Raw genomic sequence first — 57671 nt, forward strand, 5'->3', positions numbered from 1 at the left:
TCGCTTCGCAGCTTTTTGAACGCGAGTCAGGACGACGAGCCGGAACACCTCTTCAGGATGAATTGATGGCACTTTTAATACTTGAGCGGGTCATTAGCTCAGTTGGTAGAGCAGTGGACTTTTAATCCATTGGTCGATGGTTCGAGTCCATCATGACCCACCACTTTACAAGCTTTAGAATTCATATTTGAGCGGGTCATTAGCTCAGTTGGGTGAAAAAAGACCGAAGCAAGGCTTCACAGCTTTTTAAACGCGAGTCAGGACGACGAGCCGGAACACCTCTTCAGGATGAATTAATGGCACTTTTAATGCTTGAGCGGGTCATTAGCTCAGTTGGTAGAGCAGTGGACTTTTAATCCATTGGTCGATGGTTCGAGTCCATCATGACCCACCACTTACAAGCATACGAATTCCATTTTGAGCAAGTCATTAACTCAGTTGGGTGAAAAAAGGCCGAAGCAAGGCTTCACAGCTTTTAAACGCGAGTCAGGACGACGAGCCGGAACACCTCTTCAGGACGAATCAATGGCACTTTTAATGCTTGAGCGGGTCATTAGCTCAGTTGGTAGAGCAGTGGACTTTTAATCCATTGGTCGATGGTTCGAGTCCATCATGACCCACCATCCTCTTATTCTTCATATATTATTCAAAATACTTTCTTAATCTCGCCATTTTGAGCCAAACATTCGCTAGGATTACCCCTGTATTTTTCGTATAATTCTACCTAATTATGCAATGTGGACTAGTGGTCGAGAAATGAGTCTAGCTGAACGTATTATGCCGGAAGATTATATCTTTCCTCCAAAACCTGCCCCTCTTACCGTTGAAGAAAAAGCAGAGTATAAAACGCGTATCAAAGCGCTATTAGTTGAAAAAAATGCGGTACTGGTTGCCCATTATTATACTGATCCTGAGATCCAAGCACTTGCTGAAGAAACAGGCGGCTGTGTTGCTGATTCATTAGAAATGGCACGCTTTGGCGCTAAGCAAGAAGACAAAGACATGATCATCGTCGCCGGCGTGCGCTTTATGGGCGAAACGGCAAAAATATTGACACCGCACAAAACCGTTGTGATGCCAACACTCGAAGCAACTTGCTCGTTGGACGTAGGCTGCCCTATCGACGAATTTTCTGCGTTTTGCGATCAACACCCAGACAGAAAAGTGGTGGTATACGCCAATACCTCAACTGCGGTAAAGGCAAGAGCGGATTGGATCGTCACCTCTTCTTGCGCGCTTGAGATTGTTGAGCACCTTGATGAACAAGGCGAAAAAATCATCTGGGGTCCGGATAAGCACTTGGGTTCTTATATCCAAAAGAAAACGGGCGCCGATATGATCATGTGGAACGGTGCGTGTATCGTTCATGATGAATTTAAAACCAAAGCCCTTAAAGACATGAAGCAGCTACATCCTGACGCTGCGGTACTGGTTCACCCTGAGTCTCCTGCGGAAATCGTAGACTTAGCGGATGCAGTAGGCTCAACGAGTCAATTAATTAAAGCTGCGCAAGAAATGGATAATCAGAAGTTTATCGTTGCCACCGATCGCGGTATCTTCTACAAAATGCAGCAACTTTGCCCTGAGAAAGAGTTCTTCGAAGCACCAACCGCTGGTGAAGGCGCTACATGTCGTAGCTGTGCTCATTGCCCTTGGATGGCAATGAACGGCCTACAGGCAATTGAAGAAGCGCTCATTAGTCCACAAGGTAAAGAAGTCTTCGTTGATATGGAATTGCGTGAAGGCGCACTACGTTCGCTCAATCGCATGCTAGATTTTTCTGCATCCTTGCAGAAATAGTAGGATTAATAGACAAATAGATCCTAAAAGCAAAAAACTGCTTGATAAAGTGCGAGGCTTTTCATAGTATTAGCCCCGCAATTCAGTGCGGAGAGATGGCTGAGTGGCTTAAGGCGCACGACTGGAACTCGTGTATACGTTTATAGCGTATCGAGGGTTCGACTCCCTCTCTCTCCGCCATTCCTTCTTTATTCAAATCAATCACCTACTAAAAGCTGCTCGTACTTTTGGGGACAATTTGGGGCTATGATAACCCTAAACTTTATTTTTATTTCCTAAATACAGCGCATTTTCAAAAACCCTTCTGGTTTACGTCATTTCTATTTAAAAATATCTTTGTTTGTGCAATTTAGCTTTAGATTATCGGTTGGAGTTGCAGGCAGCACAGCCATCCGAATTTGAGGTAGCGAAGTAGTGAAACGGTTTCGCCATCACTGATGGTAACAAACTTATGATGGGTGCCTGAAATTTTTACTTCAAAATTTTATTAACCTTGAGTTCATCTAAATGTTTTAAGTTGTTAACTTAAAAATCAAGGAGATGATTATTAAATGTCCAGAAATAAAAGGCTTAGAATTCTCTGAGCGTTCCAAAAAAGCAATACTAAAGATAAAAGAAATCAAAGAGGTCGGTGAGCTACTAGCATATTCGGTTGCTGCAGGACAAGTTGCTACAATATTTGTTGGCAACAATGCTGCTGTTAGTTCGATAAACGTCGCTTCAACAGATTTCATTCAGTTTTCAAGTGCTATGAATGGAGTTTCGCTAATCGTAAGAGAGAAAATTCATACTAGAGCTGTTCTAACTTGGAGTAAAGTCTCAGATAGTAAAGAGAAGCAGTTTTGGAAGGCTATTGCTAAAGGGTGTAAAGTACAATGAAAAAAGTTACTTTTGGTTTGCTGGCAACATTAGCTGCTACTCAAATATTTGCGTCATCGACCTACGAAGAGCTATTCAAGAGCAGAAAAATTGATAAATCTGAGCTAATTAAACTTGATACAGCTAAGTTGGATAAAGTGCAAAGGCAAGTTTTTGAAGACTTGTTGAAAAGTGTCTCTATGCTAGGTTACAAAAAATCAGAATGTGACTCGAGTAGAGTTATAAAAGCTGAGCAATTGCACGGATTAGGGATTTCTAATGAGCACTACAATACAGTGCTAATCTATTTTTATGGCTTAAATCGAAAAAGGTGTGAGGAGTCAGAGTACAATAAGTTTGCGAAGCTTATTGCTGTAAATTTAGCCTCACAGAAAGATTCTGAAGTCTTGGAGTTTATTACAAATTTAAATAGAGTCGGGTCCGCAGTATATTACGATTATGCTGAGGCTGAGGTTGATTTTAAGCAGTTACCCAAAAGTGTACAAGATAGAACTAGTGAAGTTAGCTTTCTGAAAGAAGATTTCAATTTATTTGAGTCACTGCAGAATGCAGAGTGACATAGGTACGCGTTTTAGTTAAGTGCTAGCGGTGTACCGAGCTTTATTTGCTAAAAATACCGCTCGATTATCTGTAATTGTGTGCTGCAGGTTAAAAGGCAACTATACTCTACTGACCCAAAACTCCCTCACAGTAATGAAAACGATAATGTCCATTACTATTATCACATACATAGTCGCTTTATAATGCAACGCTTCAACGCAGGGTGGTTAAGACGTCTAGAAGAGGTGTCCACGCCCACTTTAAGTTTAAAAATTACTTTTCTAAAAGCCATTCGAACCAGACTGATTTCTGAGTATTGGGGTCGGTTTGTAGGTGGAGTAGGGTATTAAATTGAGCGGGCTTGAACTCAATAGGCGGTGCGAGCACTTGAGTATTTTGCGTTAAGGTTACGCCATTTTTCCGTCCTTTTTCGGTTACCTCACAGACCCCGTTTTTGCATGTCACATCCGGTTCTGGGAGGGAAATACTTTCTTCAGATTGGGTCATGACATAGCGTTCGTTGATGCTACTTGCCTCGGTGAACGTTTTAAATTGCGTTGCTGAGTCACTGGTCGCAATACCGGCTGTTACTTCTGCTATATGTGCCAGAAACTGGTAGCTGCCTTGGTGAGAGAGTGCGCCAAGGCCAGGGTCTGTGATAAAAGATACAAAGCCCGCGTCCAGAGCACTGGAAGATAGTGCACCATTATTCATCAGGCGATCTATAGAGGCTTGATCTCTTTGCGTAAATCCGACAGTGAGCTTTTGGCCTTCGGTATTAAAATGCCCCTCGTTGAAATTACTGAGTAATTTGCCGTCATCATGTCGTCGGTAGTTTCCTATGTCACTAGCAAGTTTTTGAATATACTCGAAATCTATGCCACTTTTCTCTGCATATTCATACATATCAGCCAGCATAAATCTGTCTTTATGAGTCAAGAAGTCATAGTTGCTGCGTTCTAAGTTATGTGAAGACATCCCTTCAGCGCCATTGTGCACTTTAGGTTCATTGCCTGCATACAGATCTGTAACCATTAGGCTATAGTAATGCTCAGCTTGATTGCTCATTGTATGCGCTGATAAGTTCATGTCTTGGAGCGCTGACTCGAAGTGTGACTGTGCTTGCGAAAGATAATCATCAGGGAGCATAGCTTTACCGAGTTCTGAGAATGTCTGGCTATGTGTGTATAGCGCTGCTTCAAATGATGTCATTGCATTATCATCATTGAGGGCGTTCCGCTTCAACTCAGACAGCGCTCGTTGATCAAGTGCATGCCACTTTTCGTAAGCAGCAGCCTTCTCTGCTTTTGAAAAGGTATTACTGGGATCCATGGCGATAGTCTCCAGTTGAGGTTTGGACAGTTGCTCAAACTCCCACTTAGCCGAATTAATCTCTTCTTGATTGCTTTGCGATTGCCACGTTAATACATTGTTATTCTGTAGAAATGATTGCTGATTTAAACGGGCTGAGTCAATCGCCTGTTGTGCTTCTTTTAGCCTCACTGCCAATGAAGAAACAGACACCTGTGTATTGGTATTGTTCTGGTTGGTGGCCGTATTCGAACGAAATGAGGTAGCGGGTGAAGCTTTGGTTTTAGTGTGCCATCGGGTATCTGATATATCCATACTGTCTGTCCCTGTGGTATGTTAACCCTTTCTTATATAAGGGTTAAGTAAGAGTTCGTTGGTAAAATAGTAGAAATAAATACTTTTCTTCCTGTTTGCTTCTATTATAGTTGGGACTAACTGATGTATTACTGGTGCTAAAAACATTCGCTCTTAGGCATTAGATATAGTCAAACCTCTCAAAGCATTAGGAGAAGTTTCTGCGTTTTTATTAAGGTTTTACTATAAGCTCAATAGTAGCATAGTTCAGCTGCTCCGGAAGTTTATTCTGCAAAGCTCGCAGATGTGGCCGATAGCAATGAAAGTCCGACAGCTGAGCTGATGGAATATGGAACCCATCACTATTTCTAACTACAGGGGATAGCTTTATGAGCATTGGCTTGTTGTCTTTACATGATACCAATACTCCCCAAAATTCCAATTGGCAATAATAGAATCCATTGTGGTAATTTAATGAACGTTTGTAACTTAAAAAAATACCAGCCAACTAATATAAAAACGACAGAGAATATAATGAAGCAAATCGAGATCCCAATGACTAAATGATGAAATGAATCTAAGTCGTACCAGCCAATAATACTTAAGGACACTCCGCAAAGGACCAAAATAGTTGACACTAGATGCCAGCAACTTAAGAGAGTAGCTTTACCTATATCAGGTAGATTACTTTTAAGAAGTGGCCTAATAGGATCTAGTTGACCTGCGAAGATATGTATAAGTGACGTCAATAGCGCGATGATACCTGCAGAAAATATCCAACTGTTCATCATGTTTTCCATGTAAATTTGATTAGATAGCAGCATAGAGTTGTCGCTTTAGTTTCTTTGCATCGGCTAATGCTGCTTTGTTCAAAATATTAGACAAAATGTTACATTAGGCTCTCTATGCAATTTGATAGTGACTAGGTATTCAATTATTTACTAATTTTATAGCCTGATTCATGTCAAATATTAGCTTACATAACGAGCCACATTTTATAGTCTTATAAAAAGTAGCTTAGTGCTTCTCAAGCGATTCTTGGGATAACTAAACTTCTATCTTGTTAAAATACTTAATATCAGGTGGAGCACTGAGAAATGAACTTAGTTTTTCCAATACACCGTTATTATTAATGAAATTCAAATATGCTCGATGACTTTCTACCGTTAGCCATTCCTCATCCAAAAGCATTTCATCATTTTTTTCGTCATATAAAACGCTAACCTGCAAGTTTCCTTTAAAGCCTCTTACGTTGGGCAAGTTGTGTTCCAAAAAGGGAAGTAGGGCTTGAAATTGATCAGGCTTTACTTGGCAGTTTAGGGTAACTCTTACACTCATCTGTTTTACTCCTTATGGTTATCTTCACTCAGATTATCTAACCTGCTGAGCACCAACTACCCAAGGAATGTCAAAAATAACGATTTTCCGTCATTTACATCGTTTTATTTGTTTTGGAGTTATACCATATTGAAGCTTGAACGCTTTGATAAAGGCTGACACATTTTCATAGCCCACTGTCAAAGCGACTTGTGTCACAGACAACTCTTTTTCTACCAACAACGTTTTAGCCTGAGATAGTTTTTTTTCTCGCAACCATTTTTGTGGTGTAACTTTGTAAGTCGCTTTGAAATCACGATTAAAGCTAGAAAGACTTCTCCCTGATAAATGCGCTAAATCACTAACAGTGAGGTGAAGTACATCAAGCGTTTCTAATAGTCGGGTAAGATTTCGCTGAGGAGGGATCTGCCTTTTTGAGGATAGTACGGAATGAAAAATAGCGTGGCTGTCTTTCCAAGAAATAAGGTGGAGTAGCTCTTGTAGCTTAATGTTTAAATAAGAAGATGATTTTATATCACCTATAATTGAATCAAAAAAAGCGCTGAAGTCATTACAACCTTCCAACAAGCAAAAGGCTGGCGCGCTATTGGGGCAATCTAAGGGCTTTTTAAGTTTACTCAAATAATCCACAACAACACTGTCATCAAAAAATACCAAGTAAGCTTTTAAGGACTCCGTTTCTTTAACGAAATCAGATTGTAGTTTTAGCCCTTGAGGGAGAAATATTGCGCTTCCCGCTTTCAACTCAATCGTGTCGTTATCACGGTTTGTAATAACCTCACGCCCGCTTTCAATATATATCAAACATGGTGTATTGATGTAAAACTCAACGTTTACCAAGTCCCGCTCAAGATTTTTATAAAAAATAACGGAGTTTTTATGATGACTGACAACAGCCACATCTTTGATCGCAAATAGAGCCTGGGGGAGCACTAAAACACTAGATTGAGTATGTTCAAAAATTGTTTTCATTTTTATAAAAGCCGCTAAGTTTTCAGATAGGCTTAAAGTTTACGTCTGCATAATTGACAGATAAAAGTTAGCTAAAATTGTAGCGAAAAGTGTTAAAGGGCTGCTTTGATGCACTTTATTTAAGTATCGCTTAGCTTTACTTTGCAAACACGGTATCAAAGTTTTCACCTGAATTTAATCTATCTATGCCTTCGTAGAGTTTTTTAGGATCAATTCTTTCAAACGCGACTCTTGATGCTTGATAAGCCCAAATTTCTCGAGGAGAAAAGTCTGATAATTCCATTACTTGATTTACTTTTGAACTATCAATATTTATGTTCTCTAGTAGTAGTGGTTGTCTGTAGTCTACATAAGTACCCGAGCCTTCAAGTAGCCAAGGTTTCATTTTAAAATTTTTAGTAAAAAAGTTAGCTCTATGGAACACCTCTGCATGTGCTGTCTCGTGTGCAATCACATCAATATTAATGCCTTTGGGGCCAATAAACACACACTCCCTAAATAATGAACTTCGCGCCATCCCTGTTGGGTTGAAACCAAATTTCCAGTATGCCGAGTTTTTGGACACAATATACCTTGGATTGGAGCTCATTTTACCAAAAGTTTCATCAACTCTTTTTTTTGCTTTTTGCACCAATTCAATAAAATTTTCTTGCTCTGTTTTTTTCATAGAGTCATCAGCATAAATCTCTGGGTAAGTTTCTTTAAATCCCATAAGCGGTGTAATTTCACATGCAAGTGCCTCCTTGTTAAAAATGAAAATAGATAAAAAAGTGGTAATGCACAAAAGGATCAAAATAAATTTAAGTATTTTCATCTAGTCTCCTTGTCAAACTAACGCGTATTAATTTTTTCTGTATAAAAAGTAGGTCGGTGCTAACATTTTCTCCAAAAGCGAAATAACATTCCTCGCATGTTGCGACTAATGCTAACAAATGAAAGGTGGTCATTACTATCAAGAATTATAAGCGACTTTAGTTGACCATTTATATAACTTGATGTGTGATAAAGCAAAAGGCAATTGGTTTTGGCAAAGGGAGCACCACGTGTTTGGCAGTTAAGCCTTAAAGGAGTTGTAATACCAGAGCATAGCGTAATACGGGCTATGTTTATTAGTGCAGACAAATACAATTCTAGGCTATGGCGACTTATAACTCATTGTTTAAAATGTGATTTTAGTAGAGTTTATGCGGTACTCAGTATTTTTTGAAAAAATTCAGGAAAAGTTGAGTAATGAAATCTTGAAGCAACAATGAAGCGCTCAATAACTCACCTCCAACATAGAGAAAGAGATGGAACTCAACAAAATATCAAATAAGGCATTGAAGTTGGCTCTTAAGGCCAGTGCGGTATTAGATATTGAAATCTCAGATGATGCGTATTTGCGCTGTTTTACTTATACCGAAAATTGGGTTTTTGGTATTGATATCGCGACTTACGATAATGGAGGCGGCGACAATATTGCTGTCGTGATCAAAGACGAGTCGATCCTTATCAAGGGGTTCGATCATGAATCGGAAGTTAGCCCTCATGCTCAAGAAGAGTACGGTGTATGGCCGGGGATGTACAATGGAGCACCAACGGAGCTGGTGGAAGTACTGAATGACGAGGTTTTCGAAATAGAAGAGGTCACATTTTGCATTTGGCGACTTGATAGTGAAGCGATTTGGTCTCGGGAAGCAGTAGAGCTTAATAATGTTAAAGATGACGGTTCGAGCTGGCTTCTGTCAGCTATTACTACCACCCCAAGTGCTTTTATTGAATATGTCGAAAGCTATTATGACGGTGATTTCAACCAGCTAACACCAGAGAAAGTACATGACGTATTTGCCGCGCAAATGTAGAGTGTGTCAACTAAGTTGCTGAAGGTTTTTCTACGCCAGCAAATTCTTAAAAAATGTGATGTTAATGGATAAGGCAAGTTTAGTGAAACGAGTTAAAGTTTATTACCAACACCGTGACGGTGGCACAGAGCTCATCAATTATGAAAAAGAACTACGTTCTTATCGTGAAGCTTTCGATGTTATTGATCATTACCCTTGGGACAAAGAATTGAAATTGTTCGAGGAGTTTGGTGAAGGGGGCGGGTTCTTTTTTATACTTGGAGATGAAGGCGGTAAGTGCGCCTCATACCAATTGACACCAATAGAAAATAATAGCGGATTACTGACTTTGGATGTTGTGTCTAAGCCAGCTACCTTTGGACTATTTGGTGGTAAATCTGTTTCCGTCGATTTTGAGCTTGTCTCAATCCCAGAGGCTAAAAATCATATAAAAGCGCTATTTGAATACTCCATAGATTCCCTGTACGAAAAATATCAAAAGTAACAGTGTTGTGTGAACAGCATCCATAGATATCAATTCCGTTGATTCATTTATCTTGGGCTTGTTCTCGTTGTATACTCTGCATTATAAATCAAACGGCTTGTTGCACGTTTTAACGGGAAATAAAGGGACGTATTAATGAATAGACTTGGCATACTATCTGGTTTGTTATTTTGTTGTAGCTATTCAATCGCTCAGCCCCAGCCACAAGCAATCACAGTTTACAATAACCCTTCTCATGGTGTTCAAACTGAAAGTAGTGTATTTTCCTATCTGCAGAGCCAATTAACTCAGTTTGTGATTACGCAGTCTGATGCCAGTGTTGACCGCGCGCTTAAAAATATTGCGGGCGGTGAAGGGGAGTGCGTTAGAAACTTAGTTGTGAATAAAGCGCGCAGTAAAATATTGTTATTTTCTGAGCCGACCACTTATTTTTTGGGGCTACAAGTTTTTGCTGCACCCTCTGCGCAATTGTCGCCTACACAAACCGAGCAAAACCTAAAAGCATTGTTAACGAGTCATCCCAAGTGGTTGTTGGGCATAGAAAAAGAGCGCTCATATGGTGATATTGCTGATGCCATGATACGGCAAACGCCACCAGATCAGCTCTACGTGAAAGAAGGTAGTGAAAATGAAGCACAAATGTATTCTATGTTGATGAATAAGCGCTTTGAGTTGCTGCTTGAATATCCCTCGGTTATTGCATACCACGCGAAAGGTGCACCAGAAAAACCCGTACCAATTACAGTAAGTGATTTTGCTCCATTTATTACTGGGCATATCGCTTGTCGGGATACACCCGTTACACGCGGGTTTTTAGCGGCGGTTAACTCTGAATTGGCGAACTTGATTGTGGACGAGCGCTTTATTAACTGGCATCTCGAATACATAGACAAGAGTTTACACGATACGTTTAAACAGCAATTTTACCAAGTGCGAAGCCCTCGGCTTTAAACGGAGACTTCCAATAACCTATCCGCCAGTGCATTGAGGTGTGAGCTATCGCACTGCGTCGCTGCATAAGTTCGAATACCATATACAGACATAATAAAGAAACGCGCGCTCTTAGTGGCTTCATCTTCACTTAATGCTTCGCTATCGGGCCAAGCTATTAAAAACTGTTGCCTGATCAGTGATTCAAATTGGTGCAAGTTAGCACTGAGTGCCGTTTGAATTTCCGCATCCTGCTCGCCAATTTCATTAAGCGTTTTGGTGAGCAAACACACTTTCTTTGACTCGTCGCCTAAACACTCACCGACAAGATCTTGTAAGAATCGCTCAAGTGCACAACGAAGGCTGGTGCTGTTTTCGAACAGCTTTTGATAATGCACTCGTCGGTCTGCTTGATATTGATCTATGGCGGCCAGTAGCAAACCTTTTTTATTTTTGAACGCACAGTAGATAGAACCAGGATGGAGTCCGGTTACTTCGGTCAGTTTGGGCATACTGGTTTTGTTATAGCCATAAGTCATAAATGCTTGCATGGCATTTCTCAGTACGGTTTCTCTATCAAACTCTGCTGTTCTCATCGATTTCCTAAGTGTATCAAATGGGTTTAAACGTCGCCATTATACCAATACTTCATCCCTATTTTTGATAACAATTAAAAAAATGTAAAGGTTTAACTTGAATAATGATTCAAGAATCCCTATCTTGAATGTATATTCAAATATGGAGAGACACGCATGCCACAGGTACTTTTTGAAAATGTTAAACTAAATAATACGATATCACTCAATAATCGCATCTTGATGGCACCATTGACGCGCTGTATGGCAGACGATGATTTAGTTCCTACCGATGACATGGTGAAGTACTACGCTAAGCGAGCCAAAGCAGGATTAATCATTAGTGAAGCGACGATTATTCGTCCTGATGGGCAAGGCTACCCGAATACACCTGGTTTGTTTACACAAGCACAAATTGCAGGGTGGAAAAAAGTAACAGATGCTGTACATGCCGAAGGTGGCAAAATGTTTGCGCAGTTGTGGCATGTTGGGCGTGTTGCACACCCGTATTTTTTTGACGGAGAAGTCATAGCACCGTCGGCTATTGGAGTTGAGGGTACGGTTCCAAGAATGCGTGAACTCACCTATCAAACTCCTAAAGCGCTAACTCTGGAAGAAATCACACAACTTGTTGCCGATTATGCCCAAGCGGCGGCAAACGCGATTGAGGCTGGTTTTGATGGAGTGGAGATTCACGGCGCCAATGGTTATTTAATTGACCAATTTTTACATTACGCGGCGAATCAGCGTACCGATGAGTATGGTCAAACACCAGAAAATATGAGTCGATTTGCTCTGGAAGTCACCGATGCTGTCGCTGATCGTATTGGTGCCGACAGAGTGGGTCTGAGAGTATCACCCGGTGCTTATTTTAACATGGATGGTGACCAAAGAGACAGAGCGGTATTTGATTTCTTAATCACTGCCTTAAACAGTCGTAAGTTAGCCTATCTGCACGTGGGTATCTTTGATGACGCGATGGAGTTTGAGTATTTGGGCGGCAGTGCCTCAGCTTATTTGCGTAACATCTATAAAGGAACGTTAGTTGGTGTGGGGAGCTACACTGCAGCGTCAGGCGCAGAAGCGATTCAAAACCAACAATTTGATTTATTGGCGATTGGTAGGCCGTTTATTGCTAACCCTGATTACGTGGAGAGGGTGCAAGCCGGCCAAGTCGTGAAAGAGTATGATGAGTCTATGCTCGCAACGCTAAACTAAAACCAATCCATAAGTATGGGTTTATAGCAATGCCAAACACTTAAGTTTGGCATTTTTTTGTACATTGCATAAGCTTAAAGCAGGCATCAGTGGGACAGCGAAAACTTTTGATGCAAGAGCGGTCATCTTTATCAATTAAGCTTGAGAGCAGTTAAATGTTTAACCCTCAAGTATTTGCTAATTAATAATCAACTGGATTGTAGCTTATTTTTTAACATTGATAGGAATAAAGGAGTGCTTTGGAGTTTATTTGTTCGCTAAGTGTGTAATAATATGACAGCAATGCAGTTGTGAGTGCGTCGAACATGCAAGAAGATTTACTAAATTCCGTTATCAAAATAACAAAAACGAGAGATGTTGACTCTCTCGAATACAGCTTAGTGTCTACCATTCAAGAGTTCATAGGTTGTAAAGAGGTTGCTGTTTATAAGGATCTGCTCGTTCCTGGAGAGATCGCGATAGAGAGAAGCTTGTTGCTAAGAAAATTGTCCGATAAGGAATTTGATTGGGAAGAGCGAAGTCTAGTTAAAGAGCCCGATAAGGAATTAATTTCTTGCTTGCAGTCAGCTTGTATCATTACGGTGCAAGCTAAAGATGGTATTGAGCATCGTTGGGTGCCAATCAGCCTTCAGGAAAAGCCCGTTGGTGCTATCGCAGTTATAAGCACAGGTATGTCTAGTGCAGATCAAGTGCTACTCAATGCATTTTGCCGCATTTTTGAAAATTATCTCACCATTCTCCACGAAAACGAGCGCGATAAACTCACCGGATTACTCAATCGTCAAACGTTTGAAAAGCGCTTGAAACAACTGATTGAAAAACAAGTTATCAAACAACATAAAACGGTATGGCATGGTGATGTGCGCTCGGTGCATAAAGGTGCAACCTCGTGGCTTGCGATCATGGATATCGATCACTTTAAAAAAGTGAACGATAACTACGGACATGTATGCGGAGATGAGGTTTTACTGTTGTTAGCGCAGCGTATGCGTCAGTTTTTTCGCTCCACAGATTTATTGTTTCGCTTTGGTGGTGAAGAGTTTGTACTGGTCTTTGAGCCAACCGATTACGATTCTATAAAAGCTAAGATGGACGAGTTTATGGAGTTGGTACGAAATACCCACTTCCCATTTGTAAAAAAGCTCACCGTCAGTGTCGGAATGTCTCGCATTAGTCCATATGATTTCCCCATTACTGTGCTTGAGAATGCAGACAAGGCACTTTATTACGCAAAAGATAACGGTCGCGATATGCTTTGTTTTTACGAAGCGTTGTTGTCTGAGCATAAAATTGAAGCGCTGGAAGAGAGCTCTGATATAGATTTGTTCTAACCGTTTATCTGAGAAGCGGCGGTTGTCGATTTTCTACTCAAGCACACTCGCATTTACCTCAATGACTACCGCTCGCAAGGAGATTCAGATACACTTAATACAGCGTTAAACTGCATGGCAGGCAACATGTTACACATCATCCAATCGAATCGAATGGAAATCTTGCAGGCACAACTCTGCACACTCATAAAATCAGCACCGCTCGCTAACCCTTTTGCAAAAGAAGTGGTGTTAGTACAATCTCCTGGTATGTCTGAATGGCTCAAACTGGGCATGAGTCAACACTTAGGAATAAGTGCACAGGTCGACTTTCCATTACCTTCTAGCTTCATTTGGAAGCTATACCAAAATTTCATTGATGATGTTCCCAAGGAATCCGCTTTTAATAAAAGCAATATGACTTGGAAACTATTTACGCTATTACCCGACTGCATTGATAAGCCTCAATATATTGCGCTTAAGCATTATTTAGGTGACGACCCGTCAGGAATTAAACTTTTTGCGTTGTGTGAAAAAATTGCCGACGTTTTTGACCAATATTTAATGTACCGGCCCCAGTGGATTGAACTTTGGGAGCAGGGTCAAGATACGCTGGATGATGTGGATGTTGAAGCTATTGCCCCTTGGCAGCCTGATCTCTGGCGTCGTTTAGTCCGTCATGTTGCAGCGCTTGAACAAAGTCCATATCATCGTGCCAACATGCACGATAAGTTATTGCAAGGGTTGGCCAATACACCAGAAGGCAAGATTCCCGAGCGGATCTGTATATTTGGACTGTCGGCCATATCGACCAGTCAGCTTGATATTTTTCATGCGCTTGGCCAAAAAACGAATGTATTTTTATTCTTTTTTAACCCCAGTGCACACTACTGGGGAGATTTAGTCGATGAGAAGACTCAAGCTAAAGTTGCTGCAAAATACGCTAAGAAGCCAGAACTCGAAGCGAAAGACGGCGAATATTACTATATTGGCAATCCACTCCTCTCTTCATGGGGAAAGCTCGGACGTGACTATTTTGAGCAATTATTGCAGCTTGATGCCAGTTGGATTGACGGATTTGATGACGCGTTTGATGACAGCCTGCTTGGTCAGGTACAGCAAGAAATCTACCAGTTGGCATTTAAAGGAGAGTCGTTAACCGCGGATCCAAATTGGTTTGTTTCGCAGCAGGGCAAGCTACCCATTATGGCCGATGATACCAGTATCGTTTTTCAGGATTGCCATACGCCACTGCGTGAGGTCGAGCGGCTCCATGATTATTTACTTAATCTGTTTGAACAAAACCCTAGCCTGACGCCTAAAGACATTATCGTCATGATGCCTGATGTGGGTACCTATTCGCCATTTATTAAAGCGGTGTTTGGCAGCAGTGAAGATACACTGCGGATCCCCTATGCGATTTCCGATCTTGCAATTGAGCAAGAGCGGCCTATTTTAACGTCTTTCGTGACGTTGACAGACTTACCCAATAACCGTTTTTGCGTGTCGGATATTCTCGATTTGCTGGGCGTTGCGCCGATCGCCGAACAGTTTAACCTTGAAAGCCATGAGTTTGACTTAATTCGCTATTGGCTCGATCAGGTCAGTGTTAAATGGGGCTTAAACGACAGCCATAAAAGCGAATATGGCTTGCCAAAAATACCACTAAATACGTGGCAGCATGGACTCAACCGTTTGCTCTTGGGGGTTGCAACGAGTGACGAACAGACGCCGTTTGCTTCCATTTATCCTGCTGATGAAGTCGAAGGTATGTCGGTGGCGGTGCTTAACAAGCTTATCGGCTTTGTTGATGCGCTTATCTGGTTAAAACTACAACTCAGCAGCGAAAAGACGTTAACGAGTTTCGCAGCAATTTTACGTGAAACCATGACCTTATTTTACTCGTCAGAATCTGAACAGAGTTGGGATTTACTTAAGCTTGAGCAGATTATAGAGAATATCGAAAAACACCATGAAAATGGCGATATTCAAGCGCCAGTCTCAGCAAAAATATTAGCGTATTTGGTTAAGCAAGGCGTCAGAGAAAAAGGGGTTGGGCAGCGCTTTTTAGCCGGAGCGGTAAACTTTTGTACGCTGATGCCGATGCGTGCGATTCCATTTAAAGTGGTGTGTATGCTTGGCCTAAATGACGCGGACTATCCTCGTACCGTGCAGCCTATCGGTTTTGATTTAGTCGCCCACTCCATGAGACGTAAAGGCGACCGTTCGCGAAAATTAGACGACAGATACTTGTTCTTAGAAGCGTTACTCAGTGCTCGAGAAAACTTGTATATCAGTTATATTGGCCGCTCTTGTTTTAACAACGAAGCCCAAGTGCCATCCGTTTTAGTCAGCGAATTGACAGAATATCTAGATCGCAGCTTTTATTTTGAAGATATGCCAAAACAGCCGCTTGTTACTCGATTAACTTCACAGTTGCCATTACAACCTTTTAATCCCGAACATTTTAAAGTGGGCTCACTACAGAGCTACAATCGTACTTGGCTTTGGCAGCATAGGGCGGCGCTAGCTGAGGAGATAAAACCATTAGCACCAGTTTTAGACGCAGAAATTGAGTTTAGCGATTTGCTACGAGGTGTTTGTGAGCCGCAAAAGTTATTTTATCAGCAAGCGCTGGGTATTAAACTCAAACCAATAGAAGCATTAACACTTGATGAAGAGCCTTTCGCATTAGATGCATTGGAGCGCTATCAATATTTAGATGAAGTGCTAGATGCTCAGCTACAACAACGGCCCTTAAATCTTGAACAGATATTACAACGAGGCTCGCTGCCACAAGCGAACATCGGCAAACTACAGCTAGAGGGGCTGCTTACCCGCGTTGAACCTATGGTTAAGGTACTAACGCCTTTGCTTAATGAACCAAAGGAAGCTCTAGAGCTAAAACTTGGTATTGCAGAGCATTTACTGGTTGGCTGGCTTGATTGTGTGTATGAAAACAGGCAAGTGTACTATCGTAGCGCCAGTATTAAAGCGAAAGATTTAATTAAAGGGTTTTTACATCACTGCGCGGCTTGCGTAATGGGACATGAAGTCACTACTTATATTGTTGGGCTAGATCAAAGCGTGCACTTTGCCGCTATTTCACAGTCACAAGCTCAGCAATATTTGGAGCAGTGGCTGGCTTTTTATAAACAAGCGTTGAGCGAACCTGTGGCATTTTTCCCAAGTTCAAGTATGGAATACGCCAAGACACAGGATATTAAAAAGGCTACATATAAATTTAAGCCGCAATATGTTGGTCGAGGAGAGGGAGAAGATCCCTATGTTCAACTATGTTATAGCGATTTGTCAGCTCATGAAGCGGATTTTTGTGCGCTTAGCCTTACTTTGTTAACACCTATTCTTAATGCCGCTGAGGAGGTACGTCATGGAGATGCTTAACCCCATTACTATGCCTTTAAGTGGCCAAAACCTAATTGAAGCCAGTGCAGGTACGGGGAAAACCTACACCATAACTGGTTTATATCTGCGCTACTTACTTGGCTTGCGTACTTCTGATCAACAATATGAGCCGTTAAGCGTTGAACAAATCTTAGTGGTAACCTTCACAGAAGCGGCAACACAAGAGATCAAAGACCGCGTGAGAAAACGCATTATTCAAGCTCGAGACGCGCTACTAGGTGAAGTCTGTAAAGATGAACTGATCAATGCCATTTTGGCGCAAGTTGAAGATAAAAAGCGCGCCTTTGATCTCCTTGATGCTGCCGCTAAGTCAATGGATGAGGCCGCGATATTCACCATTCATGGCTTTTGCCAAAGAATGCTGAAGCAACATGCCTTTGAGTCTAAGGTTGCATTTAACCTCGAGTTTATTCTTGATGAAAGCGAGTTGATTGACGCCGCGATGGCAGATCATTGGCGACGTTTTGTCTATCCACTGGATACAGAAAAAACACAGGCTGTGATAGAGCAGTTTGCCACACCTTATGCGCTGGCTAAGCACGTTAGGCCCTTATTAGCAAGAGAAAATGCCGAAATTAAACCCTCAGTTTCCTTAGATGTGGTGTTTGCAGCTCGCGAAAAATACCAAACATTAGCAATGTGGTTAAAGGCCGAAATAGTCAAAGCTGACTACATCAATGTGTTGAAGAAATCGGGACTGGCAGGTAATCGTGCGCCAGGGCGAAAGGATAACCTTCGAGCTCTTGAGAATTATGTACACAGTGAGCAGTGGTGGTTTGAGTTTGGTAGCAGCAATCACTCGTTTGGGCTTTGGGGCAGTGAAAGCCTTGCTGATGTTGCTCAATATAAAAAGAATACAACGCCGTTGGAGCATGAACTTATTCGTCACTTTGATACCTTGGCAGAGCTCCACCAATTGGTCGGGAGTGGGCTTAAAATCGCGTTAGTGCAACAAGCGGTGACTGAGGTAAGAGCTTTGCTTCACGCCCACAAAGAAGAATATGGCTTGATCTCTCCCGACGATTTACTTAAGCAGCTGTATCAAGCGCTGATGGGCGATAGTGGTGAGCGCTTAGCCGAAAAAATTGCACTGCAATATCCGGTTGCTATGATAGATGAGTTTCAGGATACCGATCCTATTCAATATGGGATCTTCAGCCGAGTTTACGCAAAGGAAAATACGGCATTAACCTTGATAGGCGACCCAAAACAAGCCATTTACGGCTTTCGCGGAGCGGATATTTTTACTTATATCGGTGCAAAGCAAGGAGTTACACAAGACAAGCAATATACGCTTGCAACCAATTATCGCTCCGATAGTGACGTGGTTGCCGCAGTGAATACGATATTTACTCGCCATCCCAACAGTTTTATCTACAACAAAGATATCCCTTTTGTTGAGGTGAGCGCGCAAGGTAAAGCCGAGGATGCGCAATTTACTATCGCGTCTAAAAAGTCGTCAGCTCTGCGCTTTAGTGTATTACCAAATGAGGATGAAGCGCTTAACAAAAGCGCCGCGCAAGCGCGGCTAAGCCAGGCGTTCGCCGGCCGAGTTGCAGCACTTATCGAGCAAGGGCAGTCGGGGATTGCGNAATCCAGTTGTGCCAGCGGATATCTGTGTGTTAGTTCGTGACCGCATAGAAGCGAGCTTGATAAAACGAGCCTTAAATCAACTCGATATTGCCAGTGTGTACCTTGCCAGAGATAGTGTATTTAGGCAGCCGCTAGCAATCGCGTTGTATCAACTGCTTGATGTACTACACGGGAGTTACGATGAAGCGGCGCTCAGAGGCGTGCTTGCGGGACCATTATTTTATTTAAACAACCAAGCACTGTACGACTTGCAGTTTAATGAACAGCTGTGGCAAGGTTATTTGCAGCTATTTAGTGAGTTAACACAGTTGTGGCATCGCTCTGGCGCAATGGCGATGTTGGAACACTTATTGATAACTTGTGAGCTGCCAGTGATTTGGCAGCAGCAGGGAATGGAAGTGGAGCGTTGGCTGACTGACTTTCGTCATTTGGCTGAGCTTTTACAGCATAAGCAATTAGAGCTTGATGGTACGGGTCGTGTGTTACGTTGGTTTTTATCGCAGCTAAATAACGCCCAGAGTGGCAGCAGCCAAATTCGCTTAGAGAGTGATGCTAATCTGGTGAAAATCGTGACCATGCATGCATCAAAAGGTTTGGAGTATCCGATTGTCTTTATGCCATTTGCACTAGGGTTTCGTGAGCCTGATACATTGGTTTATCATCAAGGAGATAAGCTAGTTGTCGACCTTGAAGCCAGTGATGACGCCAAAGAAAAAGCAGAGCAAGAACGACTGGCTGAGGATATTCGCTTACTTTATGTTGCACTGACGCGAGCGGTGCATTATTGCGAGCTTGGGCTTTACGACATTCAACAAGGGCGCAGTAAAAAGTCTGCGCTGCATAAAACAGCTTTAGGATTTGCCTTGTTTGGCACGGAAACTTTTGACAGTGCCGAGGCTTGGCAAAGTGCCTTAAGCCAGTTATGTAAAACACATACGGCAATGGAATGTGTAAAATTAGATGAAATCACTGCGCCACGGCAAGCGATAAAGATATCGCTTGAAGACAAGCCTCTAGCTTTGTCCGCGAAAACTTTCACGGGTCAGATTGAACGCCACTGGCGTACCACAAGCTTTAGCCAGCTAAGCTATCACACGCATCATGGTGATAAACCTGCAGGGGCTGTGGACGAAAACCATTTACTGGACTTGCCTGAGCAGCGTCAAGAGCGGGAAAAAGCCTCTTATACTTTTCCTAAGGGCGCCAAGCCGGGTAGCTGTTTGCACGAAATTTTTGAGCTCATTGATTTTACCGCACCGCATACCCCCAAAAACGAAGATAAGTTTACGCTGACCGAAGCCGTCACTAAATCTTTGGATAAGTTTGGTATTGCGACCGAATGGCAAGAGACTGCAGAGCGTTGGGTAACAAGTTGTTTGGCAGCACCGCTTGCACCACATCCTCATTTACAACTTGGTGTGCTGTCACCAGACGACTGCATTGTTGAAATGGAGTTTTATTTACCACTAAAACCACTCTGCGCGGTGAAGCTAAACAAGGCCCTCAGTGATATTACTGGGCAAAAGTCGTTTTTAAACTTTGATGATGTGAAAGGCATGCTGAAAGGGTTTATCGACTTAATCTTCAAGTGGCAAGGACAGTTTTTTGTTCTCGATTACAAGTCCAACTACCTTGGCGATAACCCAGAAGATTATCACTACGATAACCTCAATGCCGCGATGTCGTCTCATCAGTATCATTTACAGTATATGATTTATACCGTGGCACTTCACCGCTTGTTAAAGCAGCGCCTTGCGGACTATAACCCTGAGCAGCATTTAGGTGGAAACTACTATTTGTTCTTACGCGCATTACCGGACAATCAGGGGATTTTCTTCAATCAGTTAAGCGTAAAGCAGGTATTAGAATTAGATGCATTATTTGAGGAGTCTGTATGAGCCAGTTAAGTATGGACTTTGAGGCATTTGACCATCACGGTTTCACGGCGCTATTGCTTGAACACAAACGAGTTGGTAAAGCCGATATCGCGTTAGCCAAGTTGTTGAATCAGCAAGGCTATGACGATCACTACTATGTATTTTTACTATTATTAATCGCTCATGGACGTCAGCATAGTTGTTTAGAGCTAGACGGTATTAATTACCAGGATCCGTTTGAGCTCAGCTACGCGGTTGCGGATGAATCTATAGAGTTGTCGCCATTTTCAAGCTCGGGTATAGCCGTTGCTGCGCTCGCACAGCATCCTGCAATCGGTGAAGATAAACCGCTTCGGCTATACGGTAATAAGCTCTACTTGGCGAGATTAGCAAATTATGAAGCAAGGCTTGCGGGACACTTTGAAATGTTGGCAAAAGCCGATGTTACGCTGGATGAAGCAAAACTGGGTGCACTGTTGGCGTCGTTTTTTCCAGCCAGTGAAGAAGACATTGATTGGCAAAAAGTGGCTTGTACACTTGCTATCATTAAGCGATTTTGTGTCATCACGGGTGGTCCAGGTACGGGAAAAACCACGACGGTCACAAAACTGCTTGCGATTTTACAATCGCTTTATAACAGTGCGCCGTTGACCATCAAGCTAGTTGCGCCAACTGGCAAAGCGGCTGCGAGGCTCAGTGAGTCAATTATCGGTGCGAAAGCGAAGTTAAATCTGTCGCCAGCGCTTGCTGATTTACTGCCAGAGCAGGCGCAAACTATTCATCGCTTGCTAGGCGTTATCCCTAATAGCGTTCACTATCGTCACAATCAAGACAACCCGCTGCATGTTGATGTACTGATTGTTGACGAAGCATCCATGGTGGACTTATCGCTTATGGCGAAGCTGGTGGATGCCCTACCAAAACATGCACGGCTTATTTTGCTCGGCGATAAAGATCAGCTCGCATCGGTAGATACCGGTAACGTACTTAGCGACTTATGTGAAAACTTAACGCTTGGGCAAGCACCACATTACAGTCAGGCACTGAAAGCAAAGTTAGCTGAGTTGAGTAAACAAAACTTGCCTGAATCGAGTGATACCAGCGCTGACTTTATGTTGGAAGATAATCTGGCATTTTTGCAAAAAAGTCACCGTTTTGACAGTCGAAGTGGGATTGGTCAGTTAGCATTTGCCGTAAATAGTAACAATAAGCGGCAATTAGACAGCGTGCTGGGGCAAGGTTATAGCGATATACAGCATCATGAATTAAATAGTGAAACCTACAATGCCCTAATTGCCAGAGCGGCGGAGCAATACCAACGATACCTTCTTGCCATTCATCATGGTGAGAGTGAGGCCATAATTCATAGCGAGTTTGCCAGTTATCAATTGCTTGCGGCCGTGAGAGAAGGCCCTTACGGTGTGAACGAGTTAAATCGCAGAATAGAGCTTAAGCTTAGTCAAATGGGATTGGTACAACCGACAGGGCGCTTTTACGTTGGTATGCCCATTATGATCACCCAAAACGATTACCAGTTGAAACTGTTTAATGGCGATATCGGGATCATTTTACGCGATGAACAGGGTGAGCTACAGGCATCATTTATTGATGAACAGGGCAGCATTAGGCGCTTTTATCCTGCCAGATTGCCGAGCTTTGATAGAGTGTACGTGATGACTATCCACAAATCGCAAGGCTCTGAGTTTGCTTACACGGCAATGATACTACCACCAATTCAACGTGCGCAGCAGGGGATAAACCGCCAGCTTATTTATACAGGGATCACCCGAGCTAAACAGCAGTTTGAATTGGTGGCGCAATATAAAGTATTAGTGCAGGGTATGAATCGAAGTGTAAGTCGCAGTAGTGGTTTACGAAGCCGGCTATCAAAATGATGAATTTTTTGTTAAAAACTTGTTTTATTTTGTGGTTTGGCTAAGGTTAAAGTGAGCTTGAAAGCTAGCTCGCCCAGTGAGTAGACTTGCCGTCAGTTAACGTGTTAACTGACGGCGTTTTTTATTCCGTTGGTATTAGAACTTTAGTTTATCAATAAGTGTGTTAGGGTCGATTTCAAGTTCATCCATTAACGACCAACGAGTTTGCTTTTGCACACTGCCTTTTCCTAAGATCCAGTAATCATAAGTTTTTTCAATGCGGCCATTGGTATGCTGGATGGTCAGCCAAGCATTCACATAGCTCAATAAATCTTGATTACGCTTGGCGACGGCAAATCCAACAGGGTATTTCAAACTCGCCCCCTCCGGCACCACCACACCAAATTCAGGGTAGAACATGCTCCATGCAAAGCCTGCCTCTGCGCTGATCACTAAGGCGTCATATTTCTCTGGGTACTTAAAATAGCTTTGCAGATTATTAATACTGGATACTTTTACCTTAGGGTTTTGCTGTGCCAATTGTTTGAGTAGCGGAGCATATTCAACGTGAGCTAAATTCAGCTTATCAAGCGTAAGTAGGGCTGATTTGTCAGCAAACTTCTTCAAATCATGATCTTTGGCCAAAAGCGCTAGTTGCAGTTCCAACACCTTGTCACTAAAACGCACGTTTTGTAAGTCGGCAATATTAATTTCAAGGCCGGACATTGCAATGTCGAAATAGCCTTTGTTGAGATACTCCGCCAGTTGTGGCTTTTTAAAAGGAATAAACTCGATTTTAACCCCAAGGTCGGATGCGAGCCTGTGTGCGAGGCTGATATCAAAACCCACTAACTGATCTTTTTGATTAAAGTAACTAAATGGTACGTTATCAACCAGATATCCTATACGTAGCAGGTTACGTTTTTTAATCACATCGATATTTGTTAAAGACAACTCACCACTTTGGTATGCTTTAGGGACATAGCTGAGCACATGAGCAGGGACGGTATCTGATATCACCATATTAGTAATGGCCTCATCGGCCGATTTAGTTTGTTTACCAAGGTAATTATTTGCTGTAAAGCTCAACAACATAAATGCTGGAAGTAATGCAGATAGTAGCGTTAAATAATAAACCGAACGCACGCGTTTTAGGTGTAATTGTCTGCGGTTGATGAAAATACATAAAAACACAAATGCGAAGATATATACCACAGTGGTCGGCGAAACCACTTTTGCGGTAAGTACAGACATTGATAAATATAATTGATAAGTATCAGCCGGGACACGCAAGGTATCGAGTAAATAGGGAATAGCGATATGTACGTTAGCAAAGTAACTTAACATCGCCGATAAAGACACATTAGGAATTTGTTCGATGCCGATTTGGTTGCCGGTAAGCCATGCCGCAAAAGAGACAAAAATGAGGGTAGTAAGCTTTCCTAAACTCGGAAAGGTATAAGCGATAGGAACTAATACCTCAGCGATGTGATCAGAGCTTTCGTCGCTTTGCTTAATTTTGCGTAAATGATCTTTGATCCCTTCGGTGATCACTGGTAATACAATAAAAACGTTGCCGGTACTAAATGCGGTGATCCATGCATTGCGCATAACCATGATGAGGTCGCGGTACTTAACAGGGGTGAGTGCAGCAACAAGCATAGGTAGTAGTACTAGCATCAAATACATGCCGACACATAAAACGACAACCCAGTACACTTGTAACTCAGACAGTTCTTCTGCGCTCATGGTACCAGCGGTGCTTGCAGTCATCGCAAAAATGCCGATAGGGAAGATGGCAATGATCTTCTTTGAAATAACCGACAGGCCTTGTCCGACGACCTCTAACACATCGAGTAAACGGTTTTTCTTTTGATTGGAAATAAGCGCCATACCTAGCGCAATACAAAATATGACTAAGGCAGGTACATTACCTTCAGCCATAGAAGCAAAAGGATTAGCGGGAATATAATGTTTAACGAAGTCTACTTCGGGCGCTGCGGCGACCAGTGCAGGGGAGAAAAAGGTCCCGGCATCATGCGCTGGTAATGTCATAATAAAGCACCAGATCACAGCAAGACCTACTATCCAAATAGAGATCATGACTAGCGCCGCTTTTGCAAGAATACTTTTAACCTGTTCGGGATTAAATTTCCCTAAACCCACGATAAGGCTGACGACAATATAAGGGAGAATGGTGATTTGCATCAGGTTTACAAAACCTGTACCGATAGGTTTTAAAAATGATAACCGTTCACCGAAAACTAAACCAGCAAAAATGCCAAGTATGAGCGCCCAAAGCATCCAGTTAATGTTTTTTAGAAAATTAAGCAATTTAGTCATGTGCTCAGTCGAAAAAAGAGCGATATTTTAATTAGCTTAGCTTAAAACTTACTGAATGTTTGAGCGATTTGATTACAAATTATCGAGTGTTTACTCAAAGTTCATAATCATCCCCATTTTTGGCACGGTAACAGGCTTTTCCTGCCGGTTGTTGCACGCCGTGATAAAAGCTCATCCACAGTTTTTGTAGCTGGGTTTTAGTCTTTTTACCAACCACAGACGCCAGTGGTGTTTCGACGATAATATCTTCGATATGGGCGCTATCAAATTGGCCGAGCATTCCGGTGCGATTGAAGGTAATTTCAATATGTAAGCCATCGTCCTGTTTTAACAAAATAGCCTCTGGCGTTTCGCGGTGACCGCAAAGCGCGACGAATTGGCTACAATTTTTTAAACCACAATGGGTGCCGTTGGCAAAAAACGCAAGCAGGTGATTGTAGTAAACCACATAGTCTGTCACCTCCATGTGTGAGCCAAACTCTAAAGGACATTGTTCATCAAGATACTGTTTTGCCAGCGTTGATTGTTGCGCTTTCGTATTGTCAATTGGTTGCTCTGTATGCGGTTGTAATTGCGCTGCCATGATCCACCTCACTTGTTCATGTTGTCATAAATTGGGAAATATATTCTGGTTGTTTCGTGTACATTTTGAGTGTAAGTTAAATATTCAAATAATTTCACAAAAAGAATTTCACAGTGTGAATTTCACAAAAATGGGGTGTGAAATCATGGCAAAAGTTGCAAGCTTAATTAGAAAATCTCACTTTTTGGGTACTAAAATAAGAAATCTAAGAAAGCGTAACCATCTGACTTTAGAAGATTTATCGGCTCGATGCGTTAAGCAAGAGCCAGCCAGCGCGCCTTCCGTTTCCTACCTGTCAATGATTGAAAGAGGCCAGCGCACGCCAAGCGAAGCGATGCTCGAAAACTTCTCTAATGTTTTTCAAAAGCCGATTGAGTGGTTTTTAGACAGTCAACCTGAAGCACCGGAGATAGCGCCAGATAAAGGCAATTTCGGTGGGATAATGGGGATGGCTCTAGAGCCCAACTTTCTATTTGCCAAAGAGATATTACAAATTGCGATCCCAGAAATGCTATCCCAAGCGGGGATCAGTGGTAGGCAGTTTGCGCACCTTTTGATCCGTGCCCATCAAGAACACCATCAAAACCACTTTCCTGATTTAGAGCGAGCAGCCGATGAAGTGGGAGGTAAAAATCTCTATCTCAGCTGTGATGACCTCATGGCAATTTTAATAGCAAAAGGCCGAAAAGTGGAGTGGTTTGAGCAATCCTCACCTGACGGTGAGGGGATGATCACTTCTTATTTCAAAGAGCCAAACATGGTGTTTATAAATCGCGCATTGCACGCACATCCCGCGAGAATGAAATACGATTTAGCTGTTCATATTGGCCATGCTGTGCTTCACAATAGTGAGGGTTTAGAATGTGTACTCACTACTGGAGAAAGTCGTAAAAGTAACGATAACCCCGATCATGATACTCCAAATGCCCAAGATATTTTGAGCGCGTGGCAGGATTTTGAATCGAGCTTCTTCGCAGGGGCCTTGTTATGTCCCCGTACACCATTTCGGCAGTTACTCGAAAGCCGAGGTTACGATGTGCGCGTCCATGAGCAACTTGGTATTTCGGCTTCCGTCGCAATGCGCAGAATGACATCGGTTTCACCTTATCCACATTGGCATTATTTTGATGCTTATCAAGCCGGTAAACTCAAGGCGGTGTATCGGGGAAATGGCATTCCTTTACCTTGGGGCAATATGCGTAGCGTTGCCGATCCGTGTCAGCACTGGGCCGTATTTCGTAAATTTCATGATGATAGCAATAGTGCCAGTGCTCAGCTTTCGATCCTGAACGTCAATGGCAAACCGCGTCTGTATTGCTGTGAGTCAGTAAAAATTGTTGATGTCGCGAATCGTCCAAGGGTGCTGTGTGCGGGTCTTGATCTCAATCCTGCTATTAATGCACAAGGGATTGATGCTGTCGCCTTGATTGGAGAGTTACAAAAAGCTTGTATTAGCCATGGTGGCGCGAGTGTGGTGCCCTATCATATGAAAACCCAATTACTCCGTGTTGCCAAGATTTTAAATATCCAGTGGATTGAACGAGGGCTTGAGGGCTCAGTTCGGGTGATTTGTACTCGAGGAAAAAGCTGTCCGAGAAAGCCTAGTTGTTATGCGCTTTCCTCCGTTAGCAATTGATATTGAGATTCTACCGTGTAATGGGCGTATAGCGCTAAGGCATAATATCTAGATCTAGGTGATGTTATGCCTTAGCCATTATTAGATTTTACTTCTAATTAAATCTCTGACGAGCAATCTGGCAGGGTGGGTTGCCTGATGTACACGCTCGCTTAAAGGTCTTGCTTCGCCAAGTAGAGTTGCAACTAAATGCTCAGTAGCAAGAGGAGCGCTGCACAGTCCTCGCGCCCCAAAACCGGTAACAATATGAATACCTTGATAGGGTTGTGCTGGCTTCCCAAAACCGTAGTGTTTTCCCTTTCTTAAATTGGCAAACGCCGAGCAAAACTCATCGTTATGCTGGACTTGACCAAGCATAGGCAAATGATCGTTAAAACAACAACGTACAGCGGCTTTTGCAGAGGTAATTTCGCCAAGACTCGCAGCTAAATCCGTATCTTTGTAAAAGCGTTCAAGCTGGGCACGGTTAACTGCATCATCTTCGGCTTTTACCTCTCGGCTTTTGCTGTTTTTTTCAAATGTCGCGCCCATACAATGTTGCCCATCCATTGCAGGAGTAAAGTACCCTTTATGGCAAAGTACGGTATTGAGTTTTTGTGATTCTTCTCCAGCATCAACATGAGAGACCTGACCGCGAACGCCGTGTATAGGAATATGTTTGGTTTGCTCGAATCGGTCAGAATGCTCACCGCCACAGACAAAGACATCTGAAAACGGACCAAACGTATTATCTTCACCGTGTAATAACCAGCCGCTCTCGGTTTTTTCGAGCTTTTGTATGTCAGTATTAAAATAAGTCGAAACTGCTTTTAACGCGTGAGCTGCATCAAACACTGCTTGCGTTACCTCTGCAGGGTTTAGCCAGCCAGCCTCAGGAATATAAAGTCCACCGTAGGGCAGCGTGGTATTTGCTATAATTGAAGCTTGTTTGGCGTCAACGGCATGAATTAAATCATGCGGCCAAGTTGCTTTTTCAGCTAAGTTTTGATGCTGCGCTCGTTTGGCCTCACTAACGGACTGCAAGAGTACGCCACACCAATCATGTGCGAAGTGATATCCTGTATTTGCAATATGCTGATAAAGACGCTTTGCATATAAAAAGCTGTGAGCGTATAGCTCGCTCGATGGCGTGTGATCTGCTTGCAGGTTTGGGTATAGCGCGCCTTGACGATTGTGAGAAGCGCCTTTGGCTAACGCGTCGTCTTGGCAAAAAAGTGTTGCGCCAAGATTACGTTTACTAAGGTGATATAACAAACAACTTGAGGCAATACCGCCACCAATAATAGCGATACTCTCTAACTTACGCGGTGCAGTGCTGTAATACGCTGGAGTATTGTAATTTTTATTGGCACGGCTCAGCGTTCCGACCACCATTTCGCGTTTGCGACCAAACCCTTTGACTTTTTTGCATGCAAAGCCGGCGTCTTGTAGTCCCCTGCGGACAAAACCCGCTGCGGTAAATGTTGCTAAAGTGGCGCTATCTCTACTCATATTGGCCATGGCATCAAATAAGTTTTGTTGCCACATATCTGGGTTTTTACTCGGAGCAAAGCCATCTAAAAACCACGCATCGACAAATCCGGCTTGTTCGAAACTTAGTTGTGGTAAATTATCGTGAATATCACCAAACCATAAATCTAAGGTCACTTGACCATTATCAAACTCTAGGCGATGGCATCCTTCAAGGGCCATCGGATATTGTTGGCAGAGTTTTTCGGCGAGCGGGGCTAGCGTAGGCCAAGCTTGTAGCGCTTTAACTAAATCATCAATATGGATTGGATATTTCTCAAATGAGACAAAGTGGAGTTGGTTAACGCATGCGTCTTTGCTACGCTGGTTGAAGTGATACCAAGCGTTGAGAAAGTTTAATCCAGTACCAAAACCAGTTTCTGCGATGACAAATCGGTCTTTGCCATGATTTTGTAACCGCTCGTCGATATGGTTCTGAGTATAAAAGACGTAATGTGACTCAGCTAACCCATCATCGTTGGAAAAATAGACATCGTCAAAACTATCGGCAACAGGGGTACCAGCATCGTTGAAGTGTATTTGAGCGTTTTTTATCATGAAAGACTCTATGTTCGACTATTTGGGAACTATTTTACTGTCTTTCGACTCAATAGTCTGGTTGCATTTTTAGTTATTTAGGTTCAGAGTACATGTGTACGCTGGAAAGCTGACCACTTGGCGCTAAAATTCAGCGTATACTACGCATAATTTGTAATATCGAAGGGAATAAACCCATGAGAAGAGCCGTTATTACGGGGATCGGTGTTGTTTCGAGCATCGGCAACAACAAGCAAGAAGTTTTAGAGTCATTAAAAGCAGGTAAGAGCGGTATTGCTTTTAACCAAGAATTTGCAGACTACAACCTACGTAGCCAAGTGTCTGGTAAAATAGATATCGACGTAAAATCTCTCGTTGACCGTAAGGCATATCGTTTTATGGGGGACGCGGCAGCGTTTTCTTATATTTCGATGGCGCAAGCAATTGAAGATTCAGGGCTATCAGAAGAACAAGTATCAAACGAACGCACAGGTCTTATTGTAGGCTCTGGTGGTGGTTCTTCTAAATACCAAGTTGAAGCCGCTGATATTCTGCGCGAAAAAGGCGTTAAACGTGTTGGGCCTTATATGGTTCCGCGTACAATGGCAAGCACGACTTCTGCGTGTTTAGCGACACCATTTAAAATTAAAGGTGTGAACTATTCAATCAGCTCTGCATGTGCAACATCAGCACACTGTATTGGCAATGCAGTTGAACAAATTCAACTAGGAAAGCAAGATGTTATCTTTGCTGGTGGTGGTGAAGAGCTACACTGGACGCTCGCGATGGAATTCGATGCCATGGGTGCGTTGTCAACCAAGTACAATGAAATGCCAGAGCGCGCATCACGTACGTATGATGCAAATCGTGATGGTTTCGTAATCTCTGGCGGTGGTGGTATTGTGGTAGTTGAAGAGCTAGAACACGCACTTGCTCGCGGCGCGCACATTTATGCTGAAATTGTTGGTTATGGCGCAACATCAGATGGTTACGATATGGTAGCACCATCTGGAGAAGGCGCTGTGCGTTGTATGAAACAAGCGATGCAAGGTCTTGATGCACCGATTGACTACCTAAACACACACGGTACTTCAACACCAGTTGGTGACGTGAAAGAGTTAGGCGCTATTCAAGAGTTGTTTGGCGATAATTCCCCAGCTATTAGTGCAACTAAAGCAATGACAGGCCACGCACTCGGTGCGGCTGGCGTGCATGAAGCGATTTACTCTTTGCTGATGCTAGATAATGACTTTATCGCACCATCGATCAACATTGATGAACTAGATGAGCAAGCACAAGGCCTAGACATTGTAACCGAGCGCCGTGATGGACCGCTTAACACAGTGATGTCCAACAGCTTTGGCTTTGGTGGTACTAACGCAACACTTGTGATGCAAAAGTACAAAGGTTAAGCGTTTTACACTTAACCTTATATCAAATACAAAAAAGCAGGCTAAGCCTGCTTTTTTGTTCTGTTCGTATCTTAAAATAAATTATCGTACATTGTGTTTCATCAAACGCTCTTTATCACGTGACCAATCACGGTCTTTAATATCAGCACGTTTATCGTGTTGCTTTTTACCCTTCGCGAGATAGAACTCGAGTTTTACCCAGCACTTTTTCCAGTACATTGCTGTGGCGATCAGAGAATATCCATCACGCTCGGTTGCACCGATAAGACGTGAGATTTCACGTTTATTTAGTAGCAGTTTACGATAACGAAGTGGATCGCATATCACATGTGTTGAGGCACTATTTAACGGCTGAATTTGACTAGCCAACAAATAAGCTTCGCCGTTTTTGATATGGATGTAAGTATCTGAGATATTGACTTTACCGGCGCGGATACTCTTTACTTCCCAGCCTTGTAATTCGATACCTGCTTCGAACTTTTCATGTAGTGAATACTCATGACGCGCTTTTTTATTTAGCGCTATGGTATTGCTATTTGATTTACTTGAATTTTTCTTTGCCATAATGGCTTAGTCTACCTATAAATCCTGTTTTAAGACAGCGCTTTTTCATTAATGTGCCGTATTTTTACTTAGTCAGTGGCTGCAAACAAGATAAATCTGCAAAACCTTGGTAAAATCTTCTTATTAAGATTTGGAGTGTCTATGCCACAGATAGAAAAAAGTGCTTTGGTGATGTATAGCACCAAAGAAATGTTTGAATTGGTCAATGATGTTGACGCTTATCCCGCATTTCTACCGCATTGCTCAGATGCAAAAGTGCTCAGAAGTGATGATGAAGGGATGACCGCGAGTCTAGAAATTTCGAAAGCTGGCCTAAAAAAGTGGTTTACCACAAAAAATGAATTTGACGGCAATCGAGTAAAAATGTGCCTAGTAGATGGACCATTTAAGTCTTTAAATGGTTATTGGGAATTTACCGCGCTTGATGAACAGGCTTGTAAGGTGAGTTTGAAATTAGAATTTGAATTCGCGAGCAAGTTAATTGAGATGGCGTTTGGCAAGCTATTCAATGAAGTGGCCAAGAATATGGTGTCTGCGTTTACTCAGCGAGCCAAAGTTGTTTACGGAGCGAGATGATGATAAAGGTTGAAGTGGTATTTGCATTGCCAGATAGCGCAATGTCATTGTCGGTTGATGTGCCTGAGGGGACGTCTGCTGAGCAAGCGGTATTACAGTCAGGGATTATAGAAAAATGCCCAGAGATTGATGCGAATGATTTGACGCTCGGGATCTGGAACCGTACGGTAAAATTACAGCAAGTAGTCAGTGATGGTGACAGAATCGAAATCTATCGTCCATTAATCGCAGACCCGAAAGAGGCACGCAGACGCCGTGCGGAAAAAGCAAAAGAAGAAGGTCGTGCAAGCAAAGTTACTGGTGGGCGACCTGTTTCTTTAGGAGGTAAGGAATAACTAAAAAGGGGAAATACCTTCCCCTTTGACTACGAAATAATATGTGCCTTTTGACTCTATGAGTCTAAAGGGGTGTTAAATTCTTCTGGCTCTTCGAAGTCGCCGCTCACGCGAACTAGTTTGTCGTTCTCGAAATAAACACTAAATGACTTTCGGACCTCGGAGTCTCTGTCAATATTAAATACGTATTGATAATGCCAGACATTGTTGTTAAAAGTGTCTTTTGCAAGTGGTGTACCTAGTACATAGAGCACTTGCTCTCTGGTCATTTGGACGCGAAGCTTATCTACATCTGACTGCTCTAAGAAATTACCTTGTGGCACGTTAATGCGATAAATCCAACTTGAACAGCCAGACATAAACACCGTCATAACTACAGCACTGAGCCAAACAGAAAGGGTTTTATTAGACAGCATGAAATTGTGTATCCTTATTATCAGTTGTTTGCATGATACCGATTGCACAGAGAAGGTAAAGTCTCTTAGCGGAATTGGACTGCACTAAGTGTAAAAAGTTCGTACATAAGTTGCAATAGTCATTATGTGCAAAAAAAATCGTTGATAAGATCTTGAGGAGAACCACTAAGTGCTAGGAAAAATGTTACTTAGCGAGCCCAATAAAACGGATCACCAAGCTACTTGGAGCTTATATATCCTAGAAACGCGCTTTGGTCATTGGTACACAGGAATAACAACTAATGTAGAGCGGCGCATAAAGCAGCATCAGGCTGGGAAGGGGGCAAAAAATTTAAAAGGTAAAGGGCCCTTAACGTTAAAATACCAATATCGAGTCGGTACTAAGTCCCAAGCTGCAAAACTTGAGTGGCATGTAAAGCAGCTTACAAAAGCACAAAAAATTCAGCTAGTAGAGTCAAGTGGTGAGCGAGTTAATGACAAAATAAAGTCATTGATGAGATTTACCACTGCCTGATACTTATTTAAATCCATATTATCCAGTGTATCTCTTGTAGTGTGATGATGTTTATCTTCACCCATACCGAAATAAATATAGGGGATCCCTTGGCGATAAAAGGCGTAGTGATCGCTTGCTTTGTGCCAATCAATTCTTGGATTATTTGTATAACGCTCAATTTGTCGTTGTGACGATACTATAGTCAATTTGATTTGAGATTGTACCTTGTTCTGGAGCTCAGTTCTATATTCCTTAAAACCCGGTGAAAACAACGCGAATAAACGGTTGTTGTTATTTATCCCTAACATATCGAGGTTGATATTGAGTTCAACTTCCTGATTAAGGTGTTTGGCATAATATTTTGCACCATGTAAGCCGCGCTCTTCAGCATCGGTTGCGACAAACAATATATCGCGAGCGCGATTTGTTTTACTGAGTTGCCTAGCCATGTGTAACATCGCAGCTACGCCAGATGCATTATCATTGGCGCCAGGATAATGTCTCTGTCCTGTGATTCCTAAATGGTCGTAATGCGCACTGATAACAATGGCCTTGTCACAACGAGGTTGGGTGCAAGGCAAAGTCGCTGTGATGTTGTGACCTGCGTCTTTACTAAAAATACCGGCTCTAAAGGTAAAGTGCTGATAGCTCGGATTTCCACCTAATTGCTCAAAAGCAGCAAAAATATACTGAGCACTGATATTGGGTGACTGAGCACCACTTTTACGGCCTTGGTGACGAGCACTTGTGAGAGCTTGTAAATCTTGCATCAATATATTATCAACATTAGCAATACGTGGATACTGCGCCTGCGCCACTGCATTCGGGGTATATATCGCGGTCAGCATCATGCCAAATATTTTGAAATGGAGATTCTTCATTGTTATTGTTATCTCTCATCGTTGGTTATGGAATTTAGCTGGTTGCTTGCAACACTTTTCAATAAGACAAGTTTACCTTCATAGCGTGCTTTGTCGTGCTCGAAGACAGATGTTTTGTATGCCTTGTTGAGGTAATACTCCGCTTTTTCTCTATCGCCTTGTTCATAAGCAACCTTTGCTAATCCAAAGTAGCTACCATGAATGTTGCGATCAAGTTGATGAGCTTTTTGATAAAAGTGCTTGGCACGAGCCAGGTTTCCGTTTTTAAACGCTTCGTTACCCAACACTAGCATATAATAGGGATTGTTCTTCCTTAAGTTGTGAATATTGGCTTCAATCATTTCTGCCTCACGGTCACGTTCAGTGAGATAATAAAGTTTTGCAAGGTTACCAAGGGCATTTCGATTGTCGTGATTAATGGCAATTGCTTGGTTATATGCGCGTTCAGCAAGGTCGTACTGTTGCGTCAGACGATATAGGATCCCTAGATTACCCCATGCGCCATCGTGATAGGGATCGCTCTCTACCGCTGCTTTGTAGTAACTGTAGGCCATGTCAAGGTCGCCATTAATCATTTCCATGGCGCCTTTGTTGTTATAAAACATAGATAAGATAGTGTTTGTGTCTATTGCTGACGTACTAAAATGTTGCGCTCGGCTATTAGGGTCAAAGTCTACGGTAACGGAAGCGGGTTTGACGTACAGTGTTTTCACCGAATCTTGGGTGTTATCCACTTCAAAAATTTTTATATTTACGTGCCCAGTAAGTAAGCTGTAGCCTTGGCTCTCGTCCCAATATTCGGGTATGTGTACACGCTGAAATTGCGTTCTCAAACCCACTTGCCTCGCGATAGCATGGGTTAAAATTGAGAGCGAAAGACAATTGGCATTCATATTACTAAAAGCTTGGTTGGCAGTGAGATTAGCGCCAGATAAATATGACATTGAGTCATCGCCACTATTGACCAAAAACGCCATCAACATTTTTGCGCGTTTAACGCCAATTTCGTCGTTATGAAAATATTGAGCGAGTTCTGCTTTAATCTGCTTGTTTAGCTGAAATACCTCTGAGTATGACTCTACAGGTTGGATATTAAATTGATGCTTTGAATTGAGAATTGACGTGTCTATCGTTGCTTTGGGAGTGCTATTACAGGCACTAAGTAAAACACTAAGCACAATAATAAAGAACTGAATTACTATCTTCATACAACCTCCAGATTGGGCATTCGGCTGAATTCTAGTTATGGCTTAATTGCTTACCTTTGGCCCTTACTACTATTGAATTTAGACTATTATTGCAAAACTTGCGCGGTGTGATTGTTACATCATGTAACAAAGAGACAATGTGAAAGAGTAAGCCCGCAAGACGAAACGTGCAGGCTTACTCTATGGTTGAACAGAGGTTAAAAACTCGCGACGAGATCATCAAGCGTTTTGGCGGATGCAGCAAGGCGCTGAATTGCTTGTTCCGTGTCAAGTTGCTCGTTCATCACGGCATCGCTTATTTCGCTAATTTGCTCGATGTTGCGGCCGACGTCCGCGACGACATTACTTTGCTCTTCTGTCGCTGTTGCGATAAGCGCGGTCATGTCATTTATTTGATTTGCAGTTTCCGAGATTTCCAACATTAACTCCACTGACGATTGCATCGTTTGAACACTTTGCTCTGCTTGTTCACTGGATTGTTGGATTTGGTTTACGACAGCGTCAGACACTTGAGTTAATTCAGATATCGTTGCTTGGATTTCGTCGGTAGATTGTGATGTACGGCTCGCAAGTGCTCTAACCTCATCTGCAACGACGGCAAACCCACGACCATGCTCACCTGCACGCGCAGACTCAATTGCGGCATTGAGTGCAAGCAAGTTGGTTTGCTCAGATATGCCTCTGATCACATCAACGATGTTGGCAATGGACTGTGTTTTTTCGGCCAACGTAGCGACTTGACCTGCCATATTTTCGATGTCACCAGCAAGTAAGTGAAGTGTTTCTTGGCTTTCTTGCACACCTTGACGGCTGCGTTTGGTTGACGCTTTACTTTCTTCTGTCAGTTTTGCCGTGTTGGTCGCGCTGCTCGCTATCTCTTGTACTGTCGCACCCATTTCATTGATTGCCGCGGCAACAGACATAGTTTGAGACTTTTGTTCATCCAGAGACTGAGAGTTTTGCTGGCTCTGTTTAAACACGGCTTCGCTCGTCACGCGAATTGAACGGCTCTCTTGTGCAACCATGTGGATAGCTTCTTCGATCTTAGCCATAAACTGGTTGAAGCCGCCAGCCAAAGCATGAAGTTCAGGTTGTGCTGAGTCTGGTAAACGATAATTGAGTTTTGCGTCGCCGCTGCCAAGCTGTTCAAATAAATCTGCCATCTTTTTAAGTGGCGCGCTTAAGTTTTTAGCCAGCAGCATACTAAAAAAGCTTGCCACTAGCGCAATCACCAGCGAAAAACCAATGATTTGCCACTGCAAAGAAGTGATCCCACTATTGATTTCACTGGTTGGCACTTGGGCAATAACAAGCAAATCTGTGTTTGGAATTGGGCTCGCTGCAACTAAATTGGTTTCGCCATCCACTTCCAACTCTTTAACGATAAATCCACGTGTGGAGGTAAAGTCGCGACTGTGCTGGCCATAAAAGTCTTCAGTCGAGGACTTTGCGACTTTGCTTGCATCTGGGTGCAATTGCACCGTACCTTGCCTATTAATGACGAAAACAAAGCCACTTTGCTCGATTTTCATATTAGCAAGCATCGCCTGCATATCATCAATACTTTTCGCAAGTCCAGCCAAACCAACACCGCTTAGTTGTTGATGGTTTACAAACATTTTTACATCGCCCGGCGCTTCTTGATAGATACTAATAGAGTACGGCGAGCCACTAGTGGTAAAGCCGAAAAACCAACCATCCTGCTCTCTATTTAGTACTCGCAGAAAGCCATTTTGATTCCAATATTGATTGGTTTCGCGGTTAGCCCAAGAAGCCGTAACTAAGTCATACTGCGCCGCAATACGCTTGAGTTCGTTGACAAGAAGTTTTTCGTCCAAAGTATTTTCCTTGGCACTGTGGGTGATTAATAAATTGCTTGAAAGCTGCTCGGCTGCATTTTTCAACGTGTCTATCTGCTTGCTTAATGATTTATTGATACTTTCTATCTTGCTTGGCAATTCAGATTGCATCATGCGTTCATTAATGAGCGTTTTGGCGCTGTAAAGCGAGGTAAACCCGATTAAACAAGCGACAGCAATCGCAATGAGACTACCCAGAAGGGTAATTCTTTGAGTAATTGTTAAACCTGTGTTTTGCATTCGATTTGTGTGTGTAATCCCGTGGAACCGATTATTCTAGCATAGTAAATAACCAGCTCGGAACAAGTAACAATCCAAGTCACAAAAAATAATTTTGGTTTATAAAATAAAGTTAATCTCAGTATTTAGTGTTAACTGTATTTGAGTTAAATGGGAGGGTATGTTGAGAAACAGAGATAAAAGGCCACAATCTCAGGGTGGAAAGTGGCCTTGGTTACTAACAAGCGAACTAGTTTGCTATATTATTGACGCAAATTTATTTCTACTTACTAAACAATCTTTTTCATATCTGACATGTAACCGCGAAGGATTTCACCTATTTTTTCTACCGGATGGTTACGGATCGCACGGTTTACAGCGATGAGCTTTTGATTGTCAGCATAGTTGTCACTGTCTAACAAACCTTCACCAATCTCACGTTTTGTGATTGATTCCATAAATGGTTTCAAAAGTGGTAGGCATGCGTGATTATACAGGTAACAACCATATTCTGCGGTGTCTGAAATAGTACGATTCATCTCGAACAGCTTTTTGCGCGCAATGGTATTCGCGATTAGCGGCGTTTCGTGTAGAGATTCGTAGTACGCTGATTCATCAATAATGCCTGCCGCTGTCATGGTTTCGAACGCCAGCTCTACACCGGCTTTAACCATAGCCACCATTAGAATACCTTGGTCGAAGAAAGTCTGCTCTGAAATTTCGGCATCCGTATTCGCTTGCTTTTCAAACGCGGTTTGTGCGGTTTCTGCACGCCATGTAAGCAATTTATTGTCGTTTTCAGCCCAATCAGACATCATACCTTCTGAAAATTCACCACTGATGATGTCGTCCATATGCTTGTTGTAAAGCGGGCGCATGATGTCTTTTAGTTGCTCGCTTAGTTCAAATGCACGCAACTTGGCGGGGTTAGACAGTCTGTCCATCATATTGGTGATACCACCGTGTTTTAGCGCTTCGGTGATGATCTCCCAGCCATATTGTACGAGCTTTGATGCATATCCAGGTTCGATACCTTCTTCTACCATTTTGTCAAAGCATAGTAGTGAGCCAGTTTGCAACATACCACATAGGATGGTTTGCTCACCCATTAGATCTGACTTTACCTCAGCAATAAATGATGACTGCAATACGCCAGCGCGATGACCACCAGTTCCCGCCGCATATGCCTTAGCTTGTGCGAGACCTTTACCCTCTGGGTCGTTTTCAGGGTGAACTGCAATTAGCGTAGGTACACCAAAGCCGCGTTTGTACTCTTCACGTACTTCTGTGCCTGGACATTTTGGTGCAACCATGATTACGGTGATATCTTCACGCACTTGCATCCCTTCTTCTACAATGTTGAAGCCGTGAGAATAAGCGAGTGTTGCACCTTTTTTCATTAACGGCATTACCGCGTTTACAACTGAAGTATGTTGTTTGTCAGGTGTTAAGTTTAGGACCAAATCCGCTTCAGGAATGAGTTCTTCATAGGTGCCAACAATAAAGCCGTTTTCAGATGCATTAAGAAACGATTGACGTTTTTCTTCAATTGCTGAAGGGCGTAGTGCGTAACTGACGTTCAAGCCAGAATCTCTTAAGTTTAGACCTTGGTTCAAGCCTTGGGCACCACAACCAACGATGACCAGTTTTTTACCAATCAGAACGTCGACACCTTGTTCGAATTCTTTTGGATCCATGAATTCACATTGAGAAAGCTGAGCTAATTGCTCACGTAAAGATAAAGTATTAAAGTAATTCGACATGATATTTCCTGATTCTGTAGAAATAGATTGAAGTCAGAGTAGGGCGAACTTTTGATTGCGTAAAATGATATATTTGAACTATAGTGTTTCAAAAGGTGAAATACTATGAATCACAAACAACTAAAATATTTTTTAGCACTTGCAGACACGCTGCATTTTTCCCGGGCGAGTGAACGCTGCTTTGTAAGCCCTCCGACATTAAGTCGTCAAATTAAACAGTTAGAAGAAGAAGTCGGCGCGCCTTTATTCCTACGAGACAATCGTACCGTTGAGCTGACTCAACAAGGCAAAGCGTTTGTTCATTACGCGCAAGCGACGTTGGCAAGCTGGCGGCAGTTTAAGAGCGAATGCGTTGATGATGATAAGCCTTTGACTGGTGAGCTGAGTTTATTTTGTTCCGTGACCGCGACTTACAGTTTTATTTATGATCTTTTTTCCAAGTTTCGCCATCTGTACCCGCAAGTAGAGTTAAATCTTATTACCGGCGACCCCGCGCATTCAATTGCAGAAGTTGCTAGTGGTAAGGAAGATGTCGCGGTAGCGGTGAAGCCAAAACATCTATCGAACGGCATAGAATACTTGCCAATCGGCCGTTCGAGATTAGTGTTTATTGGTCCAACGATGGACTGTCCGCTTAAGTCTATTATTGATGAACATAGTCATAGTGAAATGCCGTGGCAGAGGCTGTCTTTTATTATGCCAGAGCAGGGGGTGTTAAAAGATCGAATCGATAACTTTTGCAAAAAACACAATTTTGTTCCTAAGGTTTATGCGCATGTTTCGGGTCATGAAGCTATGGTTGCGCTCGCGAGTTTAGGGTTTGGTATTGCGTGTGTCCCCGAGATAGTAATTAGTCAAAGTCCATTTAAGAATCAAGTTCAGCTTTTACAGCTTAGATCGGACGAGATTGAGATTGGACTTGTAACTAAGAATAAACGGTTATATGACCCAGTTGTTAAAGCACTTTGGGATACGGCAAAAGGATTATTTACGCTGTAAAGCATCCATTCAGGTTGCGTGACTACACTGTGTTCATCCATGTTGAATGAATGAGGTGCGTCCGTGTCCACTATCTTGGTTGCACAAAGCAATAACAATATATTGACATCACAACAAAAAATGCTTGAAGAGCAAGGCTATACTGTTGAGTTGTTGAGGGAATTAGGTCAATTGAACGGTTTTTCAGGGAAATCTATTAACGGTATCGTGCTTGATCAAGCTATCGCCTCGGTACCAACCTGTGATTCAATCAGCCAATTTAGACAAAGATTTAAAGCCCCCGTGATCGTCAGTCTTGACAGCGATGATGAGGATGTTCACAGCCTGTTTTTAGAGCTCGGTGCTGACGAAGTTATTTCCAAAGATGCAAAGCCTAGATTATGGCGAGCTCGACTCGATGCCGTGTTAAGAAGACAAGCTGCAAACTCGCAGTTTGACGATGAGCCAGAGCAATTAACCTTTGGGCAGCTGCATATTGACAAAAACACCAGACGTGTAAGTTATGGGCAGGAGCGCATTGACCTCACAACCCATGAGTTTGAGTTGCTATGGTTACTTGCGAGCAATGGCGGCAAAGTAGTGAAACGTGACTTTGTATACGAGCAAATCCTTGGCAAATACTATCGCCCAGATACTCGGACAATAGACGTCCGAATCTCTCGCTTGCGTAAAAAGTTGCATGATAATCCGAGTCGTCCAGAGAAGATCAAAACGATTTGGCGTCAAGGTTACTTATTTGTTACCGATGTTTGGAACTAAAAAGTAACAATTTGATTTAACGCAAAGATACTTCGAATTTTTCGAATACTCAATTCGGAGAAATTTGTGAAATAAACTTCTGATACAAAGGGATAATGCCATCTTTATGGTGTTATCCCTTTGTTTTATATGGAATATCTAAATTATTTTTGACGGCTGATAGCCTCAGAGTCGTTAGCTGTTACGTAGCATTTTTAAAAAAATTGTTATTTATACAATGCAAATAATATTGATTGCTATTTAGGTGTGTGTATACTTTACACCTAGTTATGAAAATATAAACATAATTAGTCTCAAAGGAACACTTCAATGGCACTTAAAAAGTCTCTGTTAACGACTGCTATTCTCGCTGCAACTTTAGGTCTCACCGCATGTGGTGGTTCTAGCAGCAACTCAAACGATAACGATGATAACAACACTACACCACCTCCAGCCGCAACCAATGCTGCACCTACTATTACCGTAGACAGTGCGTCAGTATCTGAAGATACACTTGGCGCAGCGGTTGCGAATATTACGTTCGCTGACGATAACGATGAAGTAAGTGCACTGACACTAACCATTTCTGACAATCGTTTTGAAATTGTTGACGGTGCGGTTAAGCTTAAAGCTGAAAACGCACTAAATTTCGAACAAGTTGAAGGCGGTAAGGTATCGGTAATTATCACGGCAACTGACAGCAAAGGTGAAAAAAAAGAAGTTGAAGCTGAAATCGCTGTTCAGCAAATTGCTGAAGAAAGCAAAGCGGGTGTAAACCGTTACGCCTTCAATAATGCTCAAGGTGAGTCTTCAGTTTCTTACTCTGGCCAAATTGCGCGTCACGCGGCTATGGTTCACGTTAAGAGCCTAATGGGTAAGCTTAAAGGTGAGTTGCAAAAAACGCCAGAAGATACAATCGCTGAAATTAAAAAGTTTTTAATGCCAACAGATGCGGTTGTACTTGATGAAAAGCTCGCTTTTGCAGAGCAAGCTGGTGCTAAGCAAACCACTCTAGGCGCTATTTCTAACACCCTGAAAAAGGTGATGGGGGAAGGCGGTAAAATCGCCGGTCGTGATACTTCTCATATGCATAAAGCGTGGGAAGAAGAGGGTGCTATGGTCGGGTGGACTGACTTTGGCACTCAAGCAAAGACCCCAGAAGGCTTAGTATTACATTATTTAGATTTGCTTGAGGGTCAACTTAAGCAGATTGAAAGTGGTGCTAAAATTAAAGCTGAGCATAATGGTACATCAGTACCCCTGAACAATCTCTATGTCACTCCCGAAGGCCTAGATCTTGTTCAGCTAGTACAAAAGCACTTAAACGGTGCGGTATCATTGTCGCAGGCTGCTGATGACTATCTTGATGATAAAATGCTTTTTGGTGTAAATGATGAAGGTAAACCATACGCAGATAACACAAGTTCAGGTGGCAGTTATACCGATTTAGAGCATAAATTTGACGAAGGTTATGGTTATTTTGGAGCTGCAATCGACTACTTAGATTATTCAGATGATGAGATTGCGGGTAAGGGGGGACGTGAAGCGTATGCCAATGGTTATCATGACCTAGATAAAGACGGCAAAATTGATTTACTGTCAGAGTTTAACTTTGGTAACTCAACAAATGCGGCAAAACGTGACCGTGGAACAGCGACTGGTTCTAACCCAACAGATTTTACAGCTCAAGCACAGCTGGCATTTATTGAAGCTCGAAAACTTATTCAAACGAACATTGGTAATTACGGTGCGCAGTGGGAAGACAAAGACAAAGCGCGCTTAGAAGCATTGCGTAATCAAGCGTTGTTAGCATGGGAAAAGTCTATCGCTGCAACCGTTGTGCATTATATCAATGATACAATCTCACATGATGACGGCGATTTAGACGATATTGCATCAGGTGATTTTGATGCCGATCAATTCTATGCGGTAGCAAAACACTGGTCAGAAATGAAAGGTTTCGCGTTAAACTTCCAGTTTAATCCGTTTTCTCCTGTCTCAGATACTGCTTTTGCTGAAATTCATAACCTGATGGGTGACAAACCTGAGCTTGCGGCAGATAAAGTGGAAGCTTATAAGGCTGCTTTATTGGAAGCGCGAGAAATCATTGCAACTGCATATGATTTCGATGCTGAGAATGTTGCCAACTGGTAATCTAAATTTTCGTTTATAACGTAAAAAGGTTAGCCGTTAATTCCGCTAACCTTTTGTTGTATATAGATAATAGAGAATACAAATGAGAGTATCTAAACGTTTAAGTGCCGCAGCCATAGCAGTAGCTCTGGTGTTGTCGGGTTGCGGTGAAAGCACTTCAAGTAGTCAAGGTCCAGGGATCAAAGACAATAACAACTCGGGAACGGATAACCCATCACCAACGCAATTTGATGAAGCAGCCTTGGTAAGTAACTTGGTTGATAATGTACTGACTCCAACTATCGAACAGTTTAATGAACTAGCAAAGACACAACAAGTTGCAATTGCCAGTTACTGTAGTGCTGAAAAAGCGGTGGCAGAAAATGCCGCAGCGTTAAAGCTAAGTGCTCAAGACAGTTGGCGCTCAGCTATGGTGGGATGGCAGTATGTTGAATTAATGCAAATGGGTCCACTTACCGCCAATAGCAAAGAGCTTAAGAATAACATTTATGTTTGGCCTGCTACCGGTTCTTTATGTGATATCGATTTGGATGTTGTGTATTTCGAAGATGGTGTCATTAATCGTAATGCTAGCAATCCTTATAATATTTCTGAGCGCACCGCAAACCGCAAAGGCTTAACTGCCTTAGAGCACCTTCTATTCAATGCTAATCTTGACCATAACTGTTCGTCAGTGAATGATGCTTTGGCACCATGGAATAGTCGTCCAGCTCAGGAGCGGGTCATTGCTCGCTGTGAGTTCGCGACGGAAGTTGCAAAAGATATTGAAACTCAGAGTAATTTACTTCTGTCCCAGTGGGGCGGAGAAAATGGCTACGCAGCTAAGCTTGTTAACGCGGGACAGCCTGGGTCGCCGTTTGACACGCCTCATGTAGCGCTAAATGAGATATCAAAAGCACTGTTTTATATGACCGAAGAGCTGAAAGACGGCAAAATTGCAACACCGCTAGGCCTAGGTTTTCCTAATGCATGTGGTTTAGAGGCTTGTCCTGAAGCTGTTGAGTCCCCTTTGTCTGAACATTCAAAAGAGAATTTACTTGCCAATATAAGAGCGTTTAGGAAGATTTTTACCGGTAATGGCCAAGACGCTGAAAATACACTGGGCTTTGATGACTTTTTAGACGCAGAGGATGGCAGTGATGTAAAAGAGCGCATGCTTGCAGGGCTTGCAGATGCTGAAGCCACATTGCTTGCGATGGATGCGAGTCTTAAAGTTGAGCTTGCGGGTTCTACAGAGCAAGTGACGCAAGCGCATACAGACGTTAAAAAAGTGACGGATGACTTAAAGACTGAGTTTATCGAAAAGCTCGCCCTAGAACTTCCACAAACTTCGGCAGGTGACAATGACTAAGCGCATGAACATGAAGAAATCTTTATTAGCGGTAGCAGTAATTTTTGCACTACCTCAAGTGCAAGCTGCTGATGACAATCAAGATATTGAGCATATCTCTATTATCAGCCACCACGATAAATTGCGAAAAGAAGCAGGCTCCGCAACTTTGTTGTCAGAAGCGCAGTTGGCAGAATACGAGTATGATGATATTCACCGTATTCTTTCTAACGTACCCGGCGTTAATATTCGTGAAGAAGATGGCTATGGCTTGCGACCAAATATCGGGTTTCGTGGTGTAACACCTGAGCGAAGCAAAAAAATCACCATAATGGAAGATGGTGTGCTCATTGGCCCTGCTCCTTATTCTGCGCCGGCTGCTTATTATTTCCCGGTTACCACTCGTATGACTGCGGTTGAGGTGTTTAAAGGACCAGCGGCTATCAAGCATGGTCCGCAAACAGTTGCTGGTGCGCTTAACTTAGTGACTCGCCAAGTGCCAGAATTTACAGAAGGCGGTATTGATGTTGCGGCTGGCAGCGATGGTTATTCTAAAGCTCACGGTTACTACGGTTCAGTAGTAAATAATGTCGGCTTCTTATTCGAAGCAGTAAATCTACAAGCCGATGGTTTTAAAGAGCTTGATGGCGGGGGGGATACGGGGTTTGAGAAGAACGATATCTTAGCCAAGTTTAATTATAAACTGTCACAAGGTGAGCTAAACCATACCTTTGGTTTAAAACTTAGCTACGCCGACGAGTTGTCTGATGAAACCTACCTTGGTTTAACGGATGCAGATTTTGCTGAAAATCCGTATCGTCGATATGCAGCGTCTAAGCCTGCAGAGATGGATACCAAGCATACTCAGGTAATGTTATCCCATGCACTTGATGGCAAAGACTTTAACGTTACAACAAGATTGTACCGTAATGACTATGAGCGAGCTTGGCTAAAGCTTAATAGTCTAGGTAGTAAAAGTGGACCATCCCTTTCAAAAATTATGGCAAACCCAGAGGCTTTCGCAAATGAGTACGGCGTGATCACAGGGACACGGGACTCTGTCGTTGCGGGTTCAAATATCTTTTTGAATATGGGTACTAATGATCGTGAGTATTTCTCACAAGGTCTTCAAGTCGATGCCAATACGAGCTTTAGCCTGTTTAACTTAACCCATGACGTCGCAGTTGGCGTGCGTTTTCATGAAGATGAAATTGAGCGCAAACATTTTGAGCAAGCATATGCAATGGAAGGTGGTTCACCTGTGTTGCTAGAGGGTTCAAAGCAGTTTACATCGCTGAATACTGAAAACACTAAAGCTTGGTCGGTATATCTAGAAGATAAGGTACAGCTTGATGCTTTAACACTGGGCTTTGGCCTTCGCGGCGAGCTGATGGATATGTCTTACCAAGATAATAAAGATGCCGATGTTTGGATTGATAAAACCACCCGTATTTGGCTGCCAAGCCTAAGTGGTTTCTATCAGCTTTCTGATGATGCCGGTCTCTTATTTGGCGTGCATCAAGGTTTTGTACCTTCTTCACCACAACAGGATCCAGATATAGAGCTTGAGAACAGTGTTAACTATGAGTTTGGCGGGCGTTTTAATGATGGTGTGACGCAGTTTGAGATTGTGAGCTTTTTCAACGACTATGAAAATCTGAATGAAAGCTGTGGTCAGTCTAACTGTGGTGTCAATGACCAACAAGACCAGCAGTTCAGCGGTGGTGAGGTGGATGTTTACGGTCTCGAAATGCAGTTTGCACAGCGCTACCCTTTGAACCTTCAACTGGATATCCCTTATAGTCTCACCTACACCTATACGAAAGGTGAATTCCAGAATGAGCGTGCGACAACGTTCGCACAATGGGGTTATATTAAAAATGGTGATGAGCTTCCGTATTTACCGTCTCATCAAGCCACTTTTAACATTGGCCTCGCAGCAAGTGACTGGAAAGTTAACGTAGCCATCAAATACATCAGTGAGATGAGCGAAGCTGCTGGTAGAAGCACTGAAGACTTTGAGCTTGTCCTTGAAGGCGCAAAGGTGCCCAGCACAACGATCGTTGATATATCGGCGAGTTACGAGCTAGGTCAGTATGGTCAAGTCTATGCTAAAATCGACAACTTGTTCGATGAAGCAGAAATTGTTAGTCGTCGCCCGTATGGCGCGCGCCCAGGCAAACCAAGACAATTTAGTTTAGGCTATAAATACCAGTTTTAATTGATTGTCTATGCGGCTCTTGAGTAAGAGCCGCAGCTTCATGGCGGCTTGTCGCTAGATCTATGGAGCTGTTCCAAAGATATGTGAATTTATTATTTCTTTTTGATGGAAATGATTATGTTAGAGCAATTATGGCAAAGCATTACTGAACTTCCTGGCTACTTGTTCGATGCCAATAAAAGAGTGTATTTGCCATACTTGATTAGTGCCATTTTGATGGCTGTTCCTGTTTATATCGCCACAGAAAAAGTGCGCTCTGGTAAAGGTTTTTTTAAATTCCTATTTCCCAAGCAAGTGTGGTGGTGCAAAAGCGCCAAGCTCGATTACTGTTTATTGGTCACAAATCGATTGATAAAGGCGGCGACGTTCACGCCTATCGTGTTGACTATGGTACCGGTGGCGCTGGGGTTATCCGGTGGGCTTGAAGCGCTTTTTGGTCCAGCATTACATCTAGAAGCGCCAGATTGGCTGGTGATTGGACTATTTACGTTATTTTTATTTATAGTCGATGACTTCACTCGGTTCTTGCTGCACCTGATCCTACATAAAATCCCATTCTTTTGGGAGTTTCACAAGGTGCACCATTCTGCAAAAGTCCTGACCCCCTTTACCATTTATCGCTCACATCCCGTTGAAAGCTACCTGTACGCCTGTCGTATGGCATTAACCCAAGGAATTGTGGTTGGAATAGGGTATTACGTATTTGGCAGTAGTTTGAGTATGTACGATATTCTTGGTGCGAATGCGTTTGTCTTTTTATTTAATATCTTTGGGGCTAATTTAAGGCATTCACATATATGGCTGAGTTGGGGGGATAGGCTGGAGAATTGGTTTATTAGTCCTGCACAACACCAAGTGCATCACAGTAGTAATCCAATCCATTTCGATACTAATTTAGGTTCAGCGCTAGCCATTTGGGACCGTATGTATGGCTCGCTTATAAAGGCCTCGAGCGCGGNAAAATCACCATTGGAGTTGGGCAATATGATGCGGGACATGATTCACTTACCGCAATTTACTTGAAGCCATTCAGGCAGGCTTGGAAAACTTTATTACCGAAGAAAAAAAGTAACCCACCACTTAAATCATCTCAGGGTGACTGATCTAGGTTATTCAGCTCCACATCTTTGGAGGGAAAAATTGCTGTTGAGAACACCGTAATTACTTATGTTATCTAGTCTGTGAATACAAATGCTTATGAAAGAGGTGAAGGCTTATTGTTGGAAGAGGAAAATAGGCTGGCGACGGGCATTGCCAGCCTATGTGGGAGAGTAGGCTCCCTAAATCATATTAGTGTAGTTGTGACGGCAACTTATTACGAACGAAGCCGAGCTCATTTAGCTTTTCAACCAGTTTTTGTGGGTCATCTAAATCACAAGGTGTATCTTCGCTTCGCAAAAAGTGATCATTTGGGACAGCGTGTAAATCCAGCATTTTATGAAATAGGATATTTCTAATTGCCAACGCTGTCATGCCATTGTCCTGAATTGCATCGAGTCGCTCTTGAAGGTCTGAAAAAGGCGCAGCCTTTACATCATCCACTACTGCAGAAAATTGACCATTAGATTTATTCTTAATCATAAAACCTCCAGAGGTATAGCTTGTTCACAATCCAGTGACACGCAGTTCTAAAGCCGAAAAATATCAATTTATGTTCATAAAATAGATACTTACGTCCTGTCCGATGTGGTCAGTTTACTCTGAAGTCGGGGCAAATTACCATCTTGGATGTAAAGCTTTGTAAATCGAATAATGAGAGGAATGAAACAATAAGAATAGACGTCTAGACGTAACACGATGATCTGAATATGAAAATAGTTCTCAGTACCAATTATGGTACTGAGAACTAATATCTAATTTAAGTAAATAATTTCTCTTTTACGTGTTCTGCAAAACCACTACCTGCTTCAAGGTAGAAGTTATAGGTAGAATTCACGCCCATTTCTTCTAATTCTCTTTGTTGATCAGGGTAGTTCGCAATGGCGGTAACTTGGCCGCTATAACCTGATGCTTTGAGCTGCTCAAGTGCGTAAATATTCTGCATATGTTTAGGCATCGCGAGCATAACCATTTCTACTTCAGAATGATTTACACGCTGCCAAAAATCAGGGTCGGTTGCGTCAGCAGTTAATACCCTGCGCCCTCGGGAAACATGTTTTTCAACTACTTCAGGCTTAATATCTACACCAGCAACGGTATCTGGGAAGCTGGCCTGTATTGTTTCGTAAGCACCCGTTCCAATCCTTCCCATACCAAATATAACGATCTTGGTGTCGGTAAGATTTACCGGAAGCTCTTCTTCTAAACGGTCTTGGTTCTCAAACTTTAATAACCAAGGCTCTAATTTAACGTAGACCTCGTTCGAGCGTTTGTTGAGCGGAGACGCGATCACAAAAGTAATAGAAACAGCAATAGCAACTACTGCTAGCCAGTCAGGAGCAACCGCACCAGAAGCAGATGCAACGGCACACACGATAAGACCAAACTCGCTATAGTTAGTGAGTGTGAAAGCGCTCAATAGCGATGTACGAGCACGCAATTTAAATATATTGGTGAAGAGATAATAAAGTGAGACTTTAATCGGTAGAACAATTACCAGTAGAATCGCTATTAAAAGTGCGTCCAGTGTAATCGTGGCATTCAGACCAATATTCAAGAAAAAACCAACAAGCAAGATGTCTTTTACATTCAATAGTGATTTTGATAACTCACCGGCTTTTTTATGTGGGGCGAAAATCATACCCATGATCAGCGCACCGAGATCACCTTTTAGGCCCGCAAATTCAAAGGCATGATAACCTGCGACTAACGCAAAAAAGAAGCCAAAAAGAGGGAGTAGCTCACCATGCTTTGAGCGGCTTAATACCCAAAACATAGCTGGACGTACAAGCGGTAGCACCACAAGCAGTGCCAGTGCCCAAATATTGGGTACTTTGCCCGTACTGACGGCGAGAAAGATAACTGCAAAGATATCTTGCATAACCAAAATACCGATTGAGATTTTACCGTGAAGACTTGCCATTTCACCACGTTCTTCCAGCACTTTTACCGCAAAAACGGTACTGGAAAAGCTAAATGCAAAACCAACCAATAAAGCGCTTTGCCAGTCTAGATCAGTAAATAAAGGTAGGCTTATCGCCCCTAGCATCAACAACAGGCTAGCGAAAAACGCCGTACTGGTAATAATGTGCATACTCGCAGGCGCCCAAACCTGAGGCTTTATCAGGTTACCAACTCGTAATTTTAAACCTATGCTAAAAAGCAGCAGCGTTACACCAAGATCTGCTAGTTGAGTAAGTAAGTCCGTGGTTTTATGGCCAAGTAGATTTAAGACAAAGCCCGCCATCAAAAAACCAATCAAAGGAGGAAGCTTTAATTGATAAACAGAAAATCCGCATGCAAATGCGACAGCAAAATAGAGCAGTTCCATAACTTTAAATTTTTATCCAAGATATGAGCAGTGTACCAAAACCTCCTGATATATAAATTATAAATTTTCGCTGACAAGTTGGAAAAAATATGGTTATGATGCAGGTAAGGACATACCGGACAGGAGACGTAATGTTTAAGAAGATCCTAGCATCTGTCGGTATCGGTGCGGCAAAAGTAGATACTGTATTGGAAACAGAGCATTTGCACCCGGGACAGAAATTTCAAGCGCAAATTGTAGTAAAAGGCGGTGACGTTAGCCAAGAAGTAACAGGTTTAGAACTTGCGCTAATGACAAGAGTCAAGGTTGAAGGGGAAGACGGAGAATATTTTAGTAATCATGTTATTGACCGTTGGCGTGTAGGTAATAATTTCACGATAGGCCCAGGCGAAGAAAAAGTTATTCCTTTTGAAGCTCGACTTCATTCAGAAACACCAATCACAGAAATCAATGCGGGCTTCAACCGTTGTCATGTTTGGATTGAAACTGGCTTAGACATTGATTTAGCAATCGATCCGTCAGACAAAGATGCTTTACACATTTATCCAAATGAAGCAGTGAAAGCATGTATGACAGCGATGGAGCGTTTAGGCTTCCATTTAGTGAAAGCGGATGTAGAAAAGGGCTATTTACGAGCGTCTGAGTTTCAGTCTGTTTCTGGTTGTTACCAAGAACTAGAATACCGACCAAACTCACGTGCATTATTTGGACTACAAGAAGTTGAGCTTTCGTTTGTGCCTGAAGCACATCGAACTCATGTACTGATTGAGTTGGACAGAGCGTTTCGAGGGGATGGTTACGTCGATCTCACAATTGAGCACGATCACGTCAATATCTCTCAATTGTGCGATCAGTTGGAGCGGCTGTTCTCATAATCACTTAATTTACTCTAAAACGCCCAGCTTTGTCTGGGCGTTTTTCTTTTAAGCATAACGATACCAATCAGTCTTAATAAAGCTAATTGGTATGACAGAGAATAAAATGAATTGGCAAATTAAAAGTTATGATGCGCTCACTAAAGATGAGCTTTTTGAGATTTTAAAACTAAGGGTAGAGGTATTCGTTGTGGAACAAGCATGTCCTTATCCAGAAATTGACGATACTGATAGGGCGCCTGAAACTCAACATCTATTTTTGGTCAAAGATGAACAAATTTTAGCGTATGCACGTTGTTATAGAAAATCCACAACTACTGCATCCATTGGCCGTGTTATTGTTTCGTCAATGCTGCGAGGGCAGGGCGTTGCACATGACCTTATGCATCGCGCGATTGCTTGTTGTGAAACGGAGATTACTCATGAGGCTTTAATTATTTCTGCGCAGTGTTATTTAGACAAGTTTTATGCTGGGCTCGGTTTTGTGAAGCAAGGTGAAGGTTATCTAGAAGATGGGATCCCGCATCAGGATATGTTATTTGTGAAAAAGTAAAAGAGGCTATGCGTAGCCTCTTTTTATGAGCGAAAACTATAGTGAATTTAAAAATACCGCAGCAATGGCAATTGGACAAACGAAGCGGATGTACCAAGGCCATACTTTCCAGAAGAAACTGCTGCCAACTTCTGGGCATCCTGATTCAATTTCTTTAAGCAGTTTTGCTCTGTGCCAAATCCAACCGACAAATACACAGCACAGCATGCCAAGTAGTGGCTGACCAAACTTCGTTGTTAGGCTAACAATAAAACCGAACAGGGTTTCGATGTTTACCAAAATGGTGAAGCTCACGGCTGTTACCAAGGTACCTATGATCCAAGTAGCCTGTACTCTGCCCAGTGCAAAACGTTCAACAGCATAGGAGACAGGCGCTTCTAACATCGAAATAGACGAGGTGAGTGCGGCAATACTCATTAGTGCAAAGAAAGCGAAGCTCACCACAAGGCCAACACTACCCATGCTATCAAACAATGCTGGTAATACTTGAAACACTAAGGTGTCTTCATTGAGTAGTGAGCCGTCAGCTGCAAAAATCTCTACGCCTTGCGCTTGCGCGACATACATGGCGGGAATGATAAGTAAGCCGGCAATGAATGCGATAAAGACGTCGATTAAGGTAACCATTGCACCAAGTGAAACTAGATTCTCTTTTTTACTAATGTATGAGCCGTAAATGATCATCACGCTGGTACCAAGTGAAAGCGAGAAAAATGCCTGCCCTAGGGCATCAACGAGTAACTGAGGATTAAGCACAGAAGAAAAGTCAGGAACAAGATACACCTTAAGACCTTCAACAGCACCTTCTTGGGTTAATACATACGCAATTAACGAGAATAAAATACCAATAAGTGCTGGCATCAAGCGCTTTGACCACTTTTCAATCCCATTTTCTACACCTTTACTAATTATAAGCACGGTGAGTGCAATAAAGGCTGCTGTAAAGACGATGTTGCGGGACATAGATGAATCAGCAAGCCAAGATTGCGCTTGGGTCATTGATGCAACTTCCGCGATGGGTTCAAGTGTTGCACTAAACATCCAACCTGCAACTATTGCGTAAAAGCTTAAAATTAGGCCCGCACAGATGATACCGCCGAACCCAACAACAAAAGCAAGTTTACTTTGCCATGCCGTATTTGTTAGTTTGCGCAGTGAAGATACGGCATTTGCTTGGCCGTGACGACCAATAACGAGCTCAGCCATTAGTGCTGGATAGGCAAGACAAAAAGCCAAAACCAGATAAACTAAAACAAATGCAGCACCACCATTGGATGCCGTCTGTGTTGGAAACCCCCAAATGTTTCCCAAACCTACCGCTGACCCTGCGGCAGCCATAATAAAACCAAAGCGAGAGCTGAACTCTCCTCGGACATTGCTCATAATTGTTATACTTCTCTAAAAATTTCTAACGGCGTTGACAATCTACTGTAATTAAAAAGAAATAAAAAGAGTAAATTATCTTGATTTAGCGCAAGCTTTAGCCTGATATTTAGCCGTAATTAAGTTGTTGCACTCAAAAAGCAAAGCTTAGCTTATAAGCTAATGTTTTCACGATTATTTCTGTATGGGGTAAGTTGCCGTGTAGCGACTTATTTACAATAATTATTTTTCTTTACAGGGAAGCGAAAGCACAAATTTTGCGCCACCTAGTCGCTCTGACTGGTTAACGGTGGCTGTACCATGATGCCAATCCATGACTTTTGCAACGATTGCAAGGCCTAAGCCATAGCTTTTACCTGCACGGTTGCGGTGAGTTTGCTCTTGAAAGAAAGGACTAAAGACTTTATCCCAATTTTGTCTCGCGATCCCAGGGCCATCGTCTTCAACAGTAATAATGAGGCAATGCTCGGTGCAGTGTGCACTTAATAACACACTGGTAGTGGCAAAATCACAGGCATTGCTGATCAAATTACTTATCGCTCTTGCAAGCCAATGTAAGTCACCATGGATCACTAAGTGTTCAGGGATTTCTACGCGACCAGACAGCTGGTTCTTTTGTAGCTTTGGTTGCATTTGCTGCATCAGATCTTGACCATAGCGAGATAGGGTTGTTACTTCATGTTTGAGTAAATGAGACTTTTGTTCAAGCGTCGCAAAAGATAGGTAACTCGAGAGCATATCTTCCATTTGATCTAAATCTTTTTCCATGCGTGCTAAATAATCGTGAATGGCGCCGATATCACTTTCATCTATAGCCGCATCTAGGCCAAATCTTAAACACGCAACAGGTGTTCGAATGTCATGAGAAAGACTGGAGGCCATTAGCTTATTCTCAGCCATCAACTTCTCTATTTGGTTTGCCATTCGATTAAAGGTATTTTCTAAGTCGCGAATGTAAGTGAAATGATTGGGGGTGATGCGTGCGCTTAGATTGCCGCTGGCAAAGTGCTTTGCTGCGGTGTTGAGAACGATCAACCGTTTAACTAACGGAGAGAGAATAAACCATAATATTGCGCAAATGCCACCATAGAAAAACAACGTTAGCAGTACGTCGTAATCAGCCAGTTCAACCTGAGGCTCCCATTCAAGTTCAACGTAATCCGGTGCCATTTGAGGGGTTGTTTTTAGCAAATATACATTCTCGTTTTCTATCACTAACCCATCAGGTAGTAACATCTGTTGCTTTAATTCGAGTGGCATGGCTAGTGTATCGCCATCTTTATAACGAATGTTGATGTCGAATTGTTGGGCAATCAAAGCCGTTGCGTTTTCGCGTTTTTCCTGCTCAATATTTGCAACCTGCTCCGCAAGGCCGGTGATCAGCTTGCTTTGCCACTCAAAACTATATTCTAAGGGAGCGGTTTGCTGATTATAGGTGTCAATTACCCAACCTAGTGCAAAGATCGAAATCAGCGCACCGGCGAGTAAGTAGATGTAGAGTTTCTTCACGATATTAGCTTGCGACCTTCGTTACCAAGCTGATGGTACGAGTAGATATCCTTTACCCCACACAGTTTTAATTTTTTCTGGGTTTTGAGGATCATCATTAAACTTTTTACGCAGGGCAGAAATGAGCACATCGACGCTTCTGTCTAGGCCGTCATATTCTCTCCCTTTTGTCGCTTTAAATACCGCATCACGAGAGACAACTTCACCAGCGTGACTGGCTAAAAATTGCAGTAGTAGATATTCGGCACTAGAAACGATGACTTCTTGGTCTGCAACACTGACTTTGCGAGCTTGAGTATTGATGCATAACTGTCCAACTACGAGTTCGTGATTGGCAGCGTGATGCTCTTGCGGTTTTTCTTGTGCAGCGCGGACATTTGCTTTGATCCGAGCTAGTAAGGCACGAGGACGAACAGGTTTGATAACGTAATCGCTAGCGCCGACTTCCAAACCGATGACTTCGTCCATTTCTTCATCTTTGGCTGTGAGTATAATAACAGGCTTATTATAAAACTGACGTAAGTCGCGGCATACGCTGATACCATCCTTGCCGGGGAGCATAAGATCAAGTAAAACAAGGTCGGGGTCGAGTGACTTGACACGTTCAATAACTTCATCACCACGATAGCAGCAATGTGTTTTATAGCCTTGGTTATCAAGATATTCAGCGACCCATTGCGCTAATGAAATATCATCTTCAACCAATAAGATTGTGCCGTATTGCTCCATCTCTTTACTCCGAACTTTTTATTTTTCTGCGTCGAGTATAATCCCAAAAGCGTCATTGTCTGTAAATAAGTGTAGCGCCAGTCGGCAGCTGTCCTCTATCAAACTGGCTAATGTTTATGCTACTTAACGTTTAGCTTCTCAATTAAACTCTCGGCCAAGTGTTTTTGCATATCCGCTGTTAACGCTGATACTTCCGTTTGGGTACATGCACCAGCGGTTTTCTCGAGTGGTGAAACCGTTTTAGTTACCTTGTAAGGAGGAATATCAACGGGTTTCTTGCCACGTTGACGGCGTGCCTCATCAGTATTTTGTGCAACGATAAACGACAGTACATCGTGTTCATTTTCTATTTTCTCCACCTCAGTAAAGGTGAATTGTAAAGGGATTCCTTGGAAGCCCGCGCTATCTACCGATGATTTGGCAAACCAGACAACATCGGATGACGCTTGGTGTGCTAAACGCATACTGACAGAAGCCACGATATTAGTACATTGAAATGCTGGCGAATTTTGCGCAAGTTCAGCAATATGTGGATGCGGATTTTTTGGCCTATCCAGTGCATACGTTTTATTAGCTGCAAATTCCAAATCAAGTTGATGAATCGTTAGCGTGTAATTTGCGTTTTTAGCTGCAACAACTTTTAGGCCTTTTTTCTCAAGTAAAGTAACAATTTGCTTTCTCAGTGTGTCAGTCAAGCTTACCTTATCAGCGTTGATGTAGACTGTGTCACCTTGAGCAAGTGGGTGAGCGGGCAATTGCACTGATTTAATTCGTGCGGAATTAAGTTCGGTACTATAGCTGATTTGATAAACAGACTTTTTTAGTAGTGGCTTCTTAGGTACATCTAACTTTGGCGCTAATGGCGCTGTGGTGACACATCCAAAAAGTAGACTTGTACATAGAGCTGCTAGCACTAAACGCATTAAAATACCTCAATTAAACAGTTATTTTCTTATATTTAGTGAGTTCCGCCAATTCATCATGTTAGTATGGCGGGCGAGTGTTAATGAAATGAGTCATTATGAAGTCGCTAATTCTCACATTAGTTTGTTTTTTTTGCATTAGTTATTCAAAAATAACGATTGCAAAAACCCCAAACCAGCAATGGTCACAATTTTTAAAGAGCTATTCTAAGCAAGTCGAGCGCAAACTAAAAGAAAAATCGGTGCCCGGTGCTGCTTTATCCGTCGTGCATGTTAAGCACGGCAGCTACGCGGAGGGTTTTGGCAGGACAAAAAGTCGACAAGGAAGCGTGGTTAACGAACGAACTCGCTTTCGCTTGGCATCGGTTTCAAAAACGTTTGCAGGAAGCCTAACGGCTAAATTGGCAAGCGAAGGGTACTTTAATATTGACGATAGAGTGGGTAGCTATTTGCCGCAAGTCGCCAAAGGTGATTATAGCCAACTTAAGCTCTATCATTTGTTAAGTCACTCGAGTGGCTTAGTGCCCAATGCCTACGATAATTTAATCGAGTCTCGCATGGACTACCCACAAATTGTTGAGCGCTTACTGCAAGTCAAAGCGTTATGTCAACCCGGTGAGTGTTATGGTTATCAAAATGTCATGTTTAGCTTGATTGGAGATGTTATCGAGCAGGCGACGAATATCAGTTACAAAACTTGGATGGAAGAGTTTGTTTTCGCGCCACTTAATATGCATGACGCCGGCCTTGGCTACGAGCAAATGACAAAAAATGATAATTTTGCGTGGCCACATGTTAGAGGGCGAAAGCGTTGGCATACCGCTAAATTAAAGCCGCATTACTATAAAGTACTCCCCGCAGCTGGTGTAAACGCTAGTGCTGCTGATATGGCGCAGTGGTTAAAAGCACAATTAGGTCTGTATCCAAGTGTTCTATCACCGGATGCTCTGAGTAAGCAATCAGTGCCGTATACGTTGACGAAACGTGAGCTACGCAGACGCGTTTGGCGTGGTCATGTAGAAGAAGCCTATTATGGACTTGGCTGGCGAATTTATCGCTATGATGGCAAATTGCTTTATTATCATAGTGGCTGGGTGCAAGGTTATCGTACCGATGTGGTGATTATTCCAGCGCTTGGTATTGGGTTTAGCCTACTGTTAAATGCAGAGAGTGGCATTATTAATCAGTTAACAAACGACTTTATTGTTGACGCATTGGCGCTTGAGGAGAAATTACTGCCTCAGGTGAGTGAGCAGGAAATTAAGAAAGTAAAAGCAGAAGAAGCGAGTTTATTACAAGAGATTGCGACGTCTTCTGATGAAAACGTCGCGGACAACAAAGGTTAGTTACGAGGTAACTGGATCTTTTTGTCTTCGCTTTGACGGTACAACACAATGATATGGCCAATGGTTTGTACTTTATGTGCATTTGTTTCACGAACAATTGCTTCAAAAATCAGTTTCTTAGTTTCACGATCGTTGGTTGGTACTTTTACCTTGATAAGTTCGTGGATGTTCAGGTTTTGCTCAATTTCAGCCATAACGCCTTCGGTTAGGCCGTTTGCGCCTAGAAGAACAACTGGGTTTAAAGAATGAGCTAGCCCTTTTAGGAACTGCTTTTGTTTATTTGATAAGGTCATATTGATACAATCTTATTTATTAAAAGGCTTGAATTATCGATATTCTAACGCCATCTAGACAATATTACTAATGAGTTGTAGTTAATATGGCAAATAAAAAACATTCCGCCAGTTCGAAACGTTGGTTAAAAGAACACGTAGAAGACCCGTATGTACATGAAGCTCAAAAACGTGGCTATCGTTCACGAGCGGTTTTTAAGCTGGAAGAAGTCCAGCAAAAGGACAAATTGATCCGCAAGGGGATGACCGTTGTCGATTTAGGAGCAGCACCGGGAAGCTGGTCGCAATATCTCGCAGAGCAGGTTGACATTGATGGACAAGTAATTGCCTGTGATATCTTACCGATGGACTCATTGGCAGGTGTTGATTTCCTTCAGGGAGACTTCAGAGAGGAAGCTGTATTAAATGCTTTGCTAGATAGAATAAACGGCAAGAACGTAGATGTGGTTTTTTCCGACATGGCCCCAAATATGAGCGGTAATATGTCCACCGACCAATCTGGCAGCATGTATCTGGTCGAGCTAGCCTTAGATATGTGTCATCAAGTGCTTAAGTCAAACGGCGCATTTGCGGTTAAAGTTTTCCAAGG

General features: G+C 42.5%; 45 protein-coding genes, 4 tRNA genes and 2 pseudogenes (1 of these 51 cut by a window edge). 30 read left to right on the forward strand and 21 right to left on the reverse strand.

Features of this window, described 5'->3' with window-relative positions:
- The first annotated feature begins 87 nt into the window (after positions 1-87).
- From CKO50_RS13015 to CKO50_RS13045, 7 genes are all read left to right on the forward strand, one after another.
- Positions 88-163 (forward strand) — tRNA-Lys (locus tag CKO50_RS13015).
- A gap of 155 nt (positions 164-318) precedes the next feature.
- Positions 319-394, forward strand: a tRNA-Lys gene (locus CKO50_RS13020).
- Between the two features lie 153 nt (positions 395-547).
- A tRNA-Lys gene (locus CKO50_RS13025) sits at positions 548-623 on the forward strand.
- Between the two features lie 133 nt (positions 624-756).
- Positions 757-1800, forward strand: coding sequence for a quinolinate synthase NadA (gene nadA / locus CKO50_RS13030; protein WP_095728500.1), 1044 nt, complete (start codon positions 757-759; stop codon positions 1798-1800).
- A gap of 89 nt (positions 1801-1889) precedes the next feature.
- Positions 1890-1980: transfer RNA gene (locus CKO50_RS13035), tRNA-Ser, on the forward strand.
- Between the two features lie 360 nt (positions 1981-2340).
- Positions 2341-2679, forward strand: coding sequence for a hypothetical protein (locus CKO50_RS13040; RefSeq protein ID WP_095728501.1), 339 nt, complete (start codon positions 2341-2343; stop codon positions 2677-2679).
- Positions 2676-3236, forward strand: coding sequence for a hypothetical protein (locus CKO50_RS13045; RefSeq protein ID WP_095728502.1), 561 nt, complete (start codon positions 2676-2678; stop codon positions 3234-3236). The genes CKO50_RS13040 and CKO50_RS13045 overlap by 4 nt, the downstream gene beginning before the upstream one ends.
- 256 nt (positions 3237-3492) lie before the next feature.
- Here the strand turns inward: CKO50_RS13045 and CKO50_RS13050 are convergent, their stop codons facing one another.
- The 4 genes from CKO50_RS13050 to CKO50_RS13070 all read right to left on the reverse strand — a co-directional run bounded on the left by CKO50_RS13050 (position 3493) and on the right by CKO50_RS13070 (position 7948).
- The gene (locus CKO50_RS13050) at positions 3493-4845 is read right to left on the reverse strand and encodes a hypothetical protein (RefSeq protein ID WP_095728503.1); all 1353 of its coding nucleotides are present in this window, start codon (positions 4843-4845) and stop codon (positions 3493-3495) included.
- A gap of 1026 nt (positions 4846-5871) precedes the next feature.
- Positions 5872-6162 carry a putative quinol monooxygenase gene (locus tag CKO50_RS13060; protein ID WP_095728504.1) on the reverse strand — a complete coding sequence of 97 codons (291 nt, stop codon included), beginning with the start codon at positions 6160-6162 and terminating at the stop codon, positions 5872-5874.
- 90 nt (positions 6163-6252) lie between these two features.
- Positions 6253-7134, reverse strand: a complete 882-nt coding sequence (locus CKO50_RS13065) for an AraC family transcriptional regulator (protein ID WP_095728505.1) — start codon at positions 7132-7134, stop codon at positions 6253-6255.
- 136 nt (positions 7135-7270) lie between these two features.
- Positions 7271-7948: a hypothetical protein gene (locus CKO50_RS13070; RefSeq protein WP_095728506.1), complete on the reverse strand. Its 678-nt coding sequence runs from the start codon at positions 7946-7948 to the stop codon at positions 7271-7273.
- A 475-nt stretch (positions 7949-8423) separates the two neighbouring features.
- Here CKO50_RS13070 and CKO50_RS13075 point away from each other — a divergent pair, with 475 nt between their 5' ends.
- The 3 genes from CKO50_RS13075 to CKO50_RS13085 all read left to right on the forward strand — a co-directional run bounded on the left by CKO50_RS13075 (position 8424) and on the right by CKO50_RS13085 (position 10410).
- Positions 8424-8975: a hypothetical protein gene (locus CKO50_RS13075; protein ID WP_095728507.1), complete on the forward strand. Its 552-nt coding sequence runs from the start codon at positions 8424-8426 to the stop codon at positions 8973-8975.
- Between the two features lie 64 nt (positions 8976-9039).
- A complete protein-coding gene (locus CKO50_RS13080) occupies positions 9040-9459 on the forward strand; it encodes a hypothetical protein (RefSeq protein ID WP_255229736.1) in 420 nt (139 codons plus the stop codon).
- Positions 9460-9594: 135 nt separating this feature from the next.
- Positions 9595-10410, forward strand: a complete 816-nt coding sequence (locus CKO50_RS13085; protein WP_095728508.1) for a hypothetical protein — start codon at positions 9595-9597, stop codon at positions 10408-10410.
- Here the strand turns inward: CKO50_RS13085 and CKO50_RS13090 are convergent.
- Positions 10407-10985, reverse strand: coding sequence for a TetR/AcrR family transcriptional regulator (locus CKO50_RS13090; RefSeq protein WP_095728509.1), 579 nt, complete (start codon positions 10983-10985; stop codon positions 10407-10409). The genes CKO50_RS13085 and CKO50_RS13090 overlap by 4 nt on opposite strands.
- A gap of 156 nt (positions 10986-11141) precedes the next feature.
- Between CKO50_RS13090 and CKO50_RS13095 the strand changes: the two genes are divergently transcribed.
- The 5 genes and pseudogenes from CKO50_RS13095 to recD all read left to right on the forward strand — a co-directional run bounded on the left by CKO50_RS13095 (position 11142) and on the right by recD (position 22283).
- A complete protein-coding gene (locus CKO50_RS13095; protein ID WP_095728510.1) occupies positions 11142-12182 on the forward strand; it encodes an alkene reductase in 1041 nt (346 codons plus the stop codon).
- A 305-nt stretch (positions 12183-12487) separates the two neighbouring features.
- Positions 12488-13513, forward strand: coding sequence for a GGDEF domain-containing protein (locus CKO50_RS13100; protein ID WP_095728511.1), 1026 nt, complete (start codon positions 12488-12490; stop codon positions 13511-13513).
- Between the two features lie 126 nt (positions 13514-13639).
- Positions 13640-16897 (forward strand): exodeoxyribonuclease V subunit gamma, encoded by a 3258-nt coding sequence (gene recC / locus CKO50_RS13105; RefSeq protein ID WP_176474661.1) that lies wholly within the window; start codon positions 13640-13642, stop codon positions 16895-16897.
- Positions 16884-20409: pseudogene (gene recB / locus CKO50_RS13110) on the forward strand (exodeoxyribonuclease V subunit beta). Before recC ends, recB begins: the two are co-directional and overlap by 14 nt.
- Complete coding sequence (gene recD / locus CKO50_RS13115; protein WP_095728513.1) at positions 20406-22283, forward strand: exodeoxyribonuclease V subunit alpha; 1878 nt, start codon at positions 20406-20408, stop codon at positions 22281-22283. The pseudogene recB and the gene recD overlap by 4 nt, the downstream one beginning before the upstream one ends.
- Positions 22284-22418: 135 nt before the next feature.
- Here the strand turns inward: recD and CKO50_RS13120 are convergent, their stop codons facing one another.
- Together CKO50_RS13120 and CKO50_RS13125 are read right to left on the reverse strand one after the other, a co-directional pair.
- The gene (locus tag CKO50_RS13120) at positions 22419-24605 is read right to left on the reverse strand and encodes a cation:dicarboxylase symporter family transporter (protein ID WP_095728514.1); all 2187 of its coding nucleotides are present in this window, start codon (positions 24603-24605) and stop codon (positions 22419-22421) included.
- Positions 24606-24699: 94 nt separating this feature from the next.
- A complete protein-coding gene (locus tag CKO50_RS13125) occupies positions 24700-25188 on the reverse strand; it encodes a malate synthase (RefSeq protein ID WP_095728515.1) in 489 nt (162 codons plus the stop codon).
- Positions 25189-25333: 145 nt separating this feature from the next.
- Between CKO50_RS13125 and CKO50_RS13130 the strand changes: the two genes are divergently transcribed.
- Complete coding sequence (locus CKO50_RS13130) at positions 25334-26824, forward strand: DUF3612 domain-containing protein (protein WP_095728516.1); 1491 nt, start codon at positions 25334-25336, stop codon at positions 26822-26824.
- Between the two features lie 81 nt (positions 26825-26905).
- Here CKO50_RS13130 and mnmC read toward each other — a convergent pair whose 3' ends face one another.
- Positions 26906-28891: a bifunctional tRNA (5-methylaminomethyl-2-thiouridine)(34)-methyltransferase MnmD/FAD-dependent 5-carboxymethylaminomethyl-2-thiouridine(34) oxidoreductase MnmC gene (gene mnmC, locus CKO50_RS13135; protein WP_095728517.1), complete on the reverse strand. Its 1986-nt coding sequence runs from the start codon at positions 28889-28891 to the stop codon at positions 26906-26908.
- A gap of 176 nt (positions 28892-29067) precedes the next feature.
- On the opposite strand from mnmC, the gene fabB reads away from it, so the two are divergent.
- Entirely contained in the window at positions 29068-30282 is a 1215-nt protein-coding gene (gene fabB / locus CKO50_RS13140; RefSeq protein WP_095728518.1) for a beta-ketoacyl-ACP synthase I, read from the forward strand.
- Positions 30283-30363: 81 nt separating this feature from the next.
- On the opposite strand, the gene smpB is transcribed toward fabB, so the two are convergent.
- Positions 30364-30846: an SsrA-binding protein SmpB gene (smpB, locus tag CKO50_RS13145; RefSeq protein WP_010379116.1), complete on the reverse strand. Its 483-nt coding sequence runs from the start codon at positions 30844-30846 to the stop codon at positions 30364-30366.
- A 141-nt stretch (positions 30847-30987) separates the two neighbouring features.
- Between smpB and CKO50_RS13150 the strand changes: the two genes are divergently transcribed.
- Both CKO50_RS13150 and CKO50_RS13155 read left to right on the forward strand, forming a co-directional pair.
- Positions 30988-31422 carry a type II toxin-antitoxin system RatA family toxin gene (locus CKO50_RS13150; protein ID WP_095728519.1) on the forward strand — a complete coding sequence of 145 codons (435 nt, stop codon included), beginning with the start codon at positions 30988-30990 and terminating at the stop codon, positions 31420-31422.
- Positions 31422-31757 carry an RnfH family protein gene (locus CKO50_RS13155; protein ID WP_095728520.1) on the forward strand — a complete coding sequence of 112 codons (336 nt, stop codon included), beginning with the start codon at positions 31422-31424 and terminating at the stop codon, positions 31755-31757. The genes CKO50_RS13150 and CKO50_RS13155 overlap by 1 nt, the downstream gene beginning before the upstream one ends.
- Positions 31758-31813: 56 nt before the next feature.
- Here the strand turns inward: CKO50_RS13155 and CKO50_RS13160 are convergent, their stop codons facing one another.
- Complete coding sequence (locus CKO50_RS13160) at positions 31814-32173, reverse strand: outer membrane protein assembly factor BamE (RefSeq protein ID WP_010373815.1); 360 nt, start codon at positions 32171-32173, stop codon at positions 31814-31816.
- A 181-nt stretch (positions 32174-32354) separates the two neighbouring features.
- Here CKO50_RS13160 and CKO50_RS13165 point away from each other — a divergent pair, with 181 nt between their 5' ends.
- The gene (locus CKO50_RS13165) at positions 32355-32687 is read left to right on the forward strand and encodes a GIY-YIG nuclease family protein (RefSeq protein ID WP_095728521.1); all 333 of its coding nucleotides are present in this window, start codon (positions 32355-32357) and stop codon (positions 32685-32687) included.
- Here CKO50_RS13165 and CKO50_RS13170 read toward each other — a convergent pair.
- The 4 genes from CKO50_RS13170 to ilvC all read right to left on the reverse strand — a co-directional run bounded on the left by CKO50_RS13170 (position 32615) and on the right by ilvC (position 38599).
- Complete coding sequence (locus CKO50_RS13170; protein ID WP_095728522.1) at positions 32615-33550, reverse strand: M20/M25/M40 family metallo-hydrolase; 936 nt, start codon at positions 33548-33550, stop codon at positions 32615-32617. The two genes, CKO50_RS13165 and CKO50_RS13170, sit on opposite strands and share 73 nt — an antisense overlap.
- Positions 33551-33558: 8 nt before the next feature.
- Complete coding sequence (locus CKO50_RS13175) at positions 33559-34758, reverse strand: tetratricopeptide repeat protein (protein ID WP_095728523.1); 1200 nt, start codon at positions 34756-34758, stop codon at positions 33559-33561.
- 197 nt (positions 34759-34955) lie between these two features.
- Positions 34956-36857, reverse strand: a complete 1902-nt coding sequence (locus CKO50_RS13180) for a methyl-accepting chemotaxis protein (RefSeq protein WP_095728524.1) — start codon at positions 36855-36857, stop codon at positions 34956-34958.
- A gap of 269 nt (positions 36858-37126) precedes the next feature.
- Complete coding sequence (gene ilvC, locus CKO50_RS13185; protein WP_095728525.1) at positions 37127-38599, reverse strand: ketol-acid reductoisomerase; 1473 nt, start codon at positions 38597-38599, stop codon at positions 37127-37129.
- A gap of 105 nt (positions 38600-38704) precedes the next feature.
- On the opposite strand from ilvC, the gene ilvY reads away from it, so the two are divergent.
- The 6 genes and pseudogenes from ilvY to CKO50_RS13215 all read left to right on the forward strand — a co-directional run bounded on the left by ilvY (position 38705) and on the right by CKO50_RS13215 (position 47144).
- Positions 38705-39598, forward strand: a complete 894-nt coding sequence (ilvY, locus tag CKO50_RS13190; protein WP_095728526.1) for an HTH-type transcriptional activator IlvY — start codon at positions 38705-38707, stop codon at positions 39596-39598.
- Positions 39599-39661: 63 nt separating this feature from the next.
- Entirely contained in the window at positions 39662-40357 is a 696-nt protein-coding gene (locus CKO50_RS13195) for a response regulator transcription factor (protein ID WP_010373828.1), read from the forward strand.
- Between the two features lie 309 nt (positions 40358-40666).
- Positions 40667-42490, forward strand: a complete 1824-nt coding sequence (locus CKO50_RS13200; RefSeq protein WP_095728527.1) for a DUF4856 domain-containing protein — start codon at positions 40667-40669, stop codon at positions 42488-42490.
- An 82-nt stretch (positions 42491-42572) separates the two neighbouring features.
- The gene (locus CKO50_RS13205) at positions 42573-43841 is read left to right on the forward strand and encodes an imelysin family protein (protein ID WP_095728528.1); all 1269 of its coding nucleotides are present in this window, start codon (positions 42573-42575) and stop codon (positions 43839-43841) included.
- Complete coding sequence (locus tag CKO50_RS13210; RefSeq protein ID WP_095728529.1) at positions 43834-46041, forward strand: TonB-dependent receptor; 2208 nt, start codon at positions 43834-43836, stop codon at positions 46039-46041. The genes CKO50_RS13205 and CKO50_RS13210 overlap by 8 nt, the downstream gene beginning before the upstream one ends.
- Positions 46042-46158: 117 nt before the next feature.
- A pseudogene (locus tag CKO50_RS13215) lies at positions 46159-47144 on the forward strand (sterol desaturase family protein).
- A gap of 187 nt (positions 47145-47331) precedes the next feature.
- Here CKO50_RS13215 and CKO50_RS13220 read toward each other — a convergent pair.
- Entirely contained in the window at positions 47332-47622 is a 291-nt protein-coding gene (locus CKO50_RS13220; RefSeq protein ID WP_095728530.1) for a hypothetical protein, read from the reverse strand.
- Between the two features lie 277 nt (positions 47623-47899).
- The gene (locus CKO50_RS13225; RefSeq protein ID WP_095728531.1) at positions 47900-49471 is read right to left on the reverse strand and encodes a cation:proton antiporter family protein; all 1572 of its coding nucleotides are present in this window, start codon (positions 49469-49471) and stop codon (positions 47900-47902) included.
- Positions 49472-49602: 131 nt separating this feature from the next.
- Between CKO50_RS13225 and CKO50_RS13230 the strand changes: the two genes are divergently transcribed.
- Positions 49603-50346 carry a sporulation protein gene (locus CKO50_RS13230; RefSeq protein WP_010605088.1) on the forward strand — a complete coding sequence of 248 codons (744 nt, stop codon included), beginning with the start codon at positions 49603-49605 and terminating at the stop codon, positions 50344-50346.
- 106 nt (positions 50347-50452) lie between these two features.
- Entirely contained in the window at positions 50453-50899 is a 447-nt protein-coding gene (locus CKO50_RS13235; RefSeq protein WP_095728580.1) for a GNAT family N-acetyltransferase, read from the forward strand.
- A 36-nt stretch (positions 50900-50935) separates the two neighbouring features.
- On the opposite strand, the gene CKO50_RS13240 is transcribed toward CKO50_RS13235, so the two are convergent.
- From CKO50_RS13240 to CKO50_RS13255, 4 genes are all read right to left on the reverse strand, one after another.
- Complete coding sequence (locus CKO50_RS13240) at positions 50936-52282, reverse strand: sodium-dependent transporter (RefSeq protein WP_095728532.1); 1347 nt, start codon at positions 52280-52282, stop codon at positions 50936-50938.
- Between the two features lie 222 nt (positions 52283-52504).
- Complete coding sequence (locus tag CKO50_RS13245; protein WP_095728533.1) at positions 52505-53791, reverse strand: ATP-binding protein; 1287 nt, start codon at positions 53789-53791, stop codon at positions 52505-52507.
- A gap of 21 nt (positions 53792-53812) precedes the next feature.
- Entirely contained in the window at positions 53813-54520 is a 708-nt protein-coding gene (locus tag CKO50_RS13250; RefSeq protein ID WP_095728534.1) for a response regulator, read from the reverse strand.
- Positions 54521-54639: 119 nt separating this feature from the next.
- Entirely contained in the window at positions 54640-55443 is an 804-nt protein-coding gene (locus CKO50_RS13255; RefSeq protein WP_095728535.1) for a hypothetical protein, read from the reverse strand.
- A gap of 98 nt (positions 55444-55541) precedes the next feature.
- Here CKO50_RS13255 and CKO50_RS13260 point away from each other — a divergent pair, with 98 nt between their 5' ends.
- On the forward strand, positions 55542-56789 hold the full coding sequence (locus CKO50_RS13260) for a serine hydrolase (RefSeq protein ID WP_095728536.1): 1248 nt from the start codon (positions 55542-55544) through the stop codon (positions 56787-56789).
- On the opposite strand, the gene yhbY is transcribed toward CKO50_RS13260, so the two are convergent.
- Positions 56786-57082 carry a ribosome assembly RNA-binding protein YhbY gene (gene yhbY / locus CKO50_RS13265; RefSeq protein WP_010373854.1) on the reverse strand — a complete coding sequence of 99 codons (297 nt, stop codon included), beginning with the start codon at positions 57080-57082 and terminating at the stop codon, positions 56786-56788. The genes CKO50_RS13260 and yhbY overlap by 4 nt on opposite strands.
- Positions 57083-57168: 86 nt before the next feature.
- Between yhbY and rlmE the strand changes: the two genes are divergently transcribed.
- Positions 57169-57671, forward strand: the 5' portion of a protein-coding gene (gene rlmE, locus CKO50_RS13270) for a 23S rRNA (uridine(2552)-2'-O)-methyltransferase RlmE (protein WP_095728537.1). It continues 127 nt past the right edge of the window; 503 of the gene's 630 nt are visible here — the first part of the coding sequence; its start codon is at positions 57169-57171; its stop codon lies off the right edge, out of view.

The sequence above is a fragment of the Pseudoalteromonas sp. HM-SA03 genome, assembly GCF_002289345.1.
Classification (GTDB): domain Bacteria; phylum Pseudomonadota; class Gammaproteobacteria; order Enterobacterales; family Alteromonadaceae; genus Pseudoalteromonas.

What these genes read in the sequence shown, in the direction of transcription:
- CKO50_RS13095 (WP_095728510.1), top strand. Translation starts at nt 11,142, where the DNA reads ATGCCACAGGTACTTTTTGAAAATGTTAAACTAAATAATACGATATCA.
- mnmC (WP_095728517.1), bottom strand. Translation starts at nt 28,891, where the DNA reads ATGATAAAAAACGCTCAAATACACTTCAACGATGCTGGTACCCCTGTT.
- CKO50_RS13210 (WP_095728529.1), top strand. Translation starts at nt 43,834, where the DNA reads ATGACTAAGCGCATGAACATGAAGAAATCTTTATTAGCGGTAGCAGTA.
- CKO50_RS13070 (WP_095728506.1), bottom strand. Translation starts at nt 7,948, where the DNA reads ATGAAAATACTTAAATTTATTTTGATCCTTTTGTGCATTACCACTTTT.
- CKO50_RS13155 (WP_095728520.1), top strand. Translation starts at nt 31,422, where the DNA reads ATGATAAAGGTTGAAGTGGTATTTGCATTGCCAGATAGCGCAATGTCA.
- CKO50_RS13125 (WP_095728515.1), bottom strand. Translation starts at nt 25,188, where the DNA reads ATGGCAGCGCAATTACAACCGCATACAGAGCAACCAATTGACAATACG.
- CKO50_RS13170 (WP_095728522.1), bottom strand. Translation starts at nt 33,550, where the DNA reads ATGAAGAATCTCCATTTCAAAATATTTGGCATGATGCTGACCGCGATA.
- CKO50_RS13060 (WP_095728504.1), bottom strand. Translation starts at nt 6,162, where the DNA reads ATGAGTGTAAGAGTTACCCTAAACTGCCAAGTAAAGCCTGATCAATTT.
- CKO50_RS13235 (WP_095728580.1), top strand. Translation starts at nt 50,453, where the DNA reads ATGAATTGGCAAATTAAAAGTTATGATGCGCTCACTAAAGATGAGCTT.
- CKO50_RS13240 (WP_095728532.1), bottom strand. Translation starts at nt 52,282, where the DNA reads ATGAGCAATGTCCGAGGAGAGTTCAGCTCTCGCTTTGGTTTTATTATG.
- fabB (WP_095728518.1), top strand. Translation starts at nt 29,068, where the DNA reads ATGAGAAGAGCCGTTATTACGGGGATCGGTGTTGTTTCGAGCATCGGC.
- CKO50_RS13205 (WP_095728528.1), top strand. Translation starts at nt 42,573, where the DNA reads ATGAGAGTATCTAAACGTTTAAGTGCCGCAGCCATAGCAGTAGCTCTG.
- CKO50_RS13225 (WP_095728531.1), bottom strand. Translation starts at nt 49,471, where the DNA reads ATGGAACTGCTCTATTTTGCTGTCGCATTTGCATGCGGATTTTCTGTT.
- ilvC (WP_095728525.1), bottom strand. Translation starts at nt 38,599, where the DNA reads ATGTCGAATTACTTTAATACTTTATCTTTACGTGAGCAATTAGCTCAG.
- CKO50_RS13130 (WP_095728516.1), top strand. Translation starts at nt 25,334, where the DNA reads ATGGCAAAAGTTGCAAGCTTAATTAGAAAATCTCACTTTTTGGGTACT.
- CKO50_RS13175 (WP_095728523.1), bottom strand. Translation starts at nt 34,758, where the DNA reads ATGAAGATAGTAATTCAGTTCTTTATTATTGTGCTTAGTGTTTTACTT.
- CKO50_RS13050 (WP_095728503.1), bottom strand. Translation starts at nt 4,845, where the DNA reads ATGGATATATCAGATACCCGATGGCACACTAAAACCAAAGCTTCACCC.
- CKO50_RS13120 (WP_095728514.1), bottom strand. Translation starts at nt 24,605, where the DNA reads ATGACTAAATTGCTTAATTTTCTAAAAAACATTAACTGGATGCTTTGG.
- CKO50_RS13085 (WP_095728508.1), top strand. Translation starts at nt 9,595, where the DNA reads ATGAATAGACTTGGCATACTATCTGGTTTGTTATTTTGTTGTAGCTAT.
- CKO50_RS13220 (WP_095728530.1), bottom strand. Translation starts at nt 47,622, where the DNA reads ATGATTAAGAATAAATCTAATGGTCAATTTTCTGCAGTAGTGGATGAT.
- CKO50_RS13260 (WP_095728536.1), top strand. Translation starts at nt 55,542, where the DNA reads ATGAAGTCGCTAATTCTCACATTAGTTTGTTTTTTTTGCATTAGTTAT.
- CKO50_RS13100 (WP_095728511.1), top strand. Translation starts at nt 12,488, where the DNA reads ATGCAAGAAGATTTACTAAATTCCGTTATCAAAATAACAAAAACGAGA.
- CKO50_RS13160 (WP_010373815.1), bottom strand. Translation starts at nt 32,173, where the DNA reads ATGCTGTCTAATAAAACCCTTTCTGTTTGGCTCAGTGCTGTAGTTATG.
- recC (WP_176474661.1), top strand. Translation starts at nt 13,640, where the DNA reads ATGTTACACATCATCCAATCGAATCGAATGGAAATCTTGCAGGCACAA.
- CKO50_RS13165 (WP_095728521.1), top strand. Translation starts at nt 32,355, where the DNA reads ATGTTACTTAGCGAGCCCAATAAAACGGATCACCAAGCTACTTGGAGC.
- CKO50_RS13045 (WP_095728502.1), top strand. Translation starts at nt 2,676, where the DNA reads ATGAAAAAAGTTACTTTTGGTTTGCTGGCAACATTAGCTGCTACTCAA.
- CKO50_RS13080 (WP_255229736.1), top strand. Translation starts at nt 9,040, where the DNA reads ATGGATAAGGCAAGTTTAGTGAAACGAGTTAAAGTTTATTACCAACAC.
- CKO50_RS13090 (WP_095728509.1), bottom strand. Translation starts at nt 10,985, where the DNA reads ATGAGAACAGCAGAGTTTGATAGAGAAACCGTACTGAGAAATGCCATG.
- smpB (WP_010379116.1), bottom strand. Translation starts at nt 30,846, where the DNA reads ATGGCAAAGAAAAATTCAAGTAAATCAAATAGCAATACCATAGCGCTA.
- yhbY (WP_010373854.1), bottom strand. Translation starts at nt 57,082, where the DNA reads ATGACCTTATCAAATAAACAAAAGCAGTTCCTAAAAGGGCTAGCTCAT.
- CKO50_RS13250 (WP_095728534.1), bottom strand. Translation starts at nt 54,520, where the DNA reads ATGGAGCAATACGGCACAATCTTATTGGTTGAAGATGATATTTCATTA.
- CKO50_RS13230 (WP_010605088.1), top strand. Translation starts at nt 49,603, where the DNA reads ATGTTTAAGAAGATCCTAGCATCTGTCGGTATCGGTGCGGCAAAAGTA.
- CKO50_RS13150 (WP_095728519.1), top strand. Translation starts at nt 30,988, where the DNA reads ATGCCACAGATAGAAAAAAGTGCTTTGGTGATGTATAGCACCAAAGAA.
- recD (WP_095728513.1), top strand. Translation starts at nt 20,406, where the DNA reads ATGAGCCAGTTAAGTATGGACTTTGAGGCATTTGACCATCACGGTTTC.
- ilvY (WP_095728526.1), top strand. Translation starts at nt 38,705, where the DNA reads ATGAATCACAAACAACTAAAATATTTTTTAGCACTTGCAGACACGCTG.
- CKO50_RS13255 (WP_095728535.1), bottom strand. Translation starts at nt 55,443, where the DNA reads ATGCGTTTAGTGCTAGCAGCTCTATGTACAAGTCTACTTTTTGGATGT.
- CKO50_RS13075 (WP_095728507.1), top strand. Translation starts at nt 8,424, where the DNA reads ATGGAACTCAACAAAATATCAAATAAGGCATTGAAGTTGGCTCTTAAG.
- nadA (WP_095728500.1), top strand. Translation starts at nt 757, where the DNA reads ATGAGTCTAGCTGAACGTATTATGCCGGAAGATTATATCTTTCCTCCA.
- CKO50_RS13180 (WP_095728524.1), bottom strand. Translation starts at nt 36,857, where the DNA reads ATGCAAAACACAGGTTTAACAATTACTCAAAGAATTACCCTTCTGGGT.
- CKO50_RS13200 (WP_095728527.1), top strand. Translation starts at nt 40,667, where the DNA reads ATGGCACTTAAAAAGTCTCTGTTAACGACTGCTATTCTCGCTGCAACT.
- CKO50_RS13065 (WP_095728505.1), bottom strand. Translation starts at nt 7,134, where the DNA reads ATGAAAACAATTTTTGAACATACTCAATCTAGTGTTTTAGTGCTCCCC.
- CKO50_RS13040 (WP_095728501.1), top strand. Translation starts at nt 2,341, where the DNA reads ATGATTATTAAATGTCCAGAAATAAAAGGCTTAGAATTCTCTGAGCGT.